The organism is Microbacterium sp. NPDC055455, from assembly GCF_053619935.1.
Genome location: NZ_JBSHLB010000005.1, coordinates 1 through 57,391, shown reverse-complemented (window position 1 = coordinate 57,391; position 57,391 = coordinate 1). Strand labels below are relative to the sequence as shown.

General features: G+C 72.0%; 50 protein-coding genes. 23 read left to right on the top strand and 27 right to left on the bottom strand.

Features of this window, described 5'->3' with window-relative positions; all coding sequences use genetic code 11:
- Positions 1–139 precede the first annotated feature (139 nt).
- Positions 140–1,156 (top strand): LacI family DNA-binding transcriptional regulator, encoded by a 1,017-nt coding sequence (locus tag ACWGUG_RS13770; protein ID WP_336396556.1) that lies wholly within the window; start codon positions 140–142, stop codon positions 1,154–1,156.
- On the opposite strand, the gene ACWGUG_RS13765 is transcribed toward ACWGUG_RS13770, so the two are convergent.
- Positions 1,151–1,948 carry an IclR family transcriptional regulator gene (locus ACWGUG_RS13765; RefSeq protein WP_452325008.1) on the bottom strand — a complete coding sequence of 266 codons (798 nt, stop codon included), beginning with the start codon at positions 1,946–1,948 and terminating at the stop codon, positions 1,151–1,153. The genes ACWGUG_RS13770 and ACWGUG_RS13765 overlap by 6 nt on opposite strands.
- Positions 1,949–2,009: 61 nt before the next feature.
- Here ACWGUG_RS13765 and hutH point away from each other — a divergent pair, with 61 nt between their 5' ends.
- The 3 genes from hutH (at position 2,010) to hutI (ending at position 6,553) form a co-directional block, all read left to right on the top strand.
- Positions 2,010–3,560: a histidine ammonia-lyase gene (hutH, locus tag ACWGUG_RS13760; RefSeq protein ID WP_452325007.1), complete on the top strand. Its 1,551-nt coding sequence runs from the start codon at positions 2,010–2,012 to the stop codon at positions 3,558–3,560.
- A 95-nt stretch (positions 3,561–3,655) separates the two neighbouring features.
- Positions 3,656–5,347 carry a urocanate hydratase gene (gene hutU / locus ACWGUG_RS13755; protein ID WP_336396553.1) on the top strand — a complete coding sequence of 564 codons (1,692 nt, stop codon included), beginning with the start codon at positions 3,656–3,658 and terminating at the stop codon, positions 5,345–5,347.
- A 33-nt stretch (positions 5,348–5,380) separates the two neighbouring features.
- Positions 5,381–6,553: an imidazolonepropionase gene (hutI, locus tag ACWGUG_RS13750; protein WP_452325006.1), complete on the top strand. Its 1,173-nt coding sequence runs from the start codon at positions 5,381–5,383 to the stop codon at positions 6,551–6,553.
- 50 nt (positions 6,554–6,603) lie between these two features.
- Here hutI and ACWGUG_RS13745 read toward each other — a convergent pair whose 3' ends face one another.
- The 8 genes from ACWGUG_RS13745 to ACWGUG_RS13710 all read right to left on the bottom strand — a co-directional run bounded on the left by ACWGUG_RS13745 (position 6,604) and on the right by ACWGUG_RS13710 (position 12,621).
- A complete protein-coding gene (locus ACWGUG_RS13745; RefSeq protein WP_336396551.1) occupies positions 6,604–7,074 on the bottom strand; it encodes a SixA phosphatase family protein in 471 nt (156 codons plus the stop codon).
- The gene (locus ACWGUG_RS13740) at positions 7,071–7,958 is read right to left on the bottom strand and encodes an agmatinase family protein (RefSeq protein ID WP_336396550.1); all 888 of its coding nucleotides are present in this window, start codon (positions 7,956–7,958) and stop codon (positions 7,071–7,073) included. Before ACWGUG_RS13740 ends, ACWGUG_RS13745 begins: the two co-directional genes overlap by 4 nt.
- Positions 7,959–8,038: 80 nt before the next feature.
- A complete protein-coding gene (locus ACWGUG_RS13735) occupies positions 8,039–8,389 on the bottom strand; it encodes a gamma-glutamylcyclotransferase family protein (RefSeq protein ID WP_378881647.1) in 351 nt (116 codons plus the stop codon).
- Between the two features lie 97 nt (positions 8,390–8,486).
- Complete coding sequence (locus ACWGUG_RS13730; RefSeq protein WP_452325005.1) at positions 8,487–9,758, bottom strand: DUF445 domain-containing protein; 1,272 nt, start codon at positions 9,756–9,758, stop codon at positions 8,487–8,489.
- Positions 9,759–9,860: 102 nt separating this feature from the next.
- Complete coding sequence (locus ACWGUG_RS13725; RefSeq protein ID WP_452325004.1) at positions 9,861–11,033, bottom strand: acyl-CoA dehydrogenase family protein; 1,173 nt, start codon at positions 11,031–11,033, stop codon at positions 9,861–9,863.
- Between the two features lie 39 nt (positions 11,034–11,072).
- Positions 11,073–11,828, bottom strand: coding sequence for an alpha/beta fold hydrolase (locus ACWGUG_RS13720; RefSeq protein WP_452325003.1), 756 nt, complete (start codon positions 11,826–11,828; stop codon positions 11,073–11,075).
- Between the two features lie 43 nt (positions 11,829–11,871).
- Positions 11,872–12,369 carry a MarR family winged helix-turn-helix transcriptional regulator gene (locus ACWGUG_RS13715; RefSeq protein ID WP_336396545.1) on the bottom strand — a complete coding sequence of 166 codons (498 nt, stop codon included), beginning with the start codon at positions 12,367–12,369 and terminating at the stop codon, positions 11,872–11,874.
- Between the two features lie 21 nt (positions 12,370–12,390).
- Positions 12,391–12,621 (bottom strand): hypothetical protein, encoded by a 231-nt coding sequence (locus ACWGUG_RS13710; protein WP_336396544.1) that lies wholly within the window; start codon positions 12,619–12,621, stop codon positions 12,391–12,393.
- 129 nt (positions 12,622–12,750) lie between these two features.
- On the opposite strand from ACWGUG_RS13710, the gene ACWGUG_RS13705 reads away from it, so the two are divergent.
- Together ACWGUG_RS13705 and ACWGUG_RS13700 are read left to right on the top strand one after the other, a co-directional pair.
- Positions 12,751–13,116, top strand: a complete 366-nt coding sequence (locus tag ACWGUG_RS13705) for a DUF7882 family protein (protein ID WP_336396543.1) — start codon at positions 12,751–12,753, stop codon at positions 13,114–13,116.
- A gap of 25 nt (positions 13,117–13,141) precedes the next feature.
- Positions 13,142–13,546 carry a pilus assembly protein CpaE gene (locus ACWGUG_RS13700; RefSeq protein ID WP_452325002.1) on the top strand — a complete coding sequence of 135 codons (405 nt, stop codon included), beginning with the start codon at positions 13,142–13,144 and terminating at the stop codon, positions 13,544–13,546.
- 55 nt (positions 13,547–13,601) lie between these two features.
- Here the strand turns inward: ACWGUG_RS13700 and ACWGUG_RS13695 are convergent, their stop codons facing one another.
- The gene (locus tag ACWGUG_RS13695) at positions 13,602–14,810 is read right to left on the bottom strand and encodes an MFS transporter (RefSeq protein WP_336396541.1); all 1,209 of its coding nucleotides are present in this window, start codon (positions 14,808–14,810) and stop codon (positions 13,602–13,604) included.
- A 364-nt stretch (positions 14,811–15,174) separates the two neighbouring features.
- Here ACWGUG_RS13695 and nrdH point away from each other — a divergent pair, with 364 nt between their 5' ends.
- The 6 genes from nrdH to ACWGUG_RS13665 all read left to right on the top strand — a co-directional run bounded on the left by nrdH (position 15,175) and on the right by ACWGUG_RS13665 (position 22,613).
- A complete protein-coding gene (gene nrdH / locus ACWGUG_RS13690; protein WP_336396540.1) occupies positions 15,175–15,408 on the top strand; it encodes a glutaredoxin-like protein NrdH in 234 nt (77 codons plus the stop codon).
- A 3-nt stretch (positions 15,409–15,411) separates the two neighbouring features.
- Positions 15,412–15,855, top strand: coding sequence for a class Ib ribonucleoside-diphosphate reductase assembly flavoprotein NrdI (gene nrdI, locus ACWGUG_RS13685; RefSeq protein ID WP_452325001.1), 444 nt, complete (start codon positions 15,412–15,414; stop codon positions 15,853–15,855).
- The gene (nrdE, locus tag ACWGUG_RS13680) at positions 15,840–17,993 is read left to right on the top strand and encodes a class 1b ribonucleoside-diphosphate reductase subunit alpha (RefSeq protein WP_336396538.1); all 2,154 of its coding nucleotides are present in this window, start codon (positions 15,840–15,842) and stop codon (positions 17,991–17,993) included. Before nrdI ends, nrdE begins: the two co-directional genes overlap by 16 nt.
- A gap of 32 nt (positions 17,994–18,025) precedes the next feature.
- Positions 18,026–19,000 (top strand): class 1b ribonucleoside-diphosphate reductase subunit beta, encoded by a 975-nt coding sequence (gene nrdF, locus ACWGUG_RS13675; protein WP_336396537.1) that lies wholly within the window; start codon positions 18,026–18,028, stop codon positions 18,998–19,000.
- A 738-nt stretch (positions 19,001–19,738) separates the two neighbouring features.
- Positions 19,739–21,799 carry an elongation factor G gene (locus tag ACWGUG_RS13670; RefSeq protein WP_452325000.1) on the top strand — a complete coding sequence of 687 codons (2,061 nt, stop codon included), beginning with the start codon at positions 19,739–19,741 and terminating at the stop codon, positions 21,797–21,799.
- Positions 21,800–21,950: 151 nt separating this feature from the next.
- The gene (locus ACWGUG_RS13665) at positions 21,951–22,613 is read left to right on the top strand and encodes a hypothetical protein (protein WP_378881628.1); all 663 of its coding nucleotides are present in this window, start codon (positions 21,951–21,953) and stop codon (positions 22,611–22,613) included.
- A 3-nt stretch (positions 22,614–22,616) separates the two neighbouring features.
- Here ACWGUG_RS13665 and ACWGUG_RS13660 read toward each other — a convergent pair whose 3' ends face one another.
- Entirely contained in the window at positions 22,617–23,726 is a 1,110-nt protein-coding gene (locus tag ACWGUG_RS13660; RefSeq protein WP_452324999.1) for a class I SAM-dependent methyltransferase, read from the bottom strand.
- A gap of 92 nt (positions 23,727–23,818) precedes the next feature.
- On the opposite strand from ACWGUG_RS13660, the gene ACWGUG_RS13655 reads away from it, so the two are divergent.
- The 3 genes from ACWGUG_RS13655 to ACWGUG_RS13645 all read left to right on the top strand — a co-directional run bounded on the left by ACWGUG_RS13655 (position 23,819) and on the right by ACWGUG_RS13645 (position 27,411).
- Entirely contained in the window at positions 23,819–24,256 is a 438-nt protein-coding gene (locus ACWGUG_RS13655; protein ID WP_452324998.1) for a MarR family winged helix-turn-helix transcriptional regulator, read from the top strand.
- A gap of 24 nt (positions 24,257–24,280) precedes the next feature.
- Positions 24,281–24,745 carry a DUF3817 domain-containing protein gene (locus tag ACWGUG_RS13650; protein WP_452324997.1) on the top strand — a complete coding sequence of 155 codons (465 nt, stop codon included), beginning with the start codon at positions 24,281–24,283 and terminating at the stop codon, positions 24,743–24,745.
- Between the two features lie 107 nt (positions 24,746–24,852).
- Positions 24,853–27,411 (top strand): ATP-dependent Clp protease ATP-binding subunit, encoded by a 2,559-nt coding sequence (locus ACWGUG_RS13645; protein ID WP_452324996.1) that lies wholly within the window; start codon positions 24,853–24,855, stop codon positions 27,409–27,411.
- Positions 27,412–27,510: 99 nt separating this feature from the next.
- On the opposite strand, the gene ACWGUG_RS13640 is transcribed toward ACWGUG_RS13645, so the two are convergent.
- Positions 27,511–28,230 (bottom strand): DUF72 domain-containing protein, encoded by a 720-nt coding sequence (locus ACWGUG_RS13640; protein WP_452324995.1) that lies wholly within the window; start codon positions 28,228–28,230, stop codon positions 27,511–27,513.
- A 127-nt stretch (positions 28,231–28,357) separates the two neighbouring features.
- On the opposite strand from ACWGUG_RS13640, the gene ACWGUG_RS13635 reads away from it, so the two are divergent.
- Entirely contained in the window at positions 28,358–29,230 is an 873-nt protein-coding gene (locus tag ACWGUG_RS13635; RefSeq protein ID WP_452324994.1) for an LLM class flavin-dependent oxidoreductase, read from the top strand.
- Positions 29,227–29,997: an LLM class flavin-dependent oxidoreductase gene (locus ACWGUG_RS13630; RefSeq protein ID WP_452324993.1), complete on the top strand. Its 771-nt coding sequence runs from the start codon at positions 29,227–29,229 to the stop codon at positions 29,995–29,997. Before ACWGUG_RS13635 ends, ACWGUG_RS13630 begins: the two co-directional genes overlap by 4 nt.
- Before the next feature lie 9 nt (positions 29,998–30,006).
- Here ACWGUG_RS13630 and ACWGUG_RS13625 read toward each other — a convergent pair whose 3' ends face one another.
- On the bottom strand, positions 30,007–31,254 hold the full coding sequence (locus ACWGUG_RS13625; RefSeq protein WP_452324992.1) for an endonuclease/exonuclease/phosphatase family protein: 1,248 nt from the start codon (positions 31,252–31,254) through the stop codon (positions 30,007–30,009).
- A 145-nt stretch (positions 31,255–31,399) separates the two neighbouring features.
- Here ACWGUG_RS13625 and ACWGUG_RS13620 point away from each other — a divergent pair, with 145 nt between their 5' ends.
- Positions 31,400–32,965, top strand: coding sequence for an ATP-dependent DNA ligase (locus ACWGUG_RS13620; RefSeq protein WP_452324991.1), 1,566 nt, complete (start codon positions 31,400–31,402; stop codon positions 32,963–32,965).
- A gap of 18 nt (positions 32,966–32,983) precedes the next feature.
- Here the strand turns inward: ACWGUG_RS13620 and ACWGUG_RS13615 are convergent, their stop codons facing one another.
- Complete coding sequence (locus ACWGUG_RS13615; protein WP_452324990.1) at positions 32,984–33,640, bottom strand: response regulator; 657 nt, start codon at positions 33,638–33,640, stop codon at positions 32,984–32,986.
- Complete coding sequence (locus ACWGUG_RS13610) at positions 33,637–35,301, bottom strand: ATP-binding protein (protein ID WP_452324989.1); 1,665 nt, start codon at positions 35,299–35,301, stop codon at positions 33,637–33,639. Before ACWGUG_RS13610 ends, ACWGUG_RS13615 begins: the two co-directional genes overlap by 4 nt.
- A 175-nt stretch (positions 35,302–35,476) precedes the next feature.
- Between ACWGUG_RS13610 and ACWGUG_RS13605 the strand changes: the two genes are divergently transcribed.
- Genes ACWGUG_RS13605 through ACWGUG_RS13595 form a run of 3 tightly spaced genes read left to right on the top strand, consistent with a single transcriptional unit; the run spans position 35,477 to position 38,369 of the window.
- Positions 35,477–37,012, top strand: a complete 1,536-nt coding sequence (locus ACWGUG_RS13605) for a CitMHS family transporter (RefSeq protein ID WP_452324988.1) — start codon at positions 35,477–35,479, stop codon at positions 37,010–37,012.
- A gap of 32 nt (positions 37,013–37,044) precedes the next feature.
- Positions 37,045–37,665, top strand: coding sequence for a hypothetical protein (locus ACWGUG_RS13600; protein ID WP_452324987.1), 621 nt, complete (start codon positions 37,045–37,047; stop codon positions 37,663–37,665).
- Complete coding sequence (locus ACWGUG_RS13595; protein WP_336396521.1) at positions 37,662–38,369, top strand: NAD-dependent deacylase; 708 nt, start codon at positions 37,662–37,664, stop codon at positions 38,367–38,369. The genes ACWGUG_RS13600 and ACWGUG_RS13595 overlap by 4 nt, the downstream gene beginning before the upstream one ends.
- An 80-nt stretch (positions 38,370–38,449) precedes the next feature.
- Here ACWGUG_RS13595 and ACWGUG_RS13590 read toward each other — a convergent pair whose 3' ends face one another.
- The 12 genes from ACWGUG_RS13590 to hrpA form a co-directional block, all read right to left on the bottom strand.
- Complete coding sequence (locus tag ACWGUG_RS13590) at positions 38,450–39,718, bottom strand: sugar ABC transporter permease (protein WP_336396520.1); 1,269 nt, start codon at positions 39,716–39,718, stop codon at positions 38,450–38,452.
- The gene (locus ACWGUG_RS13585; protein ID WP_336396519.1) at positions 39,715–40,524 is read right to left on the bottom strand and encodes an ATP-binding cassette domain-containing protein; all 810 of its coding nucleotides are present in this window, start codon (positions 40,522–40,524) and stop codon (positions 39,715–39,717) included. Before ACWGUG_RS13585 ends, ACWGUG_RS13590 begins: the two co-directional genes overlap by 4 nt.
- A 92-nt stretch (positions 40,525–40,616) precedes the next feature.
- Positions 40,617–41,708, bottom strand: coding sequence for a sugar ABC transporter substrate-binding protein (locus tag ACWGUG_RS13580; RefSeq protein ID WP_452324986.1), 1,092 nt, complete (start codon positions 41,706–41,708; stop codon positions 40,617–40,619).
- Positions 41,709–42,002: 294 nt separating this feature from the next.
- On the bottom strand, positions 42,003–43,250 hold the full coding sequence (locus tag ACWGUG_RS13575) for a sugar ABC transporter permease (protein ID WP_452324985.1): 1,248 nt from the start codon (positions 43,248–43,250) through the stop codon (positions 42,003–42,005).
- Complete coding sequence (locus ACWGUG_RS13570; RefSeq protein ID WP_452324984.1) at positions 43,247–44,164, bottom strand: ATP-binding cassette domain-containing protein; 918 nt, start codon at positions 44,162–44,164, stop codon at positions 43,247–43,249. The genes ACWGUG_RS13575 and ACWGUG_RS13570 overlap by 4 nt, the downstream gene beginning before the upstream one ends.
- 54 nt (positions 44,165–44,218) lie before the next feature.
- Entirely contained in the window at positions 44,219–45,328 is a 1,110-nt protein-coding gene (locus ACWGUG_RS13565; protein ID WP_336396515.1) for a substrate-binding domain-containing protein, read from the bottom strand.
- Positions 45,325–46,527 carry an ROK family transcriptional regulator gene (locus ACWGUG_RS13560; RefSeq protein WP_336396514.1) on the bottom strand — a complete coding sequence of 401 codons (1,203 nt, stop codon included), beginning with the start codon at positions 46,525–46,527 and terminating at the stop codon, positions 45,325–45,327. Before ACWGUG_RS13560 ends, ACWGUG_RS13565 begins: the two co-directional genes overlap by 4 nt.
- A 63-nt stretch (positions 46,528–46,590) precedes the next feature.
- The gene (locus tag ACWGUG_RS13555) at positions 46,591–47,454 is read right to left on the bottom strand and encodes an NYN domain-containing protein (protein WP_336396513.1); all 864 of its coding nucleotides are present in this window, start codon (positions 47,452–47,454) and stop codon (positions 46,591–46,593) included.
- Between the two features lies 1 nt (position 47,455).
- Complete coding sequence (locus ACWGUG_RS13550; RefSeq protein ID WP_336396512.1) at positions 47,456–48,448, bottom strand: Gfo/Idh/MocA family protein; 993 nt, start codon at positions 48,446–48,448, stop codon at positions 47,456–47,458.
- Positions 48,449–48,477: 29 nt separating this feature from the next.
- The gene (locus ACWGUG_RS13545; RefSeq protein WP_452324983.1) at positions 48,478–49,863 is read right to left on the bottom strand and encodes an O-acetylhomoserine aminocarboxypropyltransferase/cysteine synthase family protein; all 1,386 of its coding nucleotides are present in this window, start codon (positions 49,861–49,863) and stop codon (positions 48,478–48,480) included.
- Positions 49,864–49,945: 82 nt separating this feature from the next.
- Complete coding sequence (locus ACWGUG_RS13540; protein WP_452324982.1) at positions 49,946–50,887, bottom strand: quinone oxidoreductase family protein; 942 nt, start codon at positions 50,885–50,887, stop codon at positions 49,946–49,948.
- 81 nt (positions 50,888–50,968) lie between these two features.
- Complete coding sequence (gene hrpA, locus ACWGUG_RS13535) at positions 50,969–54,943, bottom strand: ATP-dependent RNA helicase HrpA (protein ID WP_452324981.1); 3,975 nt, start codon at positions 54,941–54,943, stop codon at positions 50,969–50,971.
- 89 nt (positions 54,944–55,032) lie between these two features.
- Between hrpA and ACWGUG_RS13530 the strand changes: the two genes are divergently transcribed.
- Together ACWGUG_RS13530 and ACWGUG_RS13525 are read left to right on the top strand one after the other, a co-directional pair.
- Positions 55,033–55,869, top strand: a complete 837-nt coding sequence (locus tag ACWGUG_RS13530) for an aldo/keto reductase (protein ID WP_336396508.1) — start codon at positions 55,033–55,035, stop codon at positions 55,867–55,869.
- 26 nt (positions 55,870–55,895) lie between these two features.
- Positions 55,896–57,391: thioredoxin domain-containing protein (locus ACWGUG_RS13525; RefSeq protein WP_452324980.1), on the top strand; the 1,496-nt coding region annotated here is incomplete at its 3' end.

Sequence of the window (57,391 nt, the reverse complement as noted above, 5' to 3'; positions counted from 1 at the left end):
TGTGGGGTCGTTCGAATTTGAACGATCAAAGTCTGCCGTCGATGGTCACGGTAGAACGGCTCTCCCGCGACTGTCAACCCGTTTGACGGAGCCGTAGGATAACGATTTGAACGCTCAAGTCGGGTGCCCGGGAGGTGTGATGGCGAAGTCGCCGACGGTCGAGGACGTCGCCCGTGCGGCCGGGGTGTCGCGGCAGACCGTGTCGAATGTCCTGAACACGCCGGAGATCGTGCGGGAGGCGACGCGGGAGCGCGTCCGTGCCGCGATCACCCGATTGGGTTACGCGCCCTCGATGGCCGCTCGACGGCTTCGCACCCAGCGCAGTGCGACGATCGGCATTCACCTCGACCCGTATGCGGGGGGGATCTCGGGCATCGTGCTCGACCGGTTCATCCACGCCCTCACCGAGCGGGCCACTCCGCGCGGGCTTCGCATCCTCGTGTACGCGGCCGACGACGCCGAGGAGGAGCTGAGGCGCGTGCGCCAGCTCCGCGAAGGGGGAGAGATCGACCGCATCGTGCTGACCGGCACCTACGCGGGCGATCCCCGCGCCGACTGGCTCGCCGAGCACGGCATCCCGTTCGTCGCCTTCGGCCGTCCGTGGGGCGAGCCCGGCGAGGGCGCCGCGATGGGGAACCCCGAGCGGCCCTGGGTCGACGTCGACGGTGCCACGGGCACCCGTGCCGCCACCGTGCACGCGCTGACGCACGGTCCGCGGGTGGCGTTCCTCGGGTGGCCGAGCGGGTCGGGGACCGGCGATGACCGCGAGCGCGGCTGGCGCGAGGCGATGGGCCCCGGCGAAGATCTTCAGGCCCTCCGATGGACGGCGGTGGACACGGTGTCGGCGGCGCGCGCGGTGGCGGAGCAGGGGCTCGCCGCCGGCGCCGTCGACGCCATCGTGTGCGCGAGCGACACCCTCGCCGTCGGTGCGCACCTCGCAGCATCGCACGGCGGGCACCCCGACATGCTGGTGGTCGGATTCGACAACACCCCGGTCGCCGAGGCGCTCGAGCTCTCCAGCGTGGAGCAGCGGCCCGAGCGAGTGGCCGACGCCGTGCTCGACCTGCTGGTCGCCGACACCGAGACGCACGACGGCGCCTGGCACCGCCTCATCGAGCCCGAGCTGATCGTGCGGCAACGCGAGGACGCGTCATAGCGGCACGGGCCTCGTGCCCCGGATGCGGCGCTCGAGCTCCCGGGCCGCGGGGGCCAGCAGTGCTGCGACGGCGGCCGGGTCCCGCTCGCCGTCGGCCGGGTAGGTCACCGCGATCGCCGCGATCGGCCAGCCGACGTGGTCGAGGACGGCGACCCCGACCGAGGCGAGCCCGAGGGTCACCTCGCCGTCCTCGAAGGCCCAGCCCCGCGACCGCACCTCTCTCAGCAGCTCCCGCAGCTCGCCGGGCCGGCCCGGCCCCCGACCCGTGCGGTCCGAGAAGGACGCGGCGTCCGGGAACAGGGCGCGCACCTGCTCCCGGGGAAGCGCCGCCAGCATCGCGCGCCCGGTCGCCGTCAGGTGCGCGGGCAGGCGCACGCCGACGTCGGTGACGAGCGCCGGCCGTCGGGACGCCCGCTCCTCGACGATGTAGAGCACGTCCCGCCCGTGCATCACCGCGAGGTGGGCGCTCTCGCCGGCTCGATCCACGAGGTCGGCCAGGACGGGGCGGCCCAGGCGCGCGAGCGGCTGCTGCCGGGAGTACCCGCCGGCGAGCTCGAACGCGGCGATCCCGAGTCCCCAGCGCTGCTCCTCCGGGAGATGCACGACGAACTGATGCTCGTGCAGCGTCGCGAGCAGGTGGTACACGCTCGACCGGGGGATCCCGAGCCCCGTGGCGACCGTGCGTGCGGGCACCGGTCCGCGCTGACGTGCGAGGAACGACAGGATCCGCAGGGTCTGATCCGCCGCCGGCACCTGCGGACGGCCGGGCGGGTGAGCGGGGATGTCTGCCATGACAGACACAGGATGCCACGGCCCGCCGTGCCGGGGAACACCCGGGGTGTGCAATCGAACCATGACCGTTACGACCGAGCAGCTGGTCACCGTCGGCGCCGCACCGCTGACCCGGGAGCACGTCGCCGCGGTGGCGCGGCACGACGCCCGCGTGGAGATCGATCCCGGAGCGCTCGAGCGCGTCGCGGCGACCAGGGCTCTCGTCGAGGGCCTCGCCGACGACCCCGAGCCGCACTACGGCATCTCCACCGGATTCGGTGCGCTGGCGACGACCTTCATCGCCCCCGAGCGGCGGATGCAGCTGCAGGCCAGCCTCATCCGCTCCCACGCCGCGGGCACCGGGCCCGAGGTCGAGCGCGAGGTCGTCCGCGCGCTGATGCTGCTGCGGCTGCAGACCCTCGCGACCGGCCGGACCGGCGTCCGGCCGGTGGTCGTCGAGACGTATGCCGCCATGCTCAACGCCGGAATCACGCCGATCGTGCGCGAGTACGGATCCCTCGGGTGCTCCGGCGATCTCGCGCCGCTGTCGCACGTCGCCCTCGCCGCGATGGGCGAGGGACGCGTGCGCACCGCCGACGGGACGGCGACCGACGCCGCCGAAGCGCTCGCGGCGGCATCCATCGCCCCGCTCGTCCTGCGCGAGAAGGAGGGCCTTGCGCTCATCAACGGCACCGACGGCATGCTCGGGATGCTGCTGCTCGCCCTCCACGACCTCTCGGTCCTGCTCGACACGGCCGACGTCGCCGCTGCCATGTCGGTGGAGTCGCAGCTCGGGACGGACGCGGTCTTCGCGGCCGACCTGCAGGCGCTGCGCCCGCAGGCAGGCCAAGCGGTGTCGGCGGCGAACCTGCGTGCGGTGCTGGCCGGCTCGCCGATCGTCGCATCGCACCGCGACCCGGCCGTCTGCACGCGCGTGCAGGACGCCTACTCGCTGCGCTGCTCGCCGCAGGTGCACGGCGCCGCCCGCGACACGGCTGACCACGCGCAGCTGATCGCCGCGCGCGAGCTCTCGGCCGCAGTGGACAACCCGGTGATCACCGACGACGGCCGCGTCGAGTCCAACGGCAACTTCCACGGCGCGCCGGTGGCGTACGTGCTGGACTTCCTGGCGATCGCCGTCGCGGATGTCGCGTCCATCGCCGAGCGGCGCATCGATCGGGCGCTGGATCCGGCCCGCAGCAACGGCCTGCCCCCGTTCCTCGCGCATGAGGTGGGCGTGGACTCCGGGCTCATGATCGCGCAGTACGCCGCGGCGGGCATCGTCTCGGAGCTCAAGCGGCTCGCGGTGCCGGCATCCGTCGACTCGATCCCGTCCTCGGCGATGCAGGAGGATCACGTCTCGATGGGCTGGGCGGCCGGCCGGAAGCTCCGCCGCGCGATCGACGGGCTGTCGCGGGTCCTGGCGGTGGAGGTGCTCACGGCGTCCCGGGCTCTCGATCTGCGCGCGCCGCTCGAGCCCGCGGCGGCGACCGCCGCCGTGCGAGACGTGGTGCGCACCGTCGTCGGCGGCCCGGGACCCGACCGGTTCCTCTCGCCCGACATCGAGGCCGTGACCGATCTCGTCGCGTCGGGGGCGGTCGCGACGGCGGCGTTCCCGCACGCGGCCCGCTGATCCCGAACGATGGCCGCGCCAGCATGTCTGTCATGCCAGACAGGCCGCCGGAGCAGGGTGTTGTCCGGAGCGCGGCCGGTGTGTGGAATCGACTCATGACCACGATCGACACGCACGCGGCCACCGCGCACCCGCCGGTGCGCGCACCCCGCGGTGCGGAGCGCACCGCGAAGAGCTGGGGCGCGGAAGCCGCCAAGCGCATGCTCATGAACAACCTCGACCCGGAGGTCGCCGAGCATCCCGAGGATCTCGTCGTGTACGGCGGAACCGGCCGTGCGGCGCGCTCGTGGGAGGCCTTCGACGCGATCGTGCGCACGCTCGACGAGCTGGAGCCCGACGAGACGCTGCTCGTGCAGTCGGGCAAGCCCGTCGGCGTCTTCCGGACGCACGAGTGGGCGCCCCGCGTCCTGATCGCGAACTCGAACCTCGTCGGCGACTGGGCGACGTGGCCCGAGTTCCGCCGCCTCGAGGCGCTCGGGCTCACGATGTACGGACAGATGACCGCCGGCTCGTGGATCTACATCGGCACGCAGGGCATCCTGCAGGGCACCTACGAGACGTTCGCCGCGGTGGCGCGGTCGCTCGGCCGTGACGACCTGTCGGGCACGCTGACCCTCACCGGCGGCGCGGGCGGCATGGGCGGCGCGCAGCCGCTCGCCGTGACGCTCAACGGGGGAGCGGTGCTCATCGTCGACGTGGACGAGTCGCGGCTGGCCCGGCGCGTCGAGCACGGCTACCTCGACGAGTACACGACCGATCTCGACGCGGCCGTCGCCCGGGTGGTGGCCGCGAAGGAGGCGGGCCGCGCGCTGTCGGTCGGAGTGGTCGGCAACGCCGCCGAGGTCTTCGGCGACATGTTGCTCCGCCACCGCGCCGGCGAGGTCGCCGTCGACATCGTCACCGACCAGACGAGCGCCCACGACCCGCTGGCCTACCTGCCGGTCGGCATCGCATTCGAGGACTGGAAGGCCGAGGCATCCCGTGATCCCGAGGGCTTCACCGCCCGCGCCCGCGGCAGCATGGCCAAGCACGTCGCCGCGATGGTGGGATTCCAGGATGCCGGCGCCGAGGTCTTCGACTACGGCAACTCGATCCGCGCCGAGGCGCAGCTGGGCGGCTTCGACCGCGCCTTCGCGTTCCCCGGCTTCGTGCCGGCCTACATCAGGCCGCAGTTCGCCGAGGGTCGCGGTCCTTTCCGCTGGGTCGCGCTCTCGGGCGACCCGGAGGACATCCGCAAGACCGACCGCGCGGTGGCGGAGCTGTTCCCCGACAACGCCGGCCTCGTCCGCTGGCTCGAGAAGGCCGGGGACGCCGTGCACTTCGAGGGGCTGCCCGCACGCATCTGCTGGCTGGGATACCAGGAGCGCCACCTCGCCGGGCTGAGGTTCAACGAGATGGTGGCGTCGGGTGAGCTGTCGGGCCCGATCGTGATCGGCCGGGACCACCTCGATGCGGGCTCTGTCGCCTCCCCGTACCGCGAGACGGAGGCGATGGCCGACGGCTCCGACGCGATCGCCGACTGGCCGCTGCTGAACGCGCTGCTCAACACGGCCAGCGGCGCGGCGTGGGTGTCGATCCACCACGGCGGCGGCGTCGGCATCGGCCGCAGCATCCATGCCGGCCAGGTCACGGTCGCCGACGGCACGGCGCTCGCCGCCGAGAAGCTCGAGCGCGTGCTCACCAACGATCCCGGCACCGGGGTCATGCGCCACGTCGACGCGGGGTACGACCGCGCCAAGGAGGTCGCCCGTGAGCGTGGCCTGAAGGTGCCGATGCTCGATGCGTGAGCGTGCCGGCGAGCAGGAGGACGGACGGATGCCGTGACCACGATGCTGCTCACGAACATCGGCGAGCTGACGACGAACGTCGAGCGCGACGGGGATCCGTGCGGCACGCTGCACGACGCCGCGCTGCTGATCGAGGGGGACCGCGTCGCGTGGGTCGGCCCGGGCGCGGAGGCCCCGAGCGCCGGGGATGCCGAGGTGATCGACGCCGGCGGCCGCGCGGTCATCCCGGGGTTCGTCGACAGCCACACGCATCTGGTGTTCGGCGGGGACCGCGCGGACGAGTTCGAGGCGCGGATGACGGGCACGCCGTATGCGGCGGGCGGCATACGGCGCACGGTCGCCGCGACCCGCGCCGCCGGCGACGAGGTGCTCCGCGCGCGACTGCGCGCGTTCGTGGCCGAGCTGCACGCCCAGGGCACGACGACGTTCGAGGTCAAGACGGGGTACGGGCTCACGGTCGCCGACGAGGAGCGCCTCGCCCGGCTCGCGGCCGAGGTGACGCCGGAGGTCACGTTCCTGGGCGCCCACGTCGTGCCGGCCGAGTACGCCGAGCGGCCCGACGACTACGTCGAGCTGGTGTGCGGCGAGATGCTGCGGGCGTGCGCCCCGCACAGCCGCTGGATCGACGTCTTCTGCGAGCGCGGCGCGTTCACGCCGGACCAGTCGCGTCGGATCCTCGCCGCGGGGGTGGCCCAGGGGCTCGCCCCCCGGGTGCACGGCAACCAGCTCGGCCCCGGCGAGGGCGTACGCATCGCGGTGGCGGCGGGCGCGGCATCCGTCGACCACTGCACCTACCTCGACGACGCCGACGTGGCGGCACTGGCCGGCTCCCGGACCGTGGCCACGCTCCTGCCGGGGGTGGAGTTCTCGACCCGCCAGCCGTACCCCGATGCGCGCCGCCTGATCGACGCCGGCGTCACCGTCGCCCTCGCCAGCGACTGCAACCCCGGCTCGAGCTTCACCAGCTCGATGCCGCTCATGATCGCGCTCGCGGTGCGCGAGATGGGGATGACACCCGCCGAGGCGCTGTGGGCGGCGACGGCGGGCGGGGCACGAGCGCTCCGGCGCGACGACGTCGGCGCACTCGCGCCCGGCATGCGCGCCGATCTGGTGATGCTCGACGCGCCGACGCGCGTGCACCTGGCCTATCGGCCCGGCGTCCCGCTCGTCCACACCGCATGGGTGGGCGGCCGGACCGTCGCGTGACGGGCCGGGGCCGCCCGGGCAGGGCCGGGCGGCTCCGGTCGTCGACGATCTCAGCGGGGCGTGTCGAAGGTCCACTCGTCGGGGTCGAGCGACGACGCGACGTCCCAGTCGTCCGCGTACCACGTGAAGGTCGCCACGGCGCAGGTGGGCATGTGGCCGATGGCGTCGCCGGACAGGCGCCCGGCCAGCACGCTCATCCCGGGGTCGTGCGCCACGACGAGCACCGACCTGCCGCGGCTGCCGGCCGCCGTCGCCAGCAGCACGCCGGCCGGGGCTCCGTAGAGCTCGGGATCGAGCGAGACGCGGACGTCCAGCGCCTCGGCGAACGCGCGCGCCGTGCTGCGGGCGCGCACCGCGGTGCTGGACAGGATGATGTCGGGCCGGAATCCGGACTCCGCGAGCCCGCGGGCCATGCGCGGGGCATCTCTCCGGCCGCGGTCGTTCAGCGGGCGGTCGTGATCGTCCAGCTCCGGGTCGCCCCAGTCGGATTTCGCGTGCCGCACCAGCGCCAGACGGATCATGGCCCGACCGCCTTCCCCGCGAGGAGCTCCAGGACGCACAGCGCCGCCAGCCGCACGGTGCGACCGTCGGGGGCGTCGGCCGTCGCGTCGACCTCGGCGATGTCGGCGCTGTGCACGCGGGCGTCCGCGGCGACGGCGCGCACGAGGGTGCGCAGCTCCCAGGCGGCGAGCCCGCCGGGGACCGACGCCGGGCACCCGGGTGCCACCGACCGGTCGCACACGTCCACGTCGATGTCGAGGTGGACCGGCCCACCGCCCGCGCCGGCGACCCGGAGCGCCTCCGCGACGACGTCGGCCGTGCCGCGGCGGCGGAGGTCGTCCATCGTGACGACGGTGATGCCGAGGTCGGCGGCGCGCCGCGCGTAGGCGACCGAGTTCGCGAAGTCGGCGATCCCGAGCTGCACGACGCGGCGCGGGTCGAGGCCGTCCTCGACGAGCCGGCGCACCGGCGAGCCGTTCGAGACGCCGTCGCGGAGGTCGAAGTGCGCGTCGATCGTGATGAGTCCCGCGGCATCCGCGCCCTGCGCCACCGCGTAGGTGATCGAGTTGTCGCCCCCGAGCGCGATCACGAGGTCGGCGCGCTCCCGCAGGGCGGCCACCGCCAGCCGGACGGATGCCTCGCCGGCCTGCCCGTCGGGCTCGTCGATGTCGCCGACGTCCGCGATGCGCAGGCGGTCGTCCAGGTCGACCGGCGGCGGTCCGAGCAGGGTGGGGCTGTAGCGGCGCAGCGCCTCTCGGATCGCGGCGGGGGTCGCATGCGCGCCGGTGGGGGACAGCGACGTGCGGAAGGCCGGGACGCCGAGGAGCGCGGCATCCCAGTCGCCCTCGTCGATCGGCGGCCACGCACCCGCGCGCGGCCACAGGACGTCATGCGGAAGCGTCACGCTCCGACGCTACCGGGCGGTCGGGCGCGGGCGCAGCCCCCGCCCGCATCGCAGGACCGCCGCCGATCCGCCGGCTCCGGTCAGATGCCGACGTAGACCCAGGCGGACCGGCCGCTGGCCAGCACGACCGAGATCCTCCGGTACAGCGCCACCTCGTACTCGTCGGCCGCGTCGATCTCGTCGTCGGTGACGCGCAGCACCCGCCCCACGACCTTGTCGAGGGGATTGCCGGTCTCGCGCACGATCGGGTGCACCGTCAGACCCGACAGGTCCACGACCCGCGGGTCCGCGATCTCGGCGTAGTCGACCGTGTAGCCCGGCAGCGCGTCATCGTCGCCGTCGAGCAGCCTGCCGAACGTGTCGAGCTGCACGTCGGGATGCCGCAGGGTGCCGTAGGTGAAGAGGAGCTGGCTGGGCAGGTCGTCGGACACGCCTCCATCCAACCCGTTGCGCAGCCGTCACGGCGGATCTGTCATCGAGTGTTTACACGGCGGATCCGCCGACGCCCGGCGCGGCCGTGGCGGCGCCTCAGCCCAGCAGCGCGTGCGCGATCGAGAAGATCGCGAGTCCGGCGAGCGATCCCACGATGGTTCCGTTGAGCCGGATGTACTGCAGGTCGCGGCCCACCATGAGCTCGATCTTCTCGGTGGTCTCGGCGGGGTCCCACCGCTCGACCGTGTCGGTGATGATCGAGGCGATGTCATGGCGGTACCGGTCGACGAGGAACACGGCGGCGTCGGTCACCCACACGTCGACGCGGCGCTGGAGCGTGGCATCCGTCGTCAGTCGCACGCCGATCTCGCCGAGCGCCTCCGCCGCCCGGCGACGCAGCCCGCTGTCGGCGTCGGCGAGGGAGTCCAGCAGCCCCGCCTTCGCCGTGGTCCACGCCTCGGAGGCGAGCTCGCGCACGCGCGGGCTGTCGAACACCGCGAGCTTGGCGTCTTCGAAGCGCCCGATCGTCGCGGGGTCGTGCTGCAGGTTCTCGGCGAGCCGCGCGAGGTAGCCGTCGATGGCGACGCGCGCGGGATGCTGCGGGTCGGCGCGGACGGCCGCTGTCAGCTTCACCGCCTCGTTGTACACCGTGTCGTCGACGAACCGGTGCGCGACCGACGGCACCCACGACGGAAGGCGGCGCGAGACGAGCCCGCCGAAGGCGGCGCGATTGGCCGCCAGCCACGCCGCGACCGTGTCCGCGGCGAGGTCGACCGCCGCGTGATGGCCGCCCGCCTCGATGATCCGGCCGAGCCACCCGCCTAGCGGAGGCCCCCACTCGGGCGCGATGAGGTGTTCGCGGGCCAGCTCCTCGAGCAGGTCGCCGACGTCCTCGTCGCTGAGCGCGCGCACCACGCTGGCGGCCATGACGGATGCTTCTGCCGCCACGCGACCGGCATGCGCGGGCTCGCTCAGCCACTCGCCGAGGCGCGCCGAGATCGCCGTCTGCTCGAGCTTGGCGCGCACCACGTCGGCGCGCAGGAACTCCGTCTCGACGAACTCGCCGAGCGTCTGGCCGATCTCGTCCTTGCGGCTGGGGATGATCGCGGTGTGCGGGATGGGGATCCCGAGGGGATGGCGGAACAGGGCGGTGACAGCGAACCAGTCGGCCAGCGCCCCGACCATGCCGCCCTCGGCGGCGGCCCGGACGTAGGCGAGCGCGGGCACGTCCTGCTGGAACGCGAAGGAGAATGCGAACAGCACCGCCATGAAGACCAGCGCGCCGAGGGCGACGCCCTTCATGGTGCGCAGGCCGCGCCGCCGCTCCTGGTCGGCGGGGCTCAGCAGATGGGTCGGGGTCCTCGCCATGGGGTCATCCTCGCACGCGCCCGGTGACGCGAGCGCGATACGCGTCGGCGGTTGCGGCAGCGTCCCCGACGAGGTACACGGCGGCCGACCGGCTGCTCTCGCTCAGTCCTCGGTCGGTCCCAGCCACGCCGTCGCGACGGCCGAGTGCGCGGACTCGGGGTCGGACGGATGGAAGAGCCCGGCGAGCACATCCCGGTACAGCCGGCTGAGCTCGTGGCCCGCGAAGTACGACGAGCCGCCCGCCACGAGCACGGCGTCGTCGACGATCGCCTTCGCGGACGTCACCGCGCGGTGCTTGACGCCGGCCAGCAGCGAGAACCAGCGCGGTCCGTGGTCGACGAGCGTGTCGACGTCGCGAGCGAGCGACTCGAGCTGCGGCGGCAGGGCGTCGTAGGCCAGTGCCATGTCGGCGATGCGCCGGCGGATGTCGGGGTCCTGACTGTACGGCTTGCCGGTGCGCTTCGTGGTGCGCCGGTTCGCGGCGTCGACTGCGAGGTCCAGCGCACGGCGGGCGATGCCGGTGTACACCGAGGCCAGCAGCAGCTCGAACACGCTGAAGATGCCGAAGACGAGCGGATCCGGGCTCGGCCCCGGGGGCAGCGTGCGCACCACCCGGTCTGCCGGGGCCACCGCGTCGCGGAGCACCGTCGTGCGCGACTGCGTGCCCCGCATGCCCAGCGTGTCCCAGTCGTCGCGCACCACCACCCGGCCGGTCTGCACCTCCGAGCGGGGCACGAACGCGTACACCATCTGCGGCGCGTTCTCCGTCGAGGTGTCCAGGCCGTGCAGGCCCAGCTGCGTCCACACGGGTGCGAGCGAGGTGAAGATCTTCGTGCCGGTGAACGCATAGCCGCCGTCGGGGAGGGGTGCGGCATCCGTCCCGCTGCCGAACAGCACGAGGTCGTTCCCGGCCTCGCTGATCCCGAACGCGAACACCTCGCCGGCCACCGCTCCCTCCTGCACGAAGCGCAGGGCGTCCACGCCGCGGTCGGCGAGCACCTTCGCCACGCCGGTCCAGACGAGGTGCATGTTCACCGCGAGTGCCGTCGCGGGCGCCGCCCCGGCGAGGCGCTGCTGGAGGACGGATGCCTCGCGCAGGCCGAGTCCCGCCCCGCCGAGCTCGCGGGGGACGAGGATCGACAGGTATCCGGCGTCCTTCAGGTCGGCGAGATCGTCGTCGGGGAAGGTGTTCTCACGGTCGTGCACCGCAGCGCGGGAGCGGATGCGCTCGAGCAGATCGTCGTCGAGGATGTCGCGGGGATCGAAGGGGGCCATCCCGTCATTCTTCCGCGAGGATGCGCGCCCGCGGGCGCGTCAGCCGAGGACGGCCCGCAGCGCCTCCATTGTCGACTCGGGACGGTCGCGGTGGGGCGAGTGGCCGGCGCCCGCCACCACCGAGACCGTGAAGTGCCGGTTCGCCGCGACCGCCGCCTCGGCGGGCTTGCCGCGGAAGATCGAGTACACACGGGGGTCCGAGGCGATGACGTGGGTCGGCACCTCGATGCGCAGAGCCGCCTCGGTCACATCCCAGCGCGTGTTCTGCGCGCTGGTCTGCTCCACCGCCCACCGGCTCGCCTGCTGCGCCGACAGCGCCTTCAGCTCGATGTCCTGCGGGTGCCAGTCGGGGTGCTCCGCGCGCACGGCGGCCTGGGACGGGTCGTCGAAGGCGCGGGTCTGGCTGTCGCGGACGATGCCGCGGTCGCGATCGGTCAGTGCGATCGCCGGGTCGATGAGCACCAGCTGCCGCGTCCAGCCGGGGTCGGACGCGGCGGCGAGCACGGCCGCCGCGCCGCCGAGCGAGTGACCGATGACGAGATCCCATGGGCGGTCGCCGGCGCGGGCGACGACGACGTCGGCCGCGTAGGCGGGGAGCGTGTAGTCGAGGACGCGCGGCGCCGATCCGTGACCGCGCAGGTCGACGGCATCGGCCCGCCATCCCGCGTCGGCGAGGGCGACGCCGTAGCGCCACATCAGCGCGCCGTTCGAGCCGAGGCCGTGGATGAGGAGGGCGCGGCGCTCGGCCGCGTGGTGACCCCACGAGAGGCGGGGCAGCGTCACGGGAGTGGGCATGCGCCCAGCCTAGGAGCGCGGGCGCACGGCGGACGAGCCGAACTCAGCGAACCTGCTCGAGCGCGTCGGCGATCTTGCCGAGGACGGTCGCCGCGCATTCGGACTCGTCGTCGGGGAGGTCGTCGATGACCTTCACGATGGCCGAGTGGTGGGCGGCGAACACCTCGTCCACCCGCTGCACGCCGTCGGGCGTCGGGACCAGGAAGTGGGCCCGCCGGTCGCGCGGGTGCTGGACGCGCGTGACGAAGCCGCGTCCCACGAGGCGTTCCACCACGTTCGTCACTGTGGCGCTGGACGTGTCGAGCATCGTGATGAGGTCCTTGGGGCCGAGATCGCGGTGGTCGCGCACACCCTGGACCAGCAGGCGCAGTGCTGTGAGGTCCAGGCTCGAGAGGCCGGAGGCCCGCAGCGCCCGGTCGGACTGGCGGCGCTCGGCGGCGCGCAGCTGCAGGATCGCCGCGCTCAGTCGCTGACCGGCAGCGGAGCGCGGCTGCGCGGCGTAGAGATGCTCGCTCTCGTGGCGGATCACATTCTGCGGCATGGGGCCTCCCCGGTGCTCGAGTCACGTATGGCGCTCGACGACGGCGTCCCGCGCGTAGCTCAGCCCGACGTACTCGCCCAGGGGCCGACTGAACTCGTCGCGCGCGAGGTACCGCGCGCGCCCCAGACGCTCGATGGAGCCGAGGAATCCGCCGGAGGCGTTCCCCACCCAGAAGCCGCTGTCGACTTCGTGCCAGGTCGCGATCGAGCGATCTTCCCGGATGCGCCCTGCGACGCGTTCGACCATCGTCATTTTGTCTCCGTAGCATACTCACTTGGCGGTTATGACGTCTAGTGAATTACACAACGGCTGTGATACATATTCACTGGTGTTGACAGATGGTGGACTGTATGCCACCGACGGCGTGAGGAGGATTGAGAGATGGCACAGCTGTACTACGGAGCAGAGGCCCGTCCCGCCGAGATTCCCGACCATGTGCTGGCGCACATCAAGGTGCTGGCGGCGACCAAGCTGCGTCGCGGGGAGTCGTTCATGCTCACGTGGCCGAACGGCGAGGACCCGGCGCAGGGCCGCACCTCGGTGTGGATGCAGCCTTCGATCCCGCTCCGCTTCGTCTTCGACGGTCCCGAGCCGGACAGCCTGGATCGCGAGTACCTCCGCACGCTCGCCGACGAGGCGATGTCGGGCCGGGGGATCGTGCTGGAGTGGAACGGCGAAGCGCCGGACGCACCGAGCGCCGAGACAGGCCCGGAGCAGCCCCGCCCGGTGTCTGCGGTCGCCGCCTGACGCCCGGCACGCGCACAATGGACTGGTGATCTCGACCGAACTGGCGGTGGCGCTGCGCGATGCCGGCCTCATCTGGCATCCGCGTTCCGGCGACCGGTTCCAGCTGAACGAGCCGGAGTTCGAGGCCGACGTCTTCACCGTCAGCGAGATGACGATCGAGCCGAGGGAGTACGCCACCGGCAAGCTGCTCGCCTTCAACGGCACCACCGAGTGGGCGCTGGACTCCGTCGCCCTCGAGGACGCGCTGTGGCTGCCGCACGAGCACCAGCTGCGCGAACTCCTGCGCGGGGCCTTCCGCGCGCTCCGGCGCCTTCCGGACACGCACGAGGTGGAGATCGTGCTGGGCGGGGAGCGGCGGGTGTTCGAGCATCCCGAACCCGCCGACGCCTACGCGCTCGCGGTCCTGGAGCTTCTGCGCCGTCTCGCGTGACGTCGGCCCGCCGACCTGCCGGAAGGGCGGACGCGGCCGGTGCAGAGGCTGGACGTCAGCCGATCGTGCTGACCGGCTCGGTGTCGGGGATCGGGCTCGCGCCCCGCACGCGCAGATCGGGGAGGCCACGGACGAAGGCGATGGCGACCGTGAGCGCGAGGCCGCAGAACGCCGCCGCGGCGATGTAGGCCGCAGCCACGCCGCCGGGGCCGTCGATGAGGAACCCCGCCACCGCCGAGCCCACCGCCGCGCCGATGAGCTGCCCGGTGCCGACCCACCCGAACGCCTCGGCCGTGTCGCTGAACTTCACGCTCGCCGTCGTGACCGCCGAGAGCACGGCGAGCGCCGGAGCGATGCCGATGCCCGCGACGAAGAGCGTGGCTCCGATCCACCACACGTTCAGCCACAGCGCCGTCAGGGCGAGCCCGAGCGTCACCACCGTCAGCCGCCGGGCCATCGCCCAGGACCCCATCGGCAGGTGGCCGAACGCGAAGCCGCCGATCAGGCTGCCGACCGAGAAGACCGCCAGCACCAGTCCCGCCTGGAGTCCGCCGTGATCGAAGGTCGCGACCACGGCGGCTTCCACGGCGGCGAACGAGCCGATGAGGAGGAAGCCGATCACCGTGGCGATGAGGATCGCCGGGCGCGTGAGCACCGTGCCGAACGACCTCTTGCTGCGCGGGATCCGGACGCGTCCGACCTCGGGGGAGAGGATGAACCACGTGCCGCCCGACACCAGGATCACCACGACCAGCACCAGCCCGACGACGGTGCCGGCCTGCGTGGCGACGAAGGTGATGAGCACCGGGGCGAGGATCCAGATGACCTCCTGCAGCGACGCGTCCAGCGAGTAGAGCGCGGTCAGCTGCGTCGAGTTCACCATCTTGGCGTAGATGGTGCGCACCGCGGCGACGATCGGCGGGGTCGAGGCGCCGGCGAGGAATCCGAGCACGATGTAGACGGGCACAGGGACGACGAGGAACGCGATGGCGGAGAGGGATGCCGCGCAGACCGCGGTCGTCAGCGTGAGCACGCGCCGCATGCCCCAGCGGCCCATCCAGCGGCTGGTGACGGGACCGGCGAGGGCCTGTCCGATCGAGACTGCCGCCAGCACGACGCCCGCCGCGCCGTAGGAACCGGTGATCCCCTCGATGTGCAGCAGGATGACGAGACTGATCATCCCGTTGGGGAATCGTGCCGTCAGCTGGGCGGCGATGATACGGGCGACCCCGGGAGTGCGCAGGAGTTCCCGGTAGCCGGCCACCTGTAAACGCTACGTCATGCGCGGCCCGGCCGACGACACGCCGACGACACGCCGAGGCGGCTCTCCACAGGCGAATCCGATGCCGGTCGCCGATGCGGCATCGCCGCTGTGGAGGAACGGGCGGCAGGGGCCGGGAAAGCGTGGGGATCCAGGCGTTTTCCAGGCTTCGTCCGCTGTGGATGGATCGGTGGACAACCTGTGTTGTACATGGGGAGAACGGTGGAAAATCACACGGATGTAACTACTAGCCCTTGTGGTGCTATCGGATGTCGGTACCCATATGTAGTATTGGACTCCCGGTGGGGGGACTACCGGGAATCGCTCCGGATGCCACCGGGGGAAGCACTGAGGAGACGGAATCGACATGGCGATCACGGTTTACACCAAGCCCGCGTGCGTGCAGTGCACGGCCACTTATCGGGCGCTCGATTCCAAGGGGATCGAGTACGAGATCCACGACCTCTCGGAGGACCCCGCGGCCCTCGAGCAGGTCAAGGCGCTGGGCTACCTCCAGGCGCCGGTCGTCATCACCGATGAGGACCACTGGTCGGGCTTCCGTCCCGACAAGATCGACGAGCTCGCCTCGCGACTGGGCTGACCGATGTCCGTCGTGACGCAGCGCGTCGCGACAGACGCGCCGCTGCTGGTCTACTTCTCCAGCGTGTCGGGCAACACCGCACGCTTCATCGAGAAGCTCGGCGCCCGGGCGGTCCGGATCCCTCTGCACACGACGGATCCGGCGCTCGTGGTCGACGAGCCGTACGTCCTCGTGACTCCCACCTATGGCGGAGGCCAGGGTAGGGGAGTCGAGAAGGGCGCCGTTCCGAAGCAGGTCATCCGGTTCCTCAACGACGAGCGCAACCGGCGCCTCATCCGCGGAGTGATCTCCGCGGGGAACGCCAACTTCGGCGAGCACTTCTGTCTCGCCGGCGACATCATCAGCCGCAAGTGCCACGTGCCGCACTTGTATCGGCTCGAGGTATTCGGCACGCCTGAAGATGTGGAACGCGTGAACGCGGGATTGGAACGATGGTGGAAACTCTGACGCAGAGCGACTTCAAGACTCAGGCACGGTTCGAGGGCATGGACTATCACGCCCTCAACGCGATGCTCAACCTGTACGACGCCGACGGGAAGATCCAGTTCGACGCCGACAAGCGCGCCGCACGGGAGTACTTCCTGCAGCACGTGAACCAGAACACGGTGTTCTTCCACTCCCTCAAGGAGCGCCTGGACTACCTGGTCGAGAAGGAGTACTACGAGCCGACGGTGCTCGAGAAGTACCCGTTCGAGTTCATCCAGCAGCTGAACGACTTCGCGTACGGCAAGAAGTTCCGCTTCGAGACGTTCCTCGGCGCCTTCAAGTACTACACGAGCTACACGCTGAAGACCTTCGACGGCAAGCGGTACCTCGAGCGCTTCGAGGACCGCGTCGTCATGACGGCGCTGGCGCTGGCCGACGGCGACCAGAAGCTGGCCACCGACCTGGTCGAAGAGATCATCTCCGGCCGGTTCCAGCCCGCCACCCCGACGTTCCTCAACGCCGGCAAGGCGCAGCGCGGCGAGCTCGTCTCGTGCTTCCTGCTGCGCATCGAAGACAACATGGAGTCGATCGCGCGCGGGATCAACTCCGCCCTCCAGCTGAGCAAGCGGGGCGGCGGCGTCGCCCTGCTGCTGTCGAACATCCGCGAGTCGGGTGCTCCGATCAAGCAGATCGAGAACCAGTCCTCGGGCATCATCCCGGTGATGAAGCTGCTCGAAGACAGCTTCAGCTACGCCAATCAGCTGGGCGCCCGTCAGGGTGCCGGCGCGGTGTACCTCAACGCCCACCACCCCGACATCATGCGCTTCCTCGACACCAAGCGCGAGAACGCCGACGAGAAGATCCGCATCAAGACGCTGTCGCTCGGCGTCGTGGTGCCGGACATCACCTTCGAGCTGGCCAAGAACGACGAGGACATGTACCTCTTCTCGCCGTACGACGTCGAGCGCGTCTACGGCCAGCCCTTCGGTGACGTCTCGGTCACCGAGAAGTACCGCGAGATGGTCGACGACCCGCGCATCAAGAAGACGAAGATCAACGCCCGCGAGTTCTTCCAGACGCTGGCCGAGATCCAGTTCGAGTCGGGCTACCCGTACATCATGTTCGAGGACACGGTGAACAAGGCCAACCCGATCAAGGGCCGGATCAACATGTCCAACCTGTGCTCCGAGATCCTCCAGGTCAACACGCCGACGACCTACAACGAGGACCTCTCGTACGCGCAGATCGGCAAGGACATCTCCTGCAACCTGGGCTCCCTCAACATCGCCCTCGCGATGGACGGCGGCAACCTGGCCAAGACGGTGGAGACCAGCATCCGCGCCCTCACCGCCGTCAGCGACCAGAGTCACATCCGCTCCGTCCGCTCGATCGAGGACGGCAACGACCGTTCGCACGCGATCGGCCTCGGGCAGATGAACCTCCACGGCTACCTGGCGCGCGAGCACGTGCACTACGGCTCGGAAGAGGGCGTCGACTTCACGAACATCTACTTCTACTCGGTGCTCTTCCACGCGCTGCGCGCGTCGAACAGGATCGCCATCGAGCGTGGCGAGGTGTTCGACGGCTTCTGGGATTCCAAGTACGCGACCGGCGAGTTCTTCGACAAGTACATCGACCAGGCATGGGTCCCGGCGACCGACAAGGTGAAGGACATGTTCGCCGGTCACCACATCCCGACGCAGGACGACTGGCGCGAGCTGAAGGCGTCGATCCAGCAGCACGGCATCTACAACCAGAACCTGCAGGCGGTGCCGCCCACCGGCTCGATCTCGTACATCAACAACTCCACCTCGTCGATCCACCCGATCGCGGCCAAGATCGAGATCCGCAAGGAGGGCAAGCTCGGCCGCGTCTACTACCCGGCCGCGTTCATGACGAACGACAACCTGGAGTACTACCAGGACGCCTACGAGATCGGCTACGAGAAGGTCATCGACACGTACGCCGCCGCCACCCAGCACGTGGACCAGGGGCTGTCGCTGACGCTGTTCTTCAAGGACACCGCCACGACGCGCGACATCAACAAGGCCCAGATCTACGCCTGGCGCAAGGGCATCAAGACGATCTACTACATCCGTCTGCGGCAGATGGCGCTCGAGGGCACGGACATGTCCGAGTGCGTCTCGTGCACGTTGTGATCCGACCTGAGACTTTCGGAGAAGAAGGAAAGATGAGCGAGAAGCTCCAGCTCCTGGATCACGTCCAGGCCATCAACTGGAACCGCATCCAGGACGACAAGGACCTCGAGGTGTGGAACCGCCTCGTGAACAACTTCTGGCTGCCCGAGAAGGTGCCGCTGTCCAACGACATCCAGTCGTGGAACACGCTCACCCCCGAGGAGCAGACCCTCACCATGCGGGTGTTCACCGGGCTCACCCTGCTCGACACGATCCAGGGCACCGTCGGCGCCGTTTCGCTGATCCCGGACGCCCTCACCCCGCACGAGGAGGCCGTCTACACGAACATCGCGTTCATGGAGTCGGTGCACGCCAAGTCGTACTCGTCGATCTTCTCGACCCTGTGCTCGACGAAGGAGATCGACGAGGCGTTCCGCTGGTCGGTGGAGAACGAGAACCTTCAGAAGAAGGCTCAGATCGTCATGGAGTACTACCGAGGCGACGAGCCCCTCAAGCGCAAGGTCGCCTCGACCCTGCTGGAGTCGTTCCTGTTCTACTCGGGCTTCTACCTGCCGATGCACTGGTCGAGCCGCGCCAAGCTCACCAACACCGCCGACCTCATCCGCCTCATCATCCGCGACGAGGCCGTGCACGGCTACTACATCGGCTACAAGTTCCAGCGCGGGCTCGAGAGGGTCGATGAGGCCACTCGCAACGACATCAAGGACTACACGTTCTCGCTGCTGTACGAGCTCTACGACAACGAGGTGCAGTACACGCAGGACCTCTACGACGGCGTCGGTCTCACCGAGGACGTCAAGAAGTTCCTGCACTACAACGCCAACAAGGCCCTCATGAACCTGGGCTACGAGGCGATGTTCCCCGCCACGGTCACGAACGTGAACCCGGCGATCCTGTCGGCTCTCTCGCCGAACGCCGACGAGAACCACGACTTCTTCTCGGGGTCGGGCTCGTCGTACGTCATCGGCAAGGCCGAGGCCACCGAAGACGAGGACTGGGACTTCTAGATCACCCCCGGGCCGCGGCGGGTGAATCGCCGTGCGGCCGGCCTCCGGACAGTCACGAGCGCCCCGGCGTTCCTCACCCTCGGGTGGGGGATGCCGGGGCGTTTCGCGCTCAGCGCATTGTCCCCCGAATGGGGGACACGGTAGTGTTGCGGCCGGGCGGGGAGCGAGGTCCTGGGAATATGACCTCGCCTCGGCCGACTGGGGAATCTCTGGGGCTACGCCGCCGACCTTCCCCGTGCGCACCCCCCGGCGCATAGGAGGGTCCCTCGGACGCTGCAGATAGAGCCTGTAGCGTCCGAGGGACCTGGGCGTCCCCCGCAGCGTTGTCACACGCCCATTGGGGAGGGGCTCGGCACTGGGGATGCCTTCGTAACGCGGCCGAACATGTGCGGGGATCGACCCGCTGCCACCATACCGAGTGGACACGGTGTTTTTCGCGATCCTCGCGCGAGGCGCGCCGTACAGGTGTTTCACAGGATCGCTCCGAACGCGCCGACGAACTCCCCGAAGTCGCGTAATAGACACCCCGGTGCGGTGTCTCTTCAATGGGGGATGACGCCGGAGCCCCGGTCCGGTGCCCCGGCCGCGAGTCCCGAGCTTGCGGCTACCGGGGGTGCCGACATTCTCGCGTCGGCCCCCCGGTCATATCTCCCCTCGACCGATCGCCATCTGGCGCCGTCGCGGCTTCCCCGACACGATGGACCTAGTCGTGAGTCCGCACCGTCGCGGGAGGTCTTCGTGGATGCCGCGTCCCCTGTCACACATCGCACCGTCGCGCTCATCGGGGCCGGCGGCGCCGGCAAGACGACACTCGCCGAGGCCCTGCTGCACCGCGCCGGTGCGATCCCGAGAATGGGGAGCGTCGAGCAGGGCACCACCGTGTGCGACTTCGAGGCCGAGGAGACCGCGCGAGGCGTGTCGCTGGGACTGTCGCTGGCGTACCTGGTGTGGGCGGCCGAGGGCGGCAGCACCGCGCTGACGCTGGCCGACACGCCGGGGCATCCTGATTTCATCGGCGCGGTCGACGCCGCGCTGTCCGTCGCCGACGTCGCCGTCGTCGCCGTCAGCGCCGTGGACGGCGTGACGGCGGGCACGAAGGCGGCGTGGGCGGCCGCCGAGGGGGCCGGTGTTCCGCGCATCGTCGTCGTGACGCAGGAGGACCGGGCGCGCGCCGACTTCCGCCGCGTGCTGGGAGAGCTGCGGAGCACGTTCGGCTCGCGGCTCGTGCCGCTGGAGCTGCCCGTGGGCGAGGAGCAGGGCTTCCATGCCATCGCCGACGTGCTCGGCGAGCACCTGCTGGTGTACGACGAGGGGGGTCGTCATCAGGAGGAGCCCATCCCCGCTGACATCGCCGACGAGGAGCACCGGCTCCACCAGGATGCGACCGAGGAGATCGTGTCGCACGACGACGCCCAGCTGGAGGCGTACCTCGACGGCGACGAGCCGTCCGCCCGCGAGCTCGGCCGCACCCTCGCGAAGGAGGTCGCCGCGAACGAGGCCGTCCCCGTGCTGCTGTGCTCCGCCGGCTCGGAGGCCGGCGTCGACCGCGTGCTGGATCTGCTCTGCGAGCTCGCTCCCGCGCCGGGGACGAGAGACGGGTCGATCCGCATCGGCGTCGACGACGACGGCGAGGGCGGTACCGAGCAGGCGGTCGCGATCGACGCGGCCGGCGAGCCGCTGGTGCATGTCTTCCGCACGCTGGCCGATCCGTTCGTCGGACAGGTCGCGATGCTCAAGGTGCTCTCCGGGGTGCTCCGGCCGGGCGACCGGCTGCACAACGCGACGACCGGTGCGGACGAGCGGATGCCGGCCCTGTTCCGGCTGCGCGGCGCCGAGCACCTCCCTGCCGACGCTCTCCGCGCCGGCGACGTGGGCGCGGTGGCCAAGCTCGCCGGCACGCCGTCGGGCTCGCTGCTGTGGAGCAGGCCGCGCACCGGTGCGCGGCCGAGGCGCCTGCCGGAGCGGCATCCGGTGTACGCGGTGAGCCTGGAGCCGGTCTCGCAGTCCGACGACGCGAAGCTGACGACCGCGCTCGCGCGGCTCGTATCGGACGACCCGACGCTCGTGGTCGATCGTGCAGGCGGGGCGACGGTCCTCCGGGGCCTCGGCGACACGCACGTCGCGGTGGCCGTCGAGCGGCTGGCCCGCGTGCTGGGCGTGCACGTCGAGACCTCGCCGGCGCCGGTCGCCTACCGGGAGACGATCGCGGGCACGGCCAGCGCTGAGGGCAAGCTGAAGAAGCAGTCGGGCGGTCACGGGCAGTTCGCGGTCGTGCAGTTGCGCGTCTCGCCGCTGGCGCCCGGCGGCGGGTTCGAGTTCCAGGACTCCGTCGTGGGCGGTGCCGTACCCCGCTCCTACATCCCCGCCGTCGAGAGGGGTGCCCGTGACGCGCTGGCGACGGGAGGGCCGCAGGGGCATCCAGTGGTCGACGTGCGCGTGGAGCTCTACGACGGCAAGGCGCACTCGGTCGACTCGTCCGAGATGGCGTTCCGCACGGCGGCATCGCTGGGGGTGAAGGCGGCACTGGCGCAGGCGGGCACCGTGCTGCTGGAGCCGGTCTCGAGGGTGACCGTCACCGTCCCGGCGACACTGCAGGGCCCGGTTCTCACCGACCTCGCCGGCCGCAGGGCTCGCGTCGGTTCCACCGAGCGCAGCGACGACGGCCGCGCCCGCATCAGGGCGACGGTCCCAGACTCCGAACTGCGCCGGTACGTGCTCGACCTGCGCTCGCTCACTGCCGGCCAAGGTGAGCTCGAGATCGTGCCGGAGCGTTACGAGCCGGCCAACGGGGTGCGCTGACGGGGCGCCCGCTCCGCACCGGCACGCGCCCGGAGGCGAATTCGGCCGAACGCGTGACACGGGGCCGTCTGCGTTCCTACAGTGGTCACATCGACGCGGGCTGTGGGAGCCTGCGGACCGGTGTCGCACGCGGTGGAATGGGGAGTGGGCCGTGGAGATGGACTCGGGATCCAAGGGCGACGCGGCCACCGCCGCGCCGGTGACGCGCGGAACGCTGATCTGGTTCGGCCTCGCGTTCGTGCTGCTGTCCTTCTTCGCCGCCTTCCTCGGGTCGTGGCTGGCGAGGAGCGTCGACACGGCGGACCCCGCCCCGTCGCCTTCCGCCACCGTCGCGACGCCCGAGTACGACGAGGTGCTCGCCGACGTGCTGCCGGCGGGCTCCGCCGTGCGGGCGGGCTCGGGACCGCCGGAGTCGGGCAAGGGGTATGAAGGCGACGTGTACATCGACATCCTGACCGCGGACCTGTATCTGTTCCAGGAGGACTGGTCCTTCGTGGCGAACCTGCGGGACGCGGCGGCTGAGAACCTCAGCGGCGAGCAGGGCCCGGAGGGCGCCCAGGGCCCCGCCGGCCCGCAGGGCGAGCAGGGCGAGGAAGGCGAGCAGGGCGAGCAGGGGGAGCAGGGGGAGCAGGGGGAGCAGGGTGCGCCCGGCACCCAGGTGCTGCTCGGCACGTCGGAACCCGACGCGGACGCCTGCGCGACGGACGGAGATGTCTTCATCGACACCGTGACGGTGCAGTTCTACCAGTGCGCGGCCGGCGAGTGGGTGCTGTTCGGCCCGACGCCCGCGCCCGAGCCGTCGCCGGACGAGTAGACCTCAGCGTCGCGTCGACGCGGTGACCGTGAACTTGGCGTTCCGGCCGATCTGCGTCGTCGGGCCCACGATGCGCTCGAGTGCGGCGCGGTACCGCAGGCCGGAGTTCCACACCGCCCACAGCCGCCCGCCCGGCTGGAGCACGCGGGCGGCCTCGGCGAACATGAGCGGGGCGATGCCCTCGTGCACCGCTGAGCCGGAATGGAAGGGCGGGTTGAGGGCGATGAAGGCAGCGCTGCGGTCGGCCCGCGAACGCAGCATGTCGTCGCGGACCACCTCGACGCGGTCCGCGACGGAGTTCGCGGCAGCCGTGGCCAGGGCGGATGCCACGGCGGCGGCGGACTGGTCCATCGCGAGCACGCGCAGCCCTGGATTGCGCAGGGCGAGCGCGGTGGCGATCACGCCGGTGCCGCAGGCGAAGTCGATGGCCGGCGACGCGCGATCGTCTACGAGGGGGAGATGCTCCAGGAGGAACCGGGTGCCGATGTCGATCGAGGGGCCGGCGAACGCGCCGCCGAACGCGCACACGACGAGGCCGTCGTGCACCTGCATCCGGGGCTCTGGGTCCGCGCCGCCGCGGGGCTCACGAGCGACGAGCACCCGCGACTTCTGGCGGGCGTGGCTGACGTCCAGCCGTGCGAATCGCTCGCGCAGGACGTCGTTCATCGCGAGCGACATGTGCTTCACCCGCCCGCCCGCGTAGACCTCCACGTCGCGGGCCGCGTGCGCCGCGACCAGCCCGGCGATGTCGCGCAGGGCGTCGAGGGAGCGGGGCAGGCGCAGCAGCACGACCCGCGCGTCGCGCACCAGCTGGGGGTCCAGCGGCAGCGACGAGAAGGCGTCACCCAGGCCGCAGCGCGCGGCGTTGGCGGCCAGTGCCCGCTCGCCGGTGAGCGGGTCCTGGTGGACGCGGACGCCGCGCGCCTCCTCGGCCGCTGCGCCCAGCGTGAGGGCGCCGTAGCCGTCGCCGATGACGACGAGCTCGCCGGCGTCGGCTCTGCGACGGGCGGCGGCCGATTCGTCGAGGAGCAGCCGGTCCGCAGCATCCGCCGCCAGGAGATCGGGAGCCTCGACGTCGGGCCACCGCCGCAGACCGTCGATCGAGAACGTCACCGTCCCACGGTAGCGGTCGCCGCGTGGGATGGATCGGCCGCCCGGCCGCGGATGAGCGGCGCTCGGACGCGCCGGGGGCTAGCATTTAGCCCGTGTCCGAGCGTCCGTTCAGCCCCGTCATCGCGCTGCTGACGGTGGCGAGCGTGTGGGACCAGCACCTCGGCGCCCAGCTGCGCGACCTCGGGCTCACCACCAGGAAGTACGGGCTGCTCGCGCACATCGACGTGACCCCGGGCATCTCCTTCAGCGAGCTCGCCCGCCGCTCTCAGATCACAGTGCAGTCCGCGCACACCGCCGTGCAGACCCTCGTGGACGCCGGACTCGTCGCCGACGCCACCGCGCATGCCGGAGCGGCGTCCGATCTTCGCGTCACCGACCGTGGCGGCGCGGTGCTTCGGGCAGCCGAGGAGCGACTGGCCAGGCTCGACGCCGCCCTCGCGGAGGGCGCGCCGGAACTCGCCACCGCGCTCGAGGGACTCCATGAGGAGCCCTACGGGTTGGACCGCCCCACACGCCTTCAGGGGACCTGAAGGAGTTTCAGCTACGCTGAAGGTGTGTTTCGCAACCCGCATTCCCTGTTCCGCTTCCTCGCCATCGCGGAAGCCGTCTCCTGGACCCTCCTCATCGCCGGACTCATCGCCCGTGCCGCCACGGGGTGGGCGCCGGGCGTCACCATCGGCGGCGGCATCCACGGCTTCATCTTCCTGTCGTACGCGGCGACGGTCGTCCTCGTCGCGCTGAACAACCGGTGGCGGGTCGCCCCGACCGCCGTCGCACTCGTCAGTGCCGTGATCCCCTATGCGACGATCCCGACCGAGCTGTGGCTGCAGCGCACCGGACGGCTGGCAGGAGCGTGGCGGCTGGAGGCGACCGATGACCCGCGGGACGCGAGCTGGTTCGACCGGCTGATGCGCTGGTTCCTGCGGCGGCCGTGGGTTCTCGGTGCGCTCATCGCGCTCGCGGTGATCGCGCTCTTCGTGGTGCTGCTGATCCTCGGCCCGCCCGGCGGGCGCGACTGAGCCGTCATCGCCGGGAATAGCCCGCGCCCGAGCTCGCGTTGAAGTTGACATCGCAGGTATCAAGTTCAAGACTTGATACTCGTCCACTCAAGTTCAGGAGAGACGGAATGCCCGAAGACCTCACCCCACAGGCCGGCGGCGAGGAGAGCTCGTTCGACGAGTTCCTGGCACGCTACCTCGCGGGGGAGCGTGCGCGCGCAGAGCGCTCCATCGATCTCAGCCGGTACCTCGGCGCCCGCACGCAGGAGCTCCTCCAGCGCGCCGGCAGGTACGCGCTCGAGCGCGGCCAGCACGAGCTGGACGCCCTCCACGTGCTGCGCGTCCTCGTCTCCGAGCCCCCGGCCCGGGACGCGGTCCGTCGCATCGGCGCCGACGTCGCGGCGATCGTGCGCGCCGCGGAGGACCGCCTCCCCGCCGCGTCGGCGGCTGCCGACGTCGACGGGGCCGTCGTCACCTCGTCGGTGCAGCGCGCCCTGTTCCACGCCTTCCAGGTGGCGCGCTCATCCGGCTCGACGTACGTCGACCCCGAGCACCTCTTCTTCGCGCTGGTGCTGGCGCAGGACACCCCTGCCGGTCAGGTGCTGGCACGGGCCGGCGTGACCGCCGAGGCGCTCACGCAGGGCGCCCGCGAGACGGTGTCGCCGTCTGCGGCACCCGACGGCGATGACGAGACGGATGCCGCGGCATCCGGCACCCCCATGCTCGCCGCGTACGGCACCGACCTGACCGCTCGCGCCGCGGCCGGCGAACTCGACCCGGTGATCGGGCGGGCCGACGAGATCGAGCAGACGATCGAGATCCTGAGCCGCCGCACCAAGAACAACCCCGTGCTCGTCGGCGAGGCCGGCGTGGGCAAGACCGCCATCGTGGAGGGACTCGCCCAGGCCATCGTCGACGGCGCGGTGCCGGAGCAGCTGCTCGGCCGGCGCGTGGTCTCGCTCGACCTGCCCGCGATGCTCGCGGGCACGCGCTACCGCGGCGACTTCGAGGAGCGCCTCACCAAGACGATGGACGAGATCGCCGCCCGCAAAAGCGAGCTGATCGTCTTCATCGACGAGGTGCACACCGTCGTCGGTGCGGGCGGCGCCGGTGACGGCGGCATGGACGCGGGGAACATCCTCAAGCCACGGCTCGCGCGCGGCGACCTGCACCTCGTCGGTGCGACCACGCTCAAGGAGTACCGCCTCATCGAGAAGGACCCGGCGCTGGAGCGCCGGTTCCAGCCGGTGAAGGTGGGCGAGCCCTCGATCGAGGACGCCGTGCTCATCCTGCGGGGCCTCAAGTCCGCGTACGAGGAGCACCACGGCATCGTGTACACCGACGAGGCGCTGCGGGCCGCCGTCGAGCTCAGCGACCGCTATCTCACCGAGCGCGTCCTGCCCGACAAGGCGATCGACCTCATCGACCAGGCCGGTGCGCGGCTGCGGCTGCGGCTGGGCGCCCAGGTCGACGTGAGCGGTCTGATCGAGCGGCTGGCGACCCTCGAGGCGGACAAGAACGCCGCCGTCTCGGCCGAGCACTATGAGGAGGCGTCGCGCATCCGCGACGAGATCGGCGACGTGCAGGGGCGGATCGAGCGGGCGACCGCTGCCGGCGCCGCGACCCGCGCGGATGCGATCGTCGACGAGCCGGAGATCGCCGCGGTGATCAGCCGTGCGACCGGCATCCCGGTGAACCGCCTCACCGAGACCGAGCGGGAGCGCCTCGCGGCGCTCGAGGACGAGCTGCACGGCCGTGTGATCGGCCAGGACGACGCAGTGACCGCCGTCGCCAAGGCGGTGCGACGCAACCGCACGGGCATGGGCGACGCCCGGCGCCCGGTCGGGTCGTTCCTCTTCCTCGGCCCGACGGGCGTCGGCAAGACGGAGCTCGCCAAGGCGCTCGCGGCGAGTCTCTTCGACGACGAGGGCGCCGTCATCCGCTTCGACATGAGCGAGTTCGGCGAGCGGCACACGGTGTCGCGGCTGGTCGGCGCTCCTCCCGGATACGTCGGCTACGACGAGGCCGGCCAGCTCACCGAGCGCGTGCGGCGCAACCCGTACTCGATCGTGCTGTTCGACGAGATCGAGAAGGCGCACCCCGACGTGTTCAACCTGCTGCTGCAGGTGCTCGACGACGGGCGCCTCACCGACGGGCAGGGCCGCACGGTCGACTTCCGCAACACCGTGATCGTCATGACGTCCAACCTCGGCTCGGAGTTCCTCGCCTCGCGCGGCGGCGCCATCGGATTCCTCCCCGATGGGGGCGGTCCGACCGGCTTCGGATCGGAGAAGGATCTGCGCGATCGCGTGTTCGGCAAGCTCCGCGAGGCGATGCGACCCGAGTTCCTCAACCGCATCGACGAGATCGTGCTGTTCCGCAAGCTCGAGAAGCCGCAGCTCGAGCGCATCGTCCGCCTGCTGCTGGGGGCATCCGAGTCGCGTCTGGCCAGGCGCGAGGTCGACCTCATCGTCACCGACGGCGCCGTGGCGTGGCTGGCCGAGCACGGCTACGAGCCCGAGTACGGCGCGCGCCCGCTGCGCCGGCTCATCCAGCGCGAGGTCGACGACCGCATCGCGGACCTGTTCGTGACGGGTGCGCTGGCCGACGGCGGCACCGTCACCGTGGATGCCGCAGCGGACGGATTGTCCGTCGCAGCCGGTTCGGCGTTCGCGGCGGCCGCATAGCGGACCCCTCAGGCCGAGAGGCGCCGTGCCGTCGGGCACGGCGCCTCTCGTCGTCCGGCCGGCGAGGAGCCCGTCCCCGCGCCGGGAAGCGCCGGCGGCTCACGCCGACAGGAGCCTCCGCAGCGTGCGCGCGTTGTGCACCGCGTGGCCCTCGCCGTCGTTGTTGAAGTACGCGTGCACCTCGTGACCCGAGCCCTCCCACTCGCGGATGCGCTCGGCCCACCACGCGAGGTCGGCATCCGAGTACGAGCCGCGGTACAGGTGCCTGTGGTCCGGGCCGTGAAGGCGCACGTAGACCAGGTGCGCGGTCGCCCGCAGGACGCACGGCAGCCGCGCCCCGCTCATGACGCAGTAGGCGGCGCCGTGGCGTTCCAGCATCCCGAAGACGTTCTCGTCGACCCACGACGGGTGGCGGAATTCGATCGCGGGCCGGGTCCACGCCGGGAGAGTCGAGAGGAAGTGGTCCAGCCGCGCGTCGTCGCGCTCCATCGCGGGATGGAGCTGGACCAGCAGCGGGCCCCGTCGCCCGTCCAGTTCGTGCATGCCCCGCGTGACCCGATCGATCCACACCTCGGGCTCCAGCAGCCGCCGGGCATGGGTCAGCCCCCGCGGCGCCTTGACCGCCATCTCGAACCCCTCGGGAAGCCGGTCGCGCCACGCGGCGAAGCGCGCGTCGGCGGGCCAGCGGTAGAAGCTGCCGTTGAGCTCCACGACGTCGAACTCGGCGGCGTACTGGTCCAGCCACCCCCGCTGATCCCCGTGGTAGAGCACACCTCGCCAGTGCGGGTAGACCCAGCCCGACGTCCCGATCCGTGCCATGTGCCCAGGATGCACGTGCTCCTCGACGCGTCGGGAGCGGGTTGCGAACCGGCAGGGATGCTTGTAGACCCTGCGCTGTCCGCCCGCGTGATCGCGCGGAGTCGGCGCCGCCTGCCAGAGTGGGTCCATGACCCGCATCGGCGCGATCTTCAACCCGTACACGCACACCCCCGACGAGTTCCGCGACGCGGTGCTGGCGGCCGAGCGCGCGGGCGTCCCCGAGCTGTGGGTGTGGGAGGACTGCTTCCGACTGTCCGCCTTCGCCGCCGTCGGGGCCGCACTGGCGTGGACCGACCGGCTGCGCGTCGGGATCGGCATCGCGCCGATGCCGCTGCGCAACGCCGCGGCGACGGCGATGGAGATCGCGACGCTCGAGCGGCTGTTCCCCGGCCGGCTGCTGCCCGGCGTCGGTCACGGGGTGCTGCCGTGGATGGGTCAGGTCGGCGCGCGCGTCTCTTCGCCGCTCTCGCTCATGCGCGAGTACGTGCCCGCCCTGCGCAGCCTGCTCGCCGGCGAGCGCGTCGACGTCGAAGGCCGCTACGTCCGGCTCGACGGCGTGCAGCTGGACTACCCGCCGGCGACGCCGCCGCTCGTGTACGCCGCAGCCGAGGGTCCGAAGACGGTGCGGTTGAGCGGAGAGGTCGCCGACGGCACCGTGCTCGATTCCGGACACACCGCGACGGAGGTCGCCGAGCGCGTCTCGGCGATCCGCGATGCGCGGATGACCGCGGGCCGTCCCGGCGAGCACGACATCGTCGCGTACGTGGTGACGGCGTTCGGGGCGGATGCCGAGGCCCGCGCGATCGCCGACGTCGGCGACAAGCCCGACCCCGCCGAGCGCGCCCTGTGGGGGGATCCCGCGGCCGTCGCGGCGGGTGCGGGCGCGTTCTTCGACGCCGGCGTCGACGAGGTGGTCCTGCTCCCTGCGTCGCGCACCGGCATGCCGGAGTTCTACGCCGCCGCAGGAGAGGTCGCCCGGCTCGTGGAGCGCGGGCGGTGAGCGCGCGCGTCTCGATCGGGATCGCAGCGGCCGCCGGCGCCGATCTCGCTGCGCGCCTCGCACCGCAGGTCGAGGCCGCCGGCTTCCACGCGCTGTGGGTCAACGACACCCCGGGCTCCGATGCACTGGAGGTGCTCGCGGGGGCCGCTCGCGCGTCGGAGCGTCTGGTCCTCGCGACCGGGGTGCTTCCCGTCGACCGGCGCGAGCCCGCGCAGATCCTCGAGCGCGTCGCCGAGCTGGACCTGCCCGCCGACCGGCTCGTGCTGGGGATCGGCTCCGGCGCGGGCGCCGTCGGCGCGCTCGCGCGGGTGCGCGACGCCGCCGCCGCGCTCCGCGAGGGCTCCCGCGCGCGCGTCGTCGTCGGGGCGCTGGGCCCGCGGATGCGGCGGCTCGGGGCCACGGCATCCGATGGTCTGCTCCTGAGCTGGCTCACGCCCGAGGCGGCGCGCGAACAGGCGGCCGAAGCCCACGGGCTCGCGTCCGACGCCCACGTCGCGCTGTACGTGCGGACCGCTGTCGAGGACGCGGCGATCCCGCGGCTGGAGGGCGAGACGGCGCGCTACGCGGGGTTTCCGGCGTATGCGGCGAACCTCGAGCGGCTCGGCATCGACGCCGGCGCGACGGTGCTGCGTCCGGACGCCGTCGCCGACGGCCTCGCGGCGTACCGTCCTCACGTCGACGAGGTGGTGCTCCGGGCGATCGTGGCCGAGGAGTCCCCGGCGGCGTACGAGCGGTTCGTTCAGGTCGCGGCGACCGCCGCGACCTGAACGAACCGGTCAGCGTCCCGTACGCGGGACCTCGAGGTCGACCCACACCAGGCGGTGGTCGCTGCTCGGGAAGGGGAAGACGCCGGTCAGCGCCGACAGCGGGTCGGCCTGCACGGGCCAGAACACCCCCGCATCGGCGATGCCGAGCTGACGCGAGGGAAGCACGTAGTCCGCGCGCAGGTTGCCCGGTGCCGTGTCGGCGAAGTCGGCGGTGTCGAAGCGCGGGTCGCCGCGGTGGGTGGCGTTGGCGCCGCCCTGCAGCGCGGCCGCCTCGACGGCCCCCGCCGACGCCGGCAGCGGATCCTGGATGCGACGGTTGCCGAGCAGCTGGTCGATCGCGGCGTCGACCGAGTCTCCGTCCAGCGGGTCCGCGTTCTGGTCGCCGAGGATCACGAACGACTCGGCGGGTGAGAGGCCGCCGCGCACACCCTCATCGTCGTAGATGTAGCGCCCCTGGCCGGGGGTGACGTAGTCGGCCCAGAACCGGATCTCGTCGTGGTTCCGGCGTCCGTTGCGGTCCTCCGTGCTGTCGAACGTGGGGGGCGTCGGGTGGGATGCGAGCACGTGGACGGTCTGATCGCCCACCTGCACCGGGACGTCCCAGTGCGACTTGCTCGACAGCCGGAACACCGCGAGCTCCTCCGGCGAGTACCAGTCGGCGGGCGCGGCCGTCGCGGGGTCGTCGGGCAGGAGAGCGCCGGGCATGTCCTTCCAGAGGAAGCCCTGGAAGGTGCGCACGTCGTCGGCCACGATCGGATGCTTCGAGAGCACGACCATCCCGTACTGGCCGGGGAAGGCGCCGAAGCCGAACGCGTCGTCGCCGCCGCCGACCGCGCCGCTGTTGTTCAGGTCGAACCCGCTCGGGATGCCGGTGTTGGACGGCGCGACGAACGCGTAGGGATACTCGACGGGGTCGGCACCCTGCTGGCCGACTTCGAGGTAGTTCTCGCGGAACAGGTCGACCGCGATGCCGCCCTCGACGTAGTCGAACTCGTTGAGGAGGACGACGTCGGGATCCGCCCGCTGGATGATCTCGGCCACGGTCCGCGCCTGCGCGTTCGCGCCGGTGGACAGATCCGTGACCAGGTCGCCGGCGTTCGCGCGGTTCAGCGAGAGGTTGAAGGTCGCCACCCGCAGGGTCTCGTCCTGGACGGGGCGACCCGGGGATCCGGGGGCCGCGACGGCGGGCGCCGCGCCGGTGGCGGCGAGGGCGAGAGCGGCGGCGACGGCGAGCGTGCCGCGGAGTCGAGTCGACATCGGGGCTCCTTCGGGGCGAGATCCTGTGACGGTGGGGATACCGCCTCCACGCTAGGCGCGGGAGGTGACCAGCGGAAGAACACCCGAGGAAGCGTCCGCGCGGATGCGCGCGAGGACTGTCGGAGGACGGTGCGACAATGCGGGGGTGCTGCTCAACGATCTCGTCCTCGCGACGGAGGCGGTGGCCGCGACGTCGTCGCGACTTGCCAAGGTGGCCGCGCTCGCGGCGGTGGTGCGCGAACTCGACCCCGACGAGGTCGCTCCCGCGATCGGGTTCCTGGTCGCGAGCCCGAGGCAGGGGCGGCTCGGCGTCGGGTGGCGCGGCCTCAGCGACCTCGACGTCGGCCACGCCGACGCTCCCTCGCTCGGCATCCTCGACGTCGACGCGGCGCTGAGCCGGCTCGCCGGCTCCGACGGCCCCGGATCGGTGGCGGCGCGACGCGGCGAGCTGCAGGCGCTCGCGGCCCGCGCGACGGCGGGGGAGTGGGACTTCCTCCAGCGCGTGATGCTCGGCGAGCTCCGCACCGGCGCGCTCGAAGGCGTGCTGCTCGACGCCATCGCGAAGGCGTCCGACCGCGACGCGCCGGCGGTGCGCCGCGCGGCGATGCTGTCGGGCGATCTCGGCGCGACAGCCCGCGTGGCCCTGGCCGGAACTCCCGCCGACCTCGCCGCCATCGGGCTCGCGGTCGGCAGGCCCGTGCTGCCCATGCTGGCGGCCACCGCGTCGTCTCCGACGGCGGCGCTCGAGTCGATCGGCGGGGTCGGCGGGCAGGCCGCGGCGTCGGTCGAGTTCAAGCTCGACGGTGCGCGCATCCAGGTGCATCGCGACGGCGACGAGGTGCACGTGTACACGCGCAGCCTCGCCGAGATCACGCACCGCGTTCCCGAGATCGTCGACGTCGTGCGGGCGTTCCCCGCCCGGCGGGTGATCCTCGACGGCGAGACGCTCGCGCTCGACGAGGACGGCGGCCCCCGGCCGTTCCAGGACACCATGGCGCGCTTCGGTTCCGAGACGGCCGACGCCTTCGGCGCCGAGTCCGCCCAGGCGGTCGTGCTGCGACCCTGGTTCTTCGACATCCTGCACGTCGACGGCCGGGATCTCATCGACGAGCCCCTCGAGACACGGCTGGGCGAGCTCGCGCGCATCGCCGGCGACGCGCGCATGCCGGGCATCGTCACGAGCGACCCCGGGCGGGCGGAGGAGTTCTCGCGGGAGGCCCTCGCTGCCGGTCACGAGGGCATCATGGTCAAGGCCGTCGACGCGCCGTATGCGGCGGGGCGCCGTGGCAAGAGCTGGCTGAAGGTGAAGCCGGTGCTGACCTACGACCTCGTGGTGCTCGCGGTGGAGTGGGGGTCGGGCCGCCGCACCGGGCTGCTCTCCAACCTCCATCTGGGCGCACTCGACCCGACCGGGGAGTTCGGCGAGCCCGGCGGCTTCGTCATGGTCGGCAAGACGTTCAAGGGGCTCACCGACGCGACGCTGCGGTGGCAGACCGAGCACTTCCCGGCGATCGAGACCCATCGCTCGTCCTCCGCCGTGCACGTGCGTCCCGTCACGGTGGTCGAGATCGCCATCGACGGCGTGCAGCGCTCGCCTCGCTACCCGGGCGGCGTCGCCCTGCGCTTCGCGCGGGTCAAGGGCTATCGACCGGACAAGCGGCCCGACGAGGCCGACACGATCCAGACGCTGCGAGCCCTGCTGCGCGGATGAGTCCACCCCCGTCGCGCGTCAACCGCCTGCGACGACATACCGGTGCTCCGGCCGGCCCGTCGTGCCGTACCGCAGCCGGACTTCGACCTGCCCGCGGCTCGCCAGGCCCGCGAGGTGACGCTGGGCGGTCGCGCGGGAGATCCCCACCCGCTCGGCGACCTCGGACGCGGAGGCCTCGCTGTCGCCGAGGCCCTCGAGGATCAGCTGCTCCGTCGCCGATCGCGCCACCGTCGCCGGCTCCGCGCCGCCGTGCATGATCATGAGCGCCCGGTCGATCTGCTCCTGTTCGAGAGGACGGTCGGTGAGGAGCAGGTTGCGCATGCGCGCGTAGCGGTCGAGCCGGTCCGCGAGCGCGCGCGCGTCGAACGGCTTGGCGAGGTAGGCGATCGCACCCGCGCGAAGGGCCCGGCGCACGGTAGGGGCATCGGTCGCCGCCGACAGCACGAACGCGTCGGTGTCGACGCCGGCGACGAAGTCGACGCCGTCACCGTCGGGGAGGAAGGCGTCGACCAGGAGCAGGTCGGGGCGCTGCGTCCGCAGCGCCTGCCGCGCCGCGCCCAGCGAGTGCACCGGAGCCAGCGCGGTGAAGCCGGGGCGGGATGCGACGATGTCGCGATGCAGTCCCGCGACGCGGAAGTCGTCGTCGACGACGAGCACGTGGATGGATCCGGTCACCGGTTCTCCTCCTCATCCGTGTTCCGTCCGGCGCGCAGCGCGCCGGGGATCCTCGCCCCGAAGACGGCGCCCGACTGCGCGCCACCGGCGTCGATCACCCAGACGTCCCCGCCGCGGCGCCGGGCGAGATCGCGCGACAGCGGCAGTCCGAAGCCGTGACCGTGGACGCGGTCGCCGGCCCCGTCGTCCGCTTCGGCCTCGACGGGGTCGCGGAAGCCCGCGCGCGCGAACGGGTCGGCGCCGGAGGGGCGGATGCCGCGGCCGGAGTCCGACACGGTCATGACGAGCTCATCCTCGTCTCCGAACAGCGCGATCTCGACCCAGGCAGGCCCGGATCCGTCGACCGCCGCGGTCACGGCGTTGCCCACGAGGTTGCCGAGGATCGCGGCCACGTCCTCCGCCGCCACGACCTCGCTCAGCAGGAGCGTGTCGTCGGAGATGCGGACGCTCACGCCGCGCTCCCGGGCCGTGGCCGCGGTCGCGCCGATGAGCGACGTGAGGAACGCATCCGGCACGCGCTCGAGGCCGGCCACGCCGAAGTCCACCGCGCCGCGCTCCGTGAGGTCGCCGAGGAAGCTGCGCGCCTCGTCGACGCGGTCCGCATCGATGAGACCGGATGCCACGTGCAGCCGGTTCGCGAACTCGTGCCGCTGCACCCGCAGCGCCTCGGTCATGGCACGCACGGTCTCCAGGCGCCCGGCCAGCGCTTCCACGTCGGTGCGGTCGCGCACCACGACGATCCGGCCGAGCGCGCGTCCGCCGCGCACGACGGGGCGGGTGTCGAGGTACAGCACGCGGTCGCCCACCACCGCCTCGACGGCGGACGCGCCCTGGATGACCGCCTCACGGACGGCGTCGGGCAGTGGCAGCTCCTCGAACCGGCGGCCGACCGGTCCGTCGAGCCCCAGCATCCGCTCCGCCGCCTGGTTGCAGACCTGCACTCGGCCGTCGGGCGACAGCGCCAGGACGCCGTCGCCGACTCCCTCCAGGACCGCGGCCTGGTTCTGCACCAGCGCGACGAGCTCCTCGGGCTGCAGGCCCAGGGTCAGCCGCTCGAACCGCCGCCGCAGCAGCAGCGTGGCCAGCGCGGCGAGCGCGACGCCGCCCATGGCGGCGACGGCGATCGTCGCGAGCAGCGCCGGGAGGTCGTCGAAGACGCTCGCGCGCTCGAAGCCGACGCTCACCTCGCCGACCGGCGCGCCCTCGCCCTCGGGGTAGATCGGCACCTTCGCCCGCGCGGACTCGCCGAGCGTGCCCACCTCCCAGTCGACGACCTCGTTGCCCTCGAGCACCTCCGCGAACGGCGTGGAGACGACCTCGCCGAGGAGCGCCTCGGTGGGATGGGCGAGACGGATGCCGTGATCGTCGGTGATGACCACGAAGAGGGCATCGGTGCGCTCGGCGACGTCCGCCGCGATCGCTTGGAGCGGCCCGCCGCGCAGATCCGCGGCATCCGGAGTCCCGGGGTCCGCCGAGAGCTCGGCGACCAGCGCCTTCACGTCCCCGTCCTCGGCGACCGTGCGGGCGATGTTGAGCGCAGCGGCCTCGGACTCCTCGCGCAGCTGGCGAACCCCCAGCCACCCGAACACGACGGCGCAGACCGCGACGACGGCGGCGACGGTCGCGAGCTGCGCCAGCAGGAGCCGTGTCGCGAAGCGCATCCCACCCCCAGCGTCCGTCCCGGTCTTGCGCGCACGCGAGCACAATGCGCAGAAGACACCCTACGCGCAGAACCTGCGGCAATGCGAGCAAGCGCGCGCCGCGCCGCCGGCCTTTCGTAACGTGTCCGGACGCGCACCCAGGGGTGCGGACGCACGACACGACGAAGGAGTCGACATGCAGGCTGCAGCCTCGCTGATCGTCCAGGCCGCCGAGGCGGAGGAGGGCTACGCGACCGCGTTCGTCCCGCCGGAGTGGGTGCTGGTGGCACTCGGGTTCACGATGGTCCTGGTGTTCATGGCGCTCATCATGACCAGGCGCCTCACGCCCATGGTGGCGCTCATCGTCGTGCCGACCGCGTTCGGGCTGTTCGCGGGTGCGGGACTCGGACTGGGCGACATGATCCTCGACGCGATCGGCAGCATGGCGCCGACCGCGGCGCTGCTCATGTTCGCCATCATGTACTTCGGCATCATGATCGACGTGGGTCTCTTCGACCCCCTCATCCGCTCGATCACCCGTCTGCTCGGCGACGATCCGGCGAAGGTCGTGCTCGGCACGGCGCTCCTCGCCGGCGCCGTCTCGCTCGACGGCGACGGGTCGACGACGTTCATCATCACGACCTCGGCCATGCTGCCGATCTATCTGCGCCTGGGCATGAGCCCGGTCGTGCTCACGTGCGTCGCCGGGCTGATGAACGGCACCCTCAACATCGTGCCGTGGGGCGGGCCCACAGTGCGCGCGGCGACGGCGCTCGGCCTCCAGCCGACCGATGTCTTCGTGCCGATGCTGCCGTCGCTGGCGGCGGGCGTCGTCGTCGCCCTGGCGTTCTCGTGGTTCCTCGGTCTCGCCGAGCGCAAGCGGCTGGGCAGCATCGACACGTCGCGCCTGGACGACGGGGGCGGGGTGCTCGCCGGTCCGCGCATCTTCCGGGGCTCGGACGCGAAGCCCGGCGCCCGCGCGACGCTGCGCACCGGCAACATCGTGACGCTCGCCGGCGGACGCGGCGCAGTGCCCGTCGCGACGGCGGTCGTCGACCGCGAGGACACCGCGATGGCCGACACGATCCTCGACCCGAACCGGGCGTCCCTGCGGCCCAAGCTGATCTGGTTCAACCTGGCGCTCACGATCGCCGTGATGGTGCTCCTCGTGCTGGACGTCTTCCCGCTCGCCTACGTCTTCATGGTGGGCGCCGCCGTCGCCCTCGTCGTCAACTTCCCCAAGCTCAAGGGGCAGGCCGACGAGATCGTCGCGCACGCCCCGAGCATCGTGGGCGTCGTGTCGATGGTGCTCGCCGCCGGCGTGCTGGTCGGGGTGCTCAACGGCACCGGCATGGTCGACGCGATGGCGACGTGGATCACGACGGTGATCCCGGCATCCCTCGGCCCGTTCCTCGCGGTCATCACGGGCGTCCTGTCGATCCCCTTCACGTTCTTCATGTCGAACGACGCGTTCTACTACGGCATCCTGCCGGTGCTCGCCCAGAGCGCGGAGCACTTCGGGATCGCGCCGGTGGAGATGGCTCGCGCCTCCATCACCGGCCAGCCGGTGCACCTGCAGAGCCCGCTCGTGCCGGCCATCCTGCTGCTGGTCTCGCTGGCGAGCGTGAACCTCGGCGATCACCACAAGAAGGTGCTGTGGCGGGCCTGCGTGGTCTCGCTCGCGATGCTCGCCGTCGGGGTGCTGGTCGGAGCCATTCCTCTGATGGCGTGACCGCCGCGGGCGCCCCCTCGTAGGATCGCGGCATGACCAAGGGACCGGCGCCCAGCGCCTCCTATGAGCACCGCAGCTTCGGCGCGCCGGGTGCGCAGCGCACCGTCTTCCTGCTCAGGGCGGGCATCTCGACGCTGTCGGACCCGCGACCGGACCTCACCGCCCGGCGGGACGCGCGCATCGTGGCAGTGGGCCTGACCATCGACGACATCGACGACCCCGCGGCGTATCGCGGGGCGACGGCGGCCGAGATGACGGCCGCGACGATCGCTCGATTCGTCGCGGAGGAGCGTCACGACCGTCCCGTCGGCGTCGTCGGCGTCGGCGACGCCGGCGAGGTGGCGATCCTCGTCGCCGCTCATCTGGGCGCCGGGGTCGACCGCCTGGCGCTCGTCGCCGTGCCCCGGCCGGACACCGAGCTCGGCGGCGCAGAGGTCGCCGAGGTGCTGGCCGGCGTCACCGCTGCCACGCTCATCCTCAACGGACGGGACGATCCCGACGCCGCGGCCCCGGCGGCCCGCTGGTTCGGCGACCGCCTGGCGTCGGCCCGCGTGGAGATGATCCCCGAGACGTCGGATCCGCAGTCGCGCCTCATTCTGGCCGACGTGTGGGAGCGGGTCCTCTCGCACGTCGCGCCGGGGACCGTGCGGTGACCCGCATCGTCGTGCTGACGGGGGCGGGCATCTCGGCCGAGAGCGGCGTACCCACGTTCCGCGATGCCGGCGGGCTGTGGGAGGGGCACGACGTCGAGGACGTCGCGACGCCCGAGGCGTTCGAGCGCGACCCCGACACCGTGCTGGCCTTCTACGACGCGAGGCGGCGGGCGCTGGCATCCGTCGCCCCGAACGCCGCGCACCGCGCCCTCGCGAGGCTCGAGGGGGCGATCGCCGACGACCTGCTCCTCGTGACGCAGAACGTCGACGACCTGCACGAGCGGGCCGGCAGCCGCAATCTCGTGCACATGCACGGCGAGCTGCGCCGCGCGCTGTGCCTGACGTGCGGCGCGCGCCCGGCGTGGGACGGCGACCTTATCGGCCGACCAGCCTGCCCGGTGTGCGGGGAGCGGATGCTGCGGCCCGACGTGGTCTGGTTCGGCGAGATGCCGTACGAGCTCGACCGCATCGAACAGGCCGTCGTCGCGTGCGACGTGTTCGTCTCGATCGGCACGTCGGGCGCCGTCTATCCCGCCGCCGGCTACGTCGCCCTCGCATCGGCATTCGGCGCTCGCACGGTCGAGCTGAACCTGGATCCGAGCGACGCGATCATCCCGTTCGACGATGCGCGCGCCGGCCGGGCGAGCGAGCTGGTGCCGCAGTGGGTGGACGAGATCGTCGAGGGGCGGGCGGAGCCGGGCTGAACCGGCTGCGCGCACCGGCGGCACGCGACGGCGCCGGGCGGAGTTGCTCCACCTGGCGCCGTCGCATCGACGGGTGCGGACTACGTCCGCCCGCCGCCCGAGCGCAGACGCGAGAGCGCGTCGACGGTCGCGGCGAGGATGAGCACGCCGCCGGTGACCAGCAGGTTGACCCCCGCGGGGAGGTTCAGCAGACCGAGGCCGTTCGTGATCGTCGCGATCACGAGCGCGCCGATCGCCGCGTGCATCAGACGCCCCTTGCCGCCGAAGAGGCTGACGCCGCCGACGACCGCCGCGGCGACACCCGAGAGCACGATGTCACGACCGACGGTCGCGTCGACCGATCCGACGCGGGCGACACTGAGGAGCGCGGAGAACACGGCGAGGCTCGAGCAGATGACGAACGCCCACCACTTGATCCACCGCACCTTGACGCCCGAGCGGCGCGCGGCTTCGGCGTTGCCGCCGATGGCGTAGATGTAGCGGCCGAACCGGGTGCGGTCGAGCAGGAACGTGCCGAGCCACAGGATGGCGAGCACCACGGGCACGACGATCGGGACGCCGGCGACCTCGACCACGGACTGGCCGCGGTTCTGGTTGAGCACGAACACGACCACGCCGCCGATGACGGCGATGACGGCCAGCTTGATCCACACCAGCGACAGCGCCCGGTTGGGGACACCCGCGCGCGTGCGGCGCGCGCGGTCCCAGAACGACGTGGCGCCCGAGATGACGAGCATGATCGCGAGCATCACCCATCCGCCCCACACGGGCAGGTTGCCGTTCTGCAGCGCGATCAGCTCGGGTACCTCGAGGCGGAACAGCCCGCCCGGGCCGATGATGACCAGCGCGAGCCCCTGGAAGCCCAGGAACAGGCCCAGCGTCACGACGAACGACGGGATGCCGACCCTGGCGACGAAGAAACCTATCAGCGCGCCGGTGAGGAAGCCGAAGCCGAAGCCGATCAGCAGCGCCAGCGGCCACGGGACGCCCTGCGAGGCGAGCACCACGAACAGGGCCATGCCGACACCGCCGGTGACGCCCGCCGACAGGTCGATCTCGCCCAGCAGCAGCACGAAGACCAGCGCCATGCCGAGCACCACGAGGGTCGCGGCCTGGTTCAGCAGGTTCGCGAAGTTGCGCTCGGTGAGGAAGAACGGGCTCAGGATCGAGAACAGGGTGAACAGGACGACGAGCCCGCCGATGGCCGGGAGCGCGCCCATGTCGCCGCCGCGCACGCGCTGCCACCACGCCCGGAGCTGGTCGCCGACGCCGCCCTCGACGCCGCTGCCGATGAGGTCGCTCGCGAGGGGATCGGGCGCGGCCTCGGTGCGGGTCGCATTCGCGGTCATTCCACGCCTCCTTCGGTGCGGACAGTCGAGGTGTCGAGGATCGTGACGCCCTGGGGTGTCTTGGTGCCGGTGATGTAGCCGACCACGTCGTCGCGCGTGGTCTGGCTCGTCGGGATCTGCGCCACCATCTGGCCGAGGTACAGCACCGCGATGTCGTCGGCGACCTGGAAGACGTCGGCGAGGTTGTGGCTGATGAGGACCACCGCGACGCCCTGCTCGGAGAGGCGTGTGACCAGGTTCAGCACCTGCTCGGTCTGCGCGACGCCCAGGGCCGCCGTCGGCTCGTCGAGGATGACGACGCGGGCCTTCTTGAGGACCGCGCGGGCGATCGCGACGGTCTGCCGCTGCCCGCCGGACAGGCTCGAGACCTTCTGCCGCACCGACTTCACGGTGCGCACGGACAGCGAGCGGAGGGTGTCGGACGCCTCCTTCTCCATGCGGCCCTCGTCGAACGTGCCGAACGACAGCTCCTCGCGACCGAGGAACATGTTCTGCACGATGTCGAGGTTGTCGCAGAGCGCCAGGTCCTGGTAGACGACCTCGATGCCGAGGCCGGAGGCATCCCGAGGCGCGTGGAGGTCGCGGTGCTGGCCGTCGATGAGGACTTCGCCCTCGTCGTACGGCTGCACGCCGGCGAGGCCCTTGATGAGGGTGGACTTCCCGGCGCCGTTGTCACCGACGAGTGCGGTGACCTTGCCGGGGCGGACTTCGAGGTCGACGCCCTTGAGGACGCTGACGGGGCCGAAGGACTTCTTGACGCCGACCAGCTTGATGATCGGCTCTGTGGCGGTGAGTGTGTCTGACATGCTCGCTTCCTTGCGATGACGGTGTTCCGGCGAGAAGGGGCGTCGCGCCCTGCGGCGCGACGCCCCTGCGGTTCAGCCCGCAGGCCCGCCGACTACTCTGCGGTGACTCCGTACTCCTCGCAGGCCGCCATCACTTCCGGCGTGCAGACGTCGTCGTACTCGGCGTCGCCCGCCGCGATGACGTCCTTGACCTGCTCCGGTCCCACCAGGATCGGGGTGACCTGGATGTACGGCGTGCCGTCGTCGAGCTCGGCCTCGGTCGTCACGTCCTCGCCGTTCAGGAGCGCCACCGCGGTCTCGACCGCGGCATCGGCCTCGTCCTTCACCGGCTTGTAGACCGTGGCGGTCTGCCAGCCGAGGAGGATGTTCTGCAGGCCCGCGACGTTCGCGTCCTGTCCCGAGACGGCGACGCCCTCGAGGTTGTTGTCCTGCAGCACCTTGATGACGCCGGCCGCGTTGGTGTCGTTGGCGACCCAGACACCGTCGACCTGGCCGTTGAGCGAGGTCAGCGCCTGCTCGAAGTTGGTCTGCGACTTGGCCTGGTCCCACACCCCCGGGGGCTCCGCCGCCGGCGTGATGCCGGCGCCTTCCATGACCTCGACCGCGCCTTCCTTGAACATGGCCGCGTTGCCGTCGGTCGGGTCGCCGCCCATGTACACCACGACAGCAGTGGCCGGGTCCTTGCCGGCGGCCTCCAGTCCGTCCAGGACCGTCTGGCCCTCGAGGCGGCCGACCTCGACGTTGTCGAACGACACGTAGTAGTCGGCGCCCTCGAACGGACGGTCGTAGGCGATGACGGGGATGCCCTCGCCCTTCGCCTTCGCCGCCACGGCCTCTGCAGCGCCCTGGTAGTCGACCAGGAGCATGACGCCGCAGCCCTGGGTGAGCTGCTGGTCCGCGATCGTCGAGTACTTGTTGACGTCGCCCTGGGCGTTCTGGATGTCGACGTCGAAGCCGGCGCCCTCCAGGCCCTCCTGGAGGTACTTGCGGTCGAAGTTCTCCCAGCGCGGCGAGGATGCCGCGTCGGGGAGGATCACGCACGCGCGGCCCGCGGCGTCGCCGCCGCCGTCGCCGCCGTCGCCCCCGTCCCCGGTGTCGCCGTTGCCGCCGGCGCATCCCGCCAGCACCACCGCGGCCGCGCCCGTGAGGGCCGCCACGGCGAGGAGTGAAGACTTCTTCATCATTCGCCTTTCGTCATTGAAGCGAGCGAGGCCCGGGTCCCTTCCCGTGCGCATCGCGCTGAAAGCGATCATGGCGATGATCGAATCTTGGCGTCAAGTCTTGAACATAACGCTTTGACAACGCCGGGACGCCGGGTCATCGCCCCACTCGTGTTCCCGTGCCGCGAGAGCGCTTTCCGTGCAGAATGCTTATCTGATGCGCATATCAGAAGCAGATTGCGCAGGACTCCACGTAGTGTGCACGGTACGCCGCGGTAGCGTGTTCGTCAAGTGAAGACAGCGAGCGACCCTCGCCCGTCACGCCCGACCGGTCGCCGCCCGCGTGCGACGCGACAGCGAGTCGACGATCACCGCCAGCACGAGCACGACGCCGGTGACCATGAACTGCACAGAAGAGTCGAGGTTGAGCAGCGTCAGGCCCGACGAGATCGACTGGATGACGACGATGCCGATGAGGGCCGAGAACGCGGACCCTCGCCCGCCGAAGAGACTTGTTCCGCCGATGACCGCGGCCGCGATCGCGTTCAGATTGACGTCGCCGGTGCCCGAGCTCTGGTTGGCCGAGGCCAGTCGCGCCGCGGCGAGTATGCCGCCGACGGCGGCGAGCGTCGAGCACATCGCGAACACCGACAGATAGATCCGGTTCACGCGGATGCCGGCGCGACGGGCGGCCTCGACGGAACCGCCGACGGCGTACACCGCGCGTCCCCACCGGGTGCGCGTCAGCAGGAAGTTCATCACGACGACGAGCCCGAGGAAGAACAGGAACATCACGCCCACGCCGCGGTACAGGTTCAGGTACCAGGTCGCGGCGAGGAGGAAGGCCAGGAGCGCGATGCTCCGGGTCGCGATCTCGGCGTAGCTCTGGCTGACGAGGTTGGCGGCGGCACGGCGGTGCGCCCGCCGCACGAGCGACCACGCGAACGCGCCCGCCGCCACCACGGCGAGGACGTACGACGCCCAGGGCGGAAGGAACAGCTGCTGGGCGAACTGCACCAGCCACGAGTCGAACGGGATGGCGATGGAGCCTGTCTCGCCGAGCACCCACAGCTGCAGGCCGAGGAAGCCGAGCAGGCCGGCGAGCGTGATGACGAAGCTGGGCAGGCCGAACCTGGTGAACAGGTAGCCGTAGAGCAGGCCGACGAGACAGCCGATGGCCATGCCCGCGAGGACGGCGATGATGGGGTTCCACTGCAGCTGCACGAACGTGACCGCGAGCACGGCCGCCGCCAAGCCCGACACCGATCCCACGGAGAGGTCGATCTCGCCCACCAGCAGCACCAGCACCACGCCGAGGGCGATCGTGCCGATCGCGGCGCACTGCATCGTGAGGTTCACGAGGTTCTCGCTGGAGAGGAACACCGGGTTCAGAAGCTGGAACACCGTCCAGATCACCGCGATCCCCAGGACGACCGGCAGCGTGCCCAGCTCGCCCTCGCGGATCCGGGCGACGAACCCCTCCCACGCGTGGCGGAGCCCGCTGCCGCTGAGCACGCGCTCCTCGGGGAGCGGCTCGGCCAGACGCTCGTCGCCGCGCGCGCTCATCGCGTCCCCTCCCCGCGGGGCCGCGGCGGCCGCCGCGACCCGCGTCGGGGCATCCGGATCACCGTGCCCCCGGCCGTCTCGGTCTCGACCTGCGGCTCGTCCACGGGAGGCGGCGGCGCCGTGCCGCGATCCGGCGTGCGCCGGAGCGCGGAGTGGTCGGCGGCGCCGGTGATGGCCGCGATGAGGATCTCGCTCGTGACGTCGGCGACGTTGTAGACGCCGTTGTTGCGTCCGAGCCGCAGCACGACGACGCGGTCGGCGACCGCCATGACGTCGGCCATGTTGTGGCTGATGAGGATGACGCCGTGGCCGCGTTCGCGCAGACGCTCGATGAGATTGAGGACCTCCGCCGTCTGCGCCACCCCGAGCGCCGCGGTGGGCTCGTCGAGGATGACCACGCGCGGCTCGCCGATGAGAGACCGCGCGATCGCGACGGTCTGCCGCTGCCCGCCGGACAGCGACGCCACCGGCACCCGGACCGAGGGGATCTTGGCCGACAGCTCGCGCAGCAGCGTCCAGGTGCGCTGCTCCATGCCCACCTCGTCGAGGGTGGCGCCGTCGCGCAGCTCGCGCCCGAGCCACAGGTTCGCCACGACGTCGAGGTTGTCGCACAGCGCGAGGTCCTGGAAGATCGTCTCGATGCCGAGCTCCTGCGCGTCCGCGGGGGAGTGGATGTCGACCGGCTCGCCGTCGAACTCGAGGGTCCCCGCATCCGGCGGATGGACCCCGGCGAGCACCTTGACCAGCGTGGACTTGCCCGCGCCGTTGTCGCCGACGAGGGCGACCACCTCGCCCTCGTTGACCCAGAAGTCCACGTCGGTGAGCGCCTTGACGGCGCCGAAGTGCTTGCCGATGCCGCGCATGGTGAGCACGCGCTCGCGCGGCCTTCCCGTCCGCGGGTGCGTCACCGACATCCTCGCCCCGTCCCCATCATCGCGTCCCGGCCGTTCGCCGCCAGAGACAGGACCCTACCCGATCCCCGCGGCTTCGCACGCATCGGCGTAGGCGGGGGTGCAGATGTCGTCGACGGACCAGAAGCCGTCGGCGACGACGGTGCCCATGATGTCGTCGACGGTGACGGCGACGGGGTCGAGCAGCGTCGCCGGCGTCCCGTCGATCTCCATCGGCGCCGTCACCTCCTCGCCGTTCAGCAGCTTCACGGCGACCTCGGCGGCGAGCTCCGCCTGCGGCTTGATCGCCTTGTAGACGGTCATGTGCTGGTCGCCGGTGAGGATCCGCTGGATCGCCGAGAGCTCGGCATCCTGTCCCGTCACGATCGGGAGGGGATCGACGTCGGCGACGCGCAGCGCCGCGATCGCGCCCCCGGCCGTGGCGTCGTTGGCGGCGTAGACCCCGGTGATCGCGTCGCCGTGCTGCGCGATCTGGCCCGACACCCACTCCTGGGCCTTCTCCGGGCTCCAGCCGGGGGTGTCGTACTCGGCGAGGACGCGCAGCCCGCTCTCGTCGATGATGCTGTGCGCCCCCCGCTTGAACAGCGCGGCGTTGCTGTCGGTGGGCGAGCCGTTGACCATGAGGATGCCGCCGTCCTCGCCGTTGGCCCGCACGCCCTCGACGAACGCCTCCGCCTGCAGGACGCCGACCTTCTCGTTGTCGAACGAGATGTAGTACGCCAGGTCGCCGCCGGCCACGAGGCGGTCGTACGAGATCACCGGCACCCCCTTCGCGTTCGCCGAGGTCACGATGCTGACGGCGGCGTTCGCGTCGACCGGGTCGAGCACGAGCACGCCGGCCCCCGCGGTGAGGGCGGACTCGGCCTGCTGCTGCTGCTTCGCGGCGTCCTGGTCGGCGTTGGCGTACAGGACGCGGTAGTCGCCGAGCTCGGCGATCCGCGCCTCGAACAGCGGGCGGTCGAACGTCTCGTACCGCGCGGTCTTCGCATCGGGCAGCAGCAGGGCGACGGTGTCGTCGGAGGGGGCGCGCCCCGGCGCGGGCGACGTCGTGCACGCCGCCAGCAGCGCGGCGAGGAGGAGGAGAGCGGATGCCGCGACCGCTGCGCTGCGCCGGGTGCGGCCCTGCCGCGACCCGTGGGGGTGCATGCCGCGCATGGGTACGCTCACGCGGTGATGGGCAGCGACGGCGCGCTCGGCAGCTGTGCGTCGACCGTGACGTGATCGAGGGCGATCGCGATCGCCCCGCGCGACTCCGCCCACTCGCCGAACGAAGCCCCGACGATCTCGGGGAGGCCGTCGGCGGACGCGAGCGCCGTGCGCTCGAGGGCATGGCGCATCGGCGCCATGAGGATCTCGCCGGCCTGGCCCAGCTCGCCGCCGATCACGATGAGCCCGGGGTCGACGAGGTTGCACAGGCTCGCCGCGGCGATGCCGATGTGGCGTCCGGCGTCGGCGATGACGCGCCGGGCGGCGCCGTCGCCGGTCTCGGCCGCCTGCAGCAGGTCGCCGAGGCGGTGCATGCCCTCGCTCGGCGGGAAGAGCGACAGCAGCGCCGGCCCGCCGGCGTACGTCTCGAGGCACCCGCGGTTGCTGCAGCGGCAGATCGGCCCGTTCTCGTCGAGCGTCACGTGCCCGATCTGCCCTGCCTTGCCGTTGACGCCCCGGAAGAGGTCGCCGTCGACGATGAGACCGGCGCTGATCGTGTGGCCGACGCGGATGAAGACGCTGGATGCGGCCGCGCGGCCGTTCCCCTCGCGCGCCTCGGCGAGCCCGCCCAGGTTGGCCTCGCTGTCGACGTAGACCGGCCGCCCGATGCGCGCGGACAGGCTCTCGGCGACGTCCACGCCCTCCCAGCCGCGCAGCAGACCCGGGGTCGAGACCATGCCCGTACGCGGGTCGATCGGCGCAGGCAGCGCCAATCCCACCGCCAGGAGGTCGGTGAGCGTGCTTCCGAGCGACTCCATCATGTCGCCCAGCAGGAGCGCCAGCCGGTCGAGCTCGGAGTCATGGCGATGGTCGAGGGGGAGCGGAAGCGACGACTGCGTCACGATGGTGCGCGCGGTGTCGGCGATCGCGATGTGAAGGTGGCGGGAGCTGTAGTGCACGCCGGCGACGAGGCCGAGGCGGCGGGCGAGGGACACCAGCGTGGCGCGGCGGCCGCTGCTGGTGGTGAAGGACGTGTGGAGCAGGCCCGACGCGGTCAGCTCCTTGACGATGTTGGAGACCGTCGCCGGAGACAGGCCGGTGCTGCCGGCGAGCTCGATCTGCGTCAGACGGCCGTGGCGCTTGAGCGACTCGACGACGCGCGCGCGGTTGGCCTCGCGCAGCGAGGTCTGCGAGCCCGGCGGGGCGTTACGGCGTGCCACAGCTTCACTGTAGCGGACCCCCGATTTCGCAGGTCGGGCGGCAATCGCCGGTGGACCTGCCGGTCAGCGGCGCCCTTCGGCGAGGCGGATGAGCACGATGTTGCCGGATTCGTCGACTTCCGCGACGTCCGTATGCGCCTTCACGAACTCCGAGAAGCTCCGGTGGCCGAGAGCCTTCTCGCTGAAGGACGGGTCGAGTCGCTTGATGAGGCTCTTGACCGCGGACGCGTGCTGCCACTCGACGTCGTCCTTGTCGCTCTCCAGGCGCAGCGCGCGCTCCAGCAGCGAGCCCGCCGGGTCCGCCGCGGCTTTCCTGCTGCGACGACGCTGCGGCGCGGCATCCTTCTTGTCCTCCGGGGGTCCTGCCACACCTGGCAGGGCGTCGTACGAGTCGAACTGGTCGCACGCCGCCGCCAGCGACTTCGCCGTCGAGCCGGCGACGCCCACGCCCACGACGAACCGGCCGAGGCGCTTGCAGCGCTGGGCGAGCGGCACGTAGTCGGAGTCGCCCGCGACGATGACGACGTGGGTGAGATCCGGCAGCCGGAACATGTCTTCGACGGCGTCCACGGCGAGGCGGATGTCCGCGCCGTTCTTGGCGTAGGCCGCGGCGGGGAAGAGCTGCACCAGGTCGACCGCCCGCGCGACGAGCTGCGAGCGGTACTCCGCGTTGACCGGCGCGGACCAGTCGGCATAGGCGCGGGTGAGCACGAGGGTCCCGAACGACGTGGCGTAGTCGATGATGGCTCCGACGTCGATGGTGGCGGCGGTCAGGCGCTCGGCGATCTCGGGGTCCGAGCCGCCCGCCGAGATCTTCTGCCGATCGCGCGAGTACGAGTTCTTGCCGTGCACGCGGTCGTACCAGGACATGACGATGTTGTCGAAGTCCAGGTAGACCGCCACGCGGGCGTTCTGCAGTTCGGCCACTTCACTCCTCCCCGGGGTAGCGCACGCCGACGAGCTCGCGGATCTCGTCGAGGGTCTCCATGATCGCGACCGTCTCGTCGATCGGCAGGATGTCGGAGTCGGTGCGTCCCTCGCCGATCACGCGCTCGGCGGCGAGCGCCTGGTACTGCATCCCGCGTCCGTCGATGTCGGAGCGGTACTCCTCGCGGACCGCTCCGTCGGGTCCGACCACGCGGAACGACGTCGCGGAGTACCACACCCGGTCGATCTCGATGCGGGCCTGCGTGCCGATCACCGTGGCCGTGTTGGGACCCGCCGCACGCGATGCCGACAGCGACGTCGAGATCGCGCCCGACTCGTGCGCCATGACGGTGGCGACCTCGGTGTCGGAGCCGGCGTCGCCGAGGCGTGCCGAGGCCGCGATCGACAGCGGGGCGCCCAGGACGTCCCACGCGAACGAGATCGGGTAGATGCCGAGGTCCAGCAGCGCGCCGCCCCCGAGCTCGAGGGCGTTGATGCGGTGCGCCGGGTCGTCCGGCAGGAGCTGCGTGTGATCGGCGATGACGGCGCGCACCTCGCCGAGGGCGCCGGATGCGATGAGCTCGCGGATGCGGACCATGTGCGGGAGGTAGCGGGTCCACATCGCCTCCATCGCGAGCACGCCTCTGGCTGCGGCGGCGTCGCGGACCTCCGCGGCCTCGGCGGCGTTCAGCGTGAACGGCTTCTCCACCAGCACATGCTTGCCGGCCTCGATGGCCAGCAGCGCGTTCGCCGCGTGCATCGGATGCGGCGTCGCGACGTACACGATGTCGACGTCGGGATCGGCGACCAGGTCCTCGTACGAGCCGTGGGCGCGGGGGATGCCGAAGTCGGCGGCGAAGGCGTCGGCGGTCTGCTGCCGGCGCGACCCGACGGCGGCGACGTCCAGTCCGGCGGTGCGGAGGTCGCTCGTGAAAGCGCGGGCGATGCCGCCCGGGCCGAGGATGCCCCAGCGCAGGGACGAGGGGGAAGTCATGAACCGAGGCTATCGCCCCGTCCGCCCCCCTACTGCGTGCGGCTCTCGGCGAGCGCGGGCTGCCCCGGTGCGACGACGAGCGGGTCGAGCGCGCGGGCGAGGTCCTCCACGATGTCGCGCGGATCCTCCAGGCCGATCGACAGGCGCACCGTGGTGCTGCCGATGTGCGCCTCCGCCAGCTGGGTGGGCGTCATGTGGCTGTGGGTCATCGACGCCGGGTGCGCGACGAGACTGCGGGCATCGCCGATGTTGGCGACCAGCTTGACGACCTGGAGGCGGGCGATGACCTCCTCGACGAGGCGGAAGTCCGCCTCGTCGTCCCCCGACGAGGGGAGGTCGAACGCGAACACCGAGCTCGCGCCCCGCGGCAGGTAGGTCTGCGCGCTGCGGTGCCACGGGCTGGACTCCAGGCCGGGGTGATGCACGCGCGCCACCGCCGGATGCGTCTCGAGGAACCGCGCGACGGTCAGCGCGCTCGAGGTGTGCCGCTGGACGCGCAGGTCGAGCGTCTCGATGCCCTGCAGCAGCTGGAAGGCGTTGAACGCCGAGAGCGAGGGCCCGAGGTCGTGGACGTACTTGGTCTTCACGAGCGCGATGTAGGGGGAGCCGGTGGCGCCGAACCGCTCGACGAGGCTGCCGTCCGGAACGCGGGCGTAGGTCTGCGTCAGCTGCGGCCAGCGATCGGGCTCCGCCGTGAAATCGAAGGTGCCGAGATCGACCACCACACCGCCCAGCGATGTGCCGTGGCCGCCGAGGAACTTGGTCGCGGAGTGCACGACGATGTCGGCGCCGAAGTCCTTCGCCCGCTGGAGGTAGGGCGTCGCGACCGTGTTGTCGATCACGAGGGGCACGCCGGCGCGGCGTGCGACCGCCGCGACGGCGCCCAGATCCAGGACCTGCGCGATGGGGTTCGAGATCGATTCCGCGAACAGGGCGCGCGTGGTCGGGCGGATGGCGGCCTGCCAGGCTCCGAGGTCGTCCTGGTCGACGAAGGTCACCTCGATGCCCCAGTCGGCGAACGTGTCGTTCAGAAGGTCGACCGTGCCGCCGTAGAGCTGGCGTGCGGCGACGATGTGCTCACCCTGCTTGGCCAGCGCCAGCAGCGCGACCGCGACGGCCGCCTGGCCGGAGGACACGCCCGCCGCGGCGATCCCGCCCTCGAGCTCGGCGACGCGTCGCTCGAAGACGAGGACCGTCGGGTTGGCCGCCCGGCTGTAGATGTTGCCGTCCTTGCGCAGCGCGAAGAGGTCGCGGGCCTCGCTGAGCGAGCGGAACTCGAACGCGTTGGACTGGTGGATCGAGGGCACGGCGGTGTTCTCCGCCACGCCCGGGACGAAGCCGGCCTGCACCTGGGCCGTCGCGAAGGAGCGCGGGGCGGCGTGGGGCGTGTCGGACGCGCAGACCGATTCGGGCATACAGAGCATTGTCGGGCCGCACCGCTGCCCGGCGCGCGTCGTGTGTCGTACTGTTGCGGCGCCGGGCGGTGGGCGCCTGCGGTCAGGGGACGAGGACGACCTTGCCGTCGACGCCGGCCTCGACAGCGTGGTGGGCCTCGGCGGCCGCCGCGAGGGCGAAGGAGGGGCCGAGCTCGACGGAGAACGCGCCTGCGGCGAGCAGCGCGAGCGTCACCGGCACGGCCTCGATCCGCCACGCCTGCTGCTGCGCGGTGAGCGGCACGGGCGAACCGCCGGAGAAGGCGCGGATGCCGAGGCCGGGCGCATCCCGTCCGCGGACGAGTGTCGCGACGCGGTCGCGATCCGGGACCAGCCCGATCGAGGTCTGCAGGGCCTCGTCGGTGCCTGCGGCGTCGATCGCGACCGTCACACCCCGGGGAGCAGCCTCCCTGACACGGTCGGCGAGCCCGTCCCCGTAGGCGATGGGGATGCCGCCCAGCGCGCGCACGCGCTCGAACCGGCGCTCGGACGACGTGGCGATCACCGTCGCGCCCCAGAGCACCGCGTACTGGATCAGCGCCTGGCCGACGGCGCCCGAGCCGCCGTGCACGAGCAGCGTGTCGCCGGAGCCGACGCCGAGCGAGCGCAGCGTCTGATAGGCCGTGCCGACGGGGATGCCCAGCGCCGCGCCCTCGGCGGCGCTCACCTGCGGCGGTCGCCGGAAGAGGTGCCCGGCCCCGACGACGACGTCTCTCGCGTACGCGCCCGAGGCGCCGGCGAACACCACGGGGTCGCCGGCGCGGAAGCCGTCGACGCCCTCGCCCACCGCGGTGACCACGCCGGCGCCGTCGCTGCCGACCCGGCGCGGCGTAGTGATGGGCGCGGACGTGCGCACGCCGCTGCGGAGCTTGACGTCGATCGGGTTGACCCCCGCCGCCGTCACCTCGACGGCGACTTCTCCCGGCCCGGGCACCGGGTCGGGTGCCTCGATCACGCGCAGGACGTCGGGGGCGCCGAACTCGGTGTAAGCGATCGCGGTGGTCATGTCGGCAGAGCTCCTGTCTCGCGGCGGTCGTCGGCGTCGTCGGGACTCCCAGCCTGTCAAATGTGCGGGCGACTGGGTCGCTCAGCCGCGCAGCGCCTTCTGGATCCGCTGCAGCGACACCGGCTCCGCCGTTCCCAGCGTCTGCGCGAAGAGGCTGACGCGGTACTCCTCGAGCAGCCAGCGCGCGTGCACGAGGGAGGGCGGCGCGTCCTCTGCCGGCGGGATCGTGCCCCCCGCGTCGGCGAACAGCGCGGCCGCGCGCTCGAACTCGGTCATGCGCTGGCGGTCGCGGCCGGGGTTGTCGGACAGCGCGCGCACCCGGTCCCGCGCGCCGCGCAGGTAGCGGGGGACGTGGGCGAGCCGGTCGGTCCCCGTCCGGGCGGCGAAGCCCGGGAACACGAGCCCGGCGAGCTGGCCCTTCACGTCGCCCAGCGCCCCCAGCAGCGTCAGCGAGTTCGCATCGCGCATCGTCCGCTCCACCTCGCGGGCCGCGGTGAGGATGCGCGCGGCGAGGGACACCGTCTGGAACAGCTCGTCGACGACGACGGCCGACAGCGCGTCGCGCACCTCCTCGAACCGTGCCCGGGTGCGCACCGTGCCGTCGTGCGCCGTCCGGGCGATCACCGCGTCGGCGACGGCCACCCGGCAGTCCTCGATGAGCGCCTTGGCGGACGGGTACGGAGATGCCGCGAGCGCGAGCTTCTCCGCGGAGGTGAGGTGCTCGAGCACGTACGCCGCCGGCGAGGCGACCGACAGCAGCACCAGCCGGCGCACGCCCTGCCGCGTCTCCCGTGCTGCCGCTTCCGGGGTCGCCTCGATCCGGAGCGCGACCGTCGGTCCCTCGTCGACGATGGCGGGGTACCCGCGCACGACGCCGCCGGCCACTCTGGTGTCGACCACGTCGGGGAGGTCTCCGAAGCTCCACTCGGTCAGGCCCGCGCGCTCGGCGAAGCCCGGCGAGGCCTGCACACCGGCCGCGCCGTTCGCCGCGCCCGGGCCGGCCGCGCGCGGGGCTGCAGCGGCCATCGACGCCGCGGGGCCCGGTCTGGTCGACGCGGCCCGGGCGGTGAGCGACTTCGAGACGGACGCGCGGACCCGGTCCGACAGGCGCTCCTGCAGCGACCGGAGGTCGCGGTCCGAGCCCACGGTGCGTCCGCGCTCGTCGACCGCGCGGAACGAGACCTGCAGATGCGCCGGGACGCGGTCGAGCTCGAAGTCCTCCGCGGTGACGGGCTGGTTCGCGACCCGCTGGATGCGGGCGGCGAGCGCCTGGCGCAGCGGCAGCGGCGGCAAGCCGTCGTGCGCCTCGGGGCCCTGCCCCGCCAGATCCGTGGCGAACGTCGCCGCCCAGTCGGCGGCGGGCACGACGTGCCGGCGGATGGCCTTGGGAAGCGACCGCAGCAGCGCGGTGATGAGCTCGTCCCGCATGCCGGGCACCTGCCAGTCGAACCCGTCCGGTCGCAGCTGTGCGAGCAGCGCGAGCGGCACCACGGCCGTGACGCCGTCGTCGGGTGCGCCGGGCTCGAAGCGGTAGGCCAGCGAGATCACCTGGTCGCCCTGCGTCCAGCGCGCAGGGAAGTCGCGCTCGTCGCCGCGGGAGCCCTCGTCGACGAGGTCGGCCTCGGTCATGTCCAGAAGTCGCGGCGTGCGGGCCGACGCCTCCTTCCACCACGCCTCGAACGACCGGGCGTCGAACACGTCGCGTGGGATCCGTGCGTCGTAGAACCGGAACACCGCCTCGTCGCCGACCAGGATGTCGCGGCGGCGCTCGCGCTCCTCGATCTTCTCCAGGCGGCGCCGCAGCTCGAGATTGCGTCGTTCGAAGGCGGTCAGCCGCTTGTCGAGGTGCGACGAGTCCCACTCGCCCTCGACGAGCGCGTGCCGCACGAACAGCTCGCGCGCGAAGGGGCGGTCGAACCGGGCGAGCTGCACCCGGCGCTTCGGAATGATCTCGAGGCCGAAGAGCGTGACCTTCTCGTAGGCGGATGCCGCTCCCGACGCCTTCGACCAGTGCGGCTCGCTGAGCGAGCGCTTCGCCAGATCGCCCGCGAGCGGCTCGGCCCACGCGGGATCGATCGCGGCGACGGTGCGCGCGAAGAGGCGGCTGGTCTCGACGACCTCGGCGGCCATCACGGCGCTCGGCCGCTTCTTCTTCAGCCCGGAGCCGGGGAAGATCGCGAAGCGCGTGCCGCGCGAGCCGACGTACTCGGCGCCGCGCCGCTGCTCGGCGCGGTCGGAGCGCTCCGACCCGCCCCGTCCACGGGCGGAGGCGCTGGCGGTGCGCTCGTCGAGGATGCCGAGCTGCGACAGCAGACCCGACAGGATCGCCTTGTGGATCTCGTCGGGGTCGGCGACCGCACCGCCCGCACCCGCGCGGGTCGACGCGCGTGGCGCGTTCACGAGCGCGCTCAGCTGACGATGGACGTCGGCCCATTCGCGCACGCGCACGTAGTTCAGGTGCTCGGCACGGCACAGGCGCCGGAAGGCGCTGGAGCCGAGCTCGGCCTGCTTCTCCTGCAGGTGGTTCCAGAGGTTCAGCAGGCTCAGGAAGTCGCTCGACGGGTCGGTGAACCGGGCGTGGAGCCGGTCGGCCTCCTCGCGCCGCTCCTCCGGCCGCTCGCGGACGTCCTGGATCGACAGGCCCGCGACGATCGCCAGCACGTCGCGCAGCACGCCGCTGCGGCGCGCCTCGACGAGCATACGTGCGAAGCGCGGGTCGATGGGCAGACGCGAGATCTCGCGGCCCATGTCGGTGAGAGCGGGGTGGTCGCGTCCGGCGCCGGAGCCGGAGGGGCGGACCGCGCCGAGCTCGATCAGCAGGTCGAGCGCGGCCTTCACACCGCGGGAGTCGGGGGGTGTGAGGAACGGGAACGACGAGATGTCGCCGAAGCCGAGCGAGAGCATCTGCAGGATGACCGATGCCAGGCTGGTCCGCAGGATCTCGGGCTCGGTGAACTCCGGCCGCGTCTGGAAGTCGTCCTCACCGTACAGGCGGATCGCCACGCCGGGGCTGGTGCGCCCGGCGCGACCCGAGCGCTGCTGCGCGGACGCCTGCGACACCGGCTCGATCGGCAGGCGCTGCACCTTGCTGCGGTTGCTGTAGCGCGAGATGCGCGCCGTGCCGGTGTCGACGACGTACCGGATGCCGGGCACGGTGAGGCTGGTCTCGGCGACGTTCGTGGCGAGGATCACCCGCCGGCGGACCCCCGCCAGCCGCGACGGCTCGAACACGCGATGCTGCTCCGCTGAGGACAGGCGCCCGTAGAGCGGGAGCACCTCGGTGGGAGCGGCGTCCTTCGCGTACATGCCGCGCACCGCGTCGGCGGCGTCGCGGATCTCGGCTTCGCCGGGCAGGAACACCAGCACGTCGCCGGCGGGCTCGCGGTCGAGCTCGCGCAGGGCCGAGGTGATGCCGTCCACGTCGTCGGAGTCCTCGTCGCCGGACTGCGCCGGCGGACGGTAGCGCACCTCGACGGGGTACGTGCGACCGGACACCTCGATGATCGGCGCGGGCGTGCCGTCGGCGCGGGCGAAGTGCTTCGCGAAGCTCTCGGGGTCGATCGTGGCGCTGGTGATGACGACCTTGAGGTCGGGCCGCCTGGGCAGGATGCGGTGGAGGTACCCCAGGAGGAAGTCGACGTTGAGCGAGCGCTCGTGCGCCTCGTCGACGATGATCATGTCGTACCGTCGCAGCAGCCGGTCACGGTGGATCTCGTTGAGGAGGATGCCGTCGGTGAGGAGCGCGATCCGGGTGTCCTCCGACACCTTGTCGGTGAAGCGCACCTTGTAGCCGACGGTCGTGCCGAGCGGGACGCGCAGCTCCTCGGCGATGCGCTCGGCGATCGTGCGCGCGGCGATGCGGCGCGGCTGGGTGTGCGCGATGCGCGTGCGACCGAGCTCCAGCGCGATCTTCGGCAGCTGCGTCGTCTTGCCCGAGCCCGTCGCGCCGGCGACGATCACGACCTGGTGATCCCGGATGGCGTGCGCGATCTCCTCCCGCGCCGCACTGACGGGCAGCTCGGGGGGATACGAGATGACGGGCTCGGGCGCAGACATAGCCTTCGATCGTATCCCGTCGCAGCCGCTGACGGCGATGGGTGGAGCCTCCCCGGCCGCGCCCGCGCGGACGCGCCTAGGCTGAACGCATGACAGTCCCCAGCGTGACCCTCAACGACGGCAACTCGATCCCTCAGCTCGGCTACGGCGTCTTCAAGGTCCCGCCCGCCGACACCGAGCGGGCCGTCGCCGAGGCGCTCGAGGTCGGCTACCGCCACATCGACACGGCCGCCATCTACGGCAACGAGGAAGGCGTCGGGAAGGCGATCGCGGCGAGCGGGATCGGCCGCGACGAGCTCTTCATCACCACCAAGCTGTGGAATGACCGGCACCACGACGACGAGCCGCACGCCGCCATCCGCGAGAGCCTCGGCAAGCTCGGCCTCGAGAAGGTCGACCTCTACCTCGTGCACTGGCCGACGCCCGCCAAGGACGACTACGTGCACGCCTGGGAGAAGATGGTCGAGCTCCGCGACGCCGGCCTCACCCGCAGCATCGGCGTCTCCAACCACCTGGTCCCGCACCTCGAGCGGATCGTCGCCGCCACGGGGGTCGTGCCCGCCGTGAACCAGATCGAGCTGCACCCCGCGTACCAGCAGCGCGAGATCACCGACTGGGCCGCAGCGCACGACGTGCGGATCGAGTCGTGGGGTCCGCTCGGCCAGGGCAAGTACGACCTGTTCGACGCGGAGCCCGTCGCCGCCGCGGCCGCCGCGCACGCGAAGACGCCCGCGCAGGCGGTGCTGCGCTGGCACCTGCAGAAGGGCTTCATCGTCTTCCCGAAGTCGGTGCGCCGGGAGCGCCTCGAGGAGAACCTCGACGTCTTCGACTTCGAGCTCACCGCCGATGAGGTCGCCGCGATCGACGCCATGGACCCGGGCGACGGCTCGGGCCGCGTCAGCGCGCATCCCGACGAGGTGAACTGACCACGAGCGGCGAGGGAGCGGATGCCGTGAACCCGCGTCTCGCGGAGGCCACCAGCCCCTACCTGCGTGCCCACGCCGGCAACCCCGTCGCGTGGTTCCCGTGGGGCGAGGAGGCGTTCGCCGAGGCGCGCCGACGCGACGTCCCGGTCATGGTGTCGATCGGATACTCGACCTGTCACTGGTGCCACGTCATGGCTCGCGAGTCGTTCGAGGACGACCGCACCGCCGCCGAGCTCGACGCCGGGTTCGTGTCGATCAAGGTCGACCGCGAGGAGCACCCGGAGGTGGACGCGGCGTACATGGCCGCCGCCGCCGCGTTCGCCCAGAGCCTCGGCTGGCCGCTCACGGTCTTCGCCACGCCCGAGGGGCGCCCCTTCTACGCCGGCACCTACTTCCCGCCCGAGCCCCGCGCGGGCATGCCGTCGTTCCGCCAGGTGCTCGCCGCGGTGCGCGAGGCCTGGATCGAGCGCCGCGATCAGATCGATGCGACCGCGGACGCCGTCGCCGACGCGCTCGCCGACGTCCGCGCCGCGGCGCCCGCCGGTGACGTCGAGCTGCCGACGGCGGACGAGCTGGCGGCGGCCGCGGTGGCACTGGCCGCGCGGGAGGACCCTCGGCACGGCGGGTTCGGCGATCCCGCCGCGCCCGCCCCGAAGTTCCCGGTCGCGACGGCGCTGCGGTTCCTGCAGTCCATCCTCGTGCGCGACAGGGCGCCCGAGGCGTCCGCCGTCGCCGACCGGGCGCTGGAGGCGATGGCGTCCTCCGAGCTGCGCGACCGGGTCGAGGGCGGGTTCTTCCGCTACGCCACCCGTCCGGACTGGACGGTGCCGCACTACGAGCGCATGCTGACCGACAACGCACAGCTGCTCGACGTCGCGATGGACGCGGCACCCGCCCGCCAGGACGTCGCGCGCGGCGTCGCCGGCTTCCTCACAGAGGTCCTGCAGCAGCCCGGCGGCGGCTTCGGCGCCGCGCAGGACTCGGAGTCGTGGATCGCCGGCGTGCGCAGCGAGGGCGGCTACTACCTCCGCGACGCGACCGCGCGCGAGCTGCTCGAGGCGCCCGCCGTCGACGGCAAGGTGGTGACCGGGTGGAACGGCCTCGCGATCGGCGCACTGGCCCGCGCCGGCGCCCGGCTGGGCGAGCCGTCGTGGATCGAGGCGGCGCGGTGGGCCGCCGACGCCGTGCTCGAGGTGAACATCGATGCCGAGGGGCGGCTCGTGAGGGCCTCGCTGGACGAGGTGCCCTCCCGCGCCCGCGCGACCCTCGCCGACCACGGCCAGCTGGCGTCCGGGCTCCTCGCGCTCGCCGCGGCGACCGGCGAGGTCGCCTACGCCGTGACCGCGCGGGCGCTCGTCGACGCCTGTGCCGCCGCCGGGGGGGGCCGGGGGGGCGGGGGGCCGCGGGCGGGGGGGGGCGCCCCCCCCGGCCGGGGGGGGGGCGCGGGGGGGGGGGGGCCGCGCGCGCCCGCGCCCGGTATGCCCGCCTGGGGAGCGGCTCGCCCCACCCCGCCGCCACGCTG

Coding starts and splice junctions, on each gene's coding strand:
- ACWGUG_RS13770 (WP_336396556.1), top strand. CDS start 140: ATGGCGAAGTCGCCGACGGTCGAGGACGTCGCCCGTGCGGCCGGGGTG.
- ACWGUG_RS13765 (WP_452325008.1), bottom strand. CDS start 1,948: ATGGCAGACATCCCCGCTCACCCGCCCGGCCGTCCGCAGGTGCCGGCG.
- hutH (WP_452325007.1), top strand. CDS start 2,010: ATGACCGTTACGACCGAGCAGCTGGTCACCGTCGGCGCCGCACCGCTG.
- hutU (WP_336396553.1), top strand. CDS start 3,656: ATGACCACGATCGACACGCACGCGGCCACCGCGCACCCGCCGGTGCGC.
- ACWGUG_RS13745 (WP_336396551.1), bottom strand. CDS start 7,074: ATGATCCGTCTGGCGCTGGTGCGGCACGCGAAATCCGACTGGGGCGAC.
- ACWGUG_RS13730 (WP_452325005.1), bottom strand. CDS start 9,758: ATGGCGAGGACCCCGACCCATCTGCTGAGCCCCGCCGACCAGGAGCGG.
- ACWGUG_RS13725 (WP_452325004.1), bottom strand. CDS start 11,033: ATGGCCCCCTTCGATCCCCGCGACATCCTCGACGACGATCTGCTCGAG.
- ACWGUG_RS13720 (WP_452325003.1), bottom strand. CDS start 11,828: ATGCCCACTCCCGTGACGCTGCCCCGCCTCTCGTGGGGTCACCACGCG.
- ACWGUG_RS13715 (WP_336396545.1), bottom strand. CDS start 12,369: ATGCCGCAGAATGTGATCCGCCACGAGAGCGAGCATCTCTACGCCGCG.
- ACWGUG_RS13710 (WP_336396544.1), bottom strand. CDS start 12,621: ATGACGATGGTCGAACGCGTCGCAGGGCGCATCCGGGAAGATCGCTCG.
- ACWGUG_RS13705 (WP_336396543.1), top strand. CDS start 12,751: ATGGCACAGCTGTACTACGGAGCAGAGGCCCGTCCCGCCGAGATTCCC.
- nrdH (WP_336396540.1), top strand. CDS start 15,175: ATGGCGATCACGGTTTACACCAAGCCCGCGTGCGTGCAGTGCACGGCC.
- nrdI (WP_452325001.1), top strand. CDS start 15,412: ATGTCCGTCGTGACGCAGCGCGTCGCGACAGACGCGCCGCTGCTGGTC.
- nrdE (WP_336396538.1), top strand. CDS start 15,840: ATGGTGGAAACTCTGACGCAGAGCGACTTCAAGACTCAGGCACGGTTC.
- nrdF (WP_336396537.1), top strand. CDS start 18,026: ATGAGCGAGAAGCTCCAGCTCCTGGATCACGTCCAGGCCATCAACTGG.
- ACWGUG_RS13645 (WP_452324996.1), top strand. CDS start 24,853: ATGCCCGAAGACCTCACCCCACAGGCCGGCGGCGAGGAGAGCTCGTTC.
- ACWGUG_RS13640 (WP_452324995.1), bottom strand. CDS start 28,230: ATGGCACGGATCGGGACGTCGGGCTGGGTCTACCCGCACTGGCGAGGT.
- ACWGUG_RS13635 (WP_452324994.1), top strand. CDS start 28,358: ATGACCCGCATCGGCGCGATCTTCAACCCGTACACGCACACCCCCGAC.
- ACWGUG_RS13625 (WP_452324992.1), bottom strand. CDS start 31,254: ATGTCGACTCGACTCCGCGGCACGCTCGCCGTCGCCGCCGCTCTCGCC.
- ACWGUG_RS13610 (WP_452324989.1), bottom strand. CDS start 35,301: ATGCGCTTCGCGACACGGCTCCTGCTGGCGCAGCTCGCGACCGTCGCC.
- ACWGUG_RS13605 (WP_452324988.1), top strand. CDS start 35,477: ATGCAGGCTGCAGCCTCGCTGATCGTCCAGGCCGCCGAGGCGGAGGAG.
- ACWGUG_RS13600 (WP_452324987.1), top strand. CDS start 37,045: ATGACCAAGGGACCGGCGCCCAGCGCCTCCTATGAGCACCGCAGCTTC.
- ACWGUG_RS13590 (WP_336396520.1), bottom strand. CDS start 39,718: ATGACCGCGAATGCGACCCGCACCGAGGCCGCGCCCGATCCCCTCGCG.
- ACWGUG_RS13585 (WP_336396519.1), bottom strand. CDS start 40,524: ATGTCAGACACACTCACCGCCACAGAGCCGATCATCAAGCTGGTCGGC.
- ACWGUG_RS13580 (WP_452324986.1), bottom strand. CDS start 41,708: ATGATGAAGAAGTCTTCACTCCTCGCCGTGGCGGCCCTCACGGGCGCG.
- ACWGUG_RS13575 (WP_452324985.1), bottom strand. CDS start 43,250: ATGAGCGCGCGCGGCGACGAGCGTCTGGCCGAGCCGCTCCCCGAGGAG.
- ACWGUG_RS13570 (WP_452324984.1), bottom strand. CDS start 44,164: ATGTCGGTGACGCACCCGCGGACGGGAAGGCCGCGCGAGCGCGTGCTC.
- ACWGUG_RS13550 (WP_336396512.1), bottom strand. CDS start 48,448: ATGACTTCCCCCTCGTCCCTGCGCTGGGGCATCCTCGGCCCGGGCGGC.
- ACWGUG_RS13545 (WP_452324983.1), bottom strand. CDS start 49,863: ATGCCCGAATCGGTCTGCGCGTCCGACACGCCCCACGCCGCCCCGCGC.
- ACWGUG_RS13540 (WP_452324982.1), bottom strand. CDS start 50,887: ATGACCACCGCGATCGCTTACACCGAGTTCGGCGCCCCCGACGTCCTG.
- hrpA (WP_452324981.1), bottom strand. CDS start 54,943: ATGTCTGCGCCCGAGCCCGTCATCTCGTATCCCCCCGAGCTGCCCGTC.
- ACWGUG_RS13530 (WP_336396508.1), top strand. CDS start 55,033: ATGACAGTCCCCAGCGTGACCCTCAACGACGGCAACTCGATCCCTCAG.